Source organism: uncultured Pluralibacter sp. (assembly GCF_913775985.1).
Taxonomy (GTDB): domain Bacteria; phylum Pseudomonadota; class Gammaproteobacteria; order Enterobacterales; family Enterobacteriaceae; genus Pluralibacter.
In genome coordinates this window covers 1-55,855 of record NZ_CAJYMB010000012.1, presented here as the reverse complement: position 1 = coordinate 55,855, position 55,855 = coordinate 1, and the positions used below count along the sequence as shown (strand labels likewise).

The window sequence follows — 55,855 nt, the reverse complement described above, 5'->3', positions numbered from 1 at the left end:
AATGACCGGCAGGGTTGCCAGCGAGATGTTGCCGGTACCGGCAAACAGGGTCAGGAAGTAGGTTACCAGAGGGGCAAGAATGGTGATGTAGCGCGGATTTTTACGCAACAGCTTCTCGGTCTGGTTGACCAAGTAGTCGAGGCCGCCGGCGACCTGCATCGCGGAGATCGCCGCGATGACCGCCATGATGATCGAGATAACGTCAAACGGGATATTCCCCGGCTTAACGCCGATGGCCGCCAGCACCAGCACGCCGATACCGCCGGCGTAACCGATGCCGATGCCGCCCAGCCTTGCACCCAGGAATATCGCCGCGAGGACGATGAGCAATTCAATGACTATCATACAGCTATCCTTAATTGTTAGAATTTGGATACATAAAGGTTATGAATTTGATGTCCTTAGAATTAAAAAAGGCACGTCACTGCTGACGTGCCTTAATGTCGGTTAACCGCTGTTACTGTTCGTTTTCATCGGTGTAGCGTTTTGCTTTATAGGCCGGGTGCATCAGGTTCTCCGCAGAGAAAATGTCGTCCAGCTCGCTCTCGGTGAGCAGGCCGCGCTCCAGCACCACCTCACGCACGCTCTTGCCGGTTTCGGCGCAGATCTTGCCGACGATATCGCCGTTGTGGTGGCCAATGAACGGGTTCAGGTAGGTGACGATACCGATGGAGTTGTACACATAGCTTTCGCACACCGCTTTGTTAGCCGTAATGCCGTTAATGCATTTCTCCAGCAGGTTATAGCAGGCGTTAGTCAGAATATGGATGGATTCAAACATCGCCTGGCCAATCACCGGCTCCATCACGTTCAGCTGCAGCTGGCCCGCTTCTGAGGCCATTGTGACGGTGGTGTCGTTACCGATGACTTTAAAGCACACCTGGTTAACCACTTCCGGCACTACCGGGTTAACTTTCGCCGGCATGATAGACGAGCCCGCCTGCAGTTCCGGCAGGTTGATTTCGTTCAGCCCGGCGCGCGGGCCGGAGGAGAGCAGGCGCAGGTCGTTACAAATTTTGGAGAGCTTCACGGCCAGACGCTTGAGGGCGCTGTGTACCATCACGTAGGCGCCGCAGTCGGATGTCGCTTCAATCAGGTCTTCCGCCGGCACAACCGCCAGACCGGAGACTTCCGCCAGCTTCTGTACCGCCAGCTGCTGATAGCCTTCCGGCGTATTCAGGCGCGTGCCGATGGCGGTGGCGCCGAGGTTAACTTCCAGCAGCAGCTCGGAGGTGCGAAGGATGCTGCGGGTTTCTTCGTTCAGCAGGACGTTAAAGGCGTGGAACTCCTGGCCCAGCGTCATTGGGACGGCATCCTGAAGCTGGGTGCGGCCCATCTTCAGGATGTCTTTAAATTCGACGGATTTGCGCTCGAAGCCTTCGCGCAGCTGGTTGATGGCGTCAATCAGCTTAAGTACCGAGGCATAAACGGCGATACGAAAGCCGGTCGGATAGGCGTCGTTGGTGGACTGGCATTTATTGACGTGATCGTTCGGGTTGAGGAACTGATACTCGCCTTTCTGGTGGCCCATCAGCTCAAGGCCAATGTTGGCCAGCACTTCGTTGGTGTTCATGTTGACCGAGGTGCCCGCGCCGCCCTGATAGACGTCCACCGGGAACTGGTCCATGCATTTGCCGTTATTCAACACTTCATCGCAGGCCGCGACAATGGCGCAGGCAACGTCTTTTGGAATGGTGTGAAGCTCTTTGTTCGCCAGCGCAGCGGCTTTTTTTACCATCACCATCCCGCGAACAAATTCCGGGATGTCGCTGATTTTATTGTTGCTGATGTAGAAGTTCTCAATCGCTCTCAGAGTGTGGACACCGTAGTACGCGTCCGCTGGAACTTCCCTGGTGCCCAACAAATCTTCTTCGATACGAATGTTGTTTAACATGTGAACCTTCTTTATGTAGCTGCCAATGAATTCACCATACAGACAGTATGAGTATGGCGTTGCGCGTTTTCTAACCGAATATAATTTCCTTAATCGGCCCGATGCCCACGATCATATGCTGATAGTAGTCAATTGCCGTAATCTGGATCACTTATTGGGCGTGGATATACTCCCGAATAGTTATTATGTGAAACGTGTCACCACGCAAAATGTGCGGGCTAAATCGTGAAAGCCGCAATTGAAAACGCTGATTTTGCCTCCACCTTATAGCAAATGCCACCCGCAAATTTTACAGCGTGCGCCAGGAGCGGCCGCTGCCAGACAGGAGAACCCAGTGCGCTGGATACCGTTTATAGCCTTCTTTCTCTACGTTTATATTGAGATCTCCATTTTCGTCCAGGTCGCCCACGCGCTGGGCGTGCTGTTGACCTTGCTCCTGATCATCGCCACGTCGTTTATCGGCATGTCGCTGGTGCGCAACCGGGGCTTTAAAAACCTGATGCTGATGCAGCAGAAAATGCAGGCGGGCGAAAGCCCGGCGGTTGAGATGGTCAAAAGCGTATCGCTGATCATTGCCGGTCTGCTGCTGATTATTCCCGGCTTCTTTACCGACTTCCTCGGCCTGCTGCTGCTGCTTCCGCCGGTGCAGAAGCACCTGACGCTGAAGCTGCTGCCGTACCTGCGCTTCGGGCGCATGGGCGGGGGCTTTGGCGGCAGTACCGGCGGTGGTGAGACGTTTGACGGCGAGTTTCAGCGCAAAGAGGACGATCGCATCGAATACAAAGACGATCGCAAAGAGTAAAACGTTGGCAGGCCCGGCTTTCGGGCCTGTTTCTATTTTGCAGCCCTGTCCCGGGGCAGCAGCACCCACAGCGCGAGCACCACCGCTGCGGCATACAGGCTTTTACAGCCGATCGTTGCCAGCAGCAGCAGGCACAGCAGGCTGCCGACAACCGCCAGCAGCCGGTAGCGCCCCCGCAGAAGCCGGCATCCCGCCAGCATGCACAGCAGATAGAGCACCACGAAGATGCCGTTGGCATAAACAATCAGCACGTCAAGATTGATATTGAGCAGAGAGATTGCCAGCGTGCAGATAACGCAGCATCCCAGCACGGCGTTCAGCGCCGCGGTGGGGACCTGGCGGGCGGAAAGTGTTGCCAGGCGACTGCCGGGCCGCGCCTGGGACCATACCAGTCGGCCAAAGCTTTGAATATAGATATTCAGGCTGGCGAAGCAGGCGAGATAGCCGATGACGCTTGCCGCCCACAGCGCCTTCACGCCAAAGAGCGTAACCACCATTTCAGGCAGTGAACTCGACGCTGCTTTCTCTGTGCCGAAAGCGTGAAAGTGCAGCACCAGCACGGTACAGGCCCAGTACACCAGCCCGGCCAGCAGCAGGCCAATCAGCAACGCCCGGGGGAAATCCCGCTCGGGCTGCTTGAACTCGGCGGCCATATGTGCAAAAGCTTCCAGGCCGATAAAGCACCAGAACATCACCGCCAGCGCGGCAAACAGCGGTGCCGCGCTTACCTCGCCCGGGGGCGGGAAGGGAATTTCTGCAGGGGTGATATTCCCGGCCCACCACAGCGCGGCGACCAGCGCCACAATCAGCACCGCGACCAGAATTTGCAAATTGGCGCTGGTGCGGGCTCCGCGGCTGCCGAGATACCAGATAGCGCCCAGGGTCGCGAGTTCGACCAGCAGCAGCTGGCTGCCGTGCCAGCCAAACAGCGCCTGGCTGAAGCCTGCCGCAATATGCAGCGCGGCCGGTAAGCCAACCGGAATGGCGGACAGAAACAGCCAGCCGGTCACTTTTGCCAGCCGGGGCCCAAACGCCAGCGACACAAAATGGGCCACGCCGCCCGCGCTGGGATAGTGGCGGCCCAGCGCGGCGAAGACGATGGCGATGGGAAATACCAGCGCAATGAGTATCGGCCACGCCCACAGGCTGTCGTTTCCTGCCACCAGGGCGGCCAGCGCCGGAACAGCAAAAACGCCGGTTCCGAGCAGCGATGTCGACAGCAGCCCCACGCCCTGTGCCAGACCCAGCTCCTGTTTTAAACCGCTCATCAGATCATCCCGTAAATGAAAAAAAAGCATGATAACACAAGGGCTTTTCCGGGGTTTGTTCACGAAACTCACCCATAACGTGCCATTTATAAATTTTTTTTCAAACTGCCCCTTGAAGGGAAAAATCGTGGCCCCATCTCTCTGGTCACTAGCCGGAAAACCATGAAGGATCCGGCGTCACCCATGACTGATAAAGACTTTCTCAAAGGAGAGCTATCAATGAGTATTCGTCCGTTACATGATCGTGTGATCGTCAAACGTAAAGAAGTTGAATCTAAATCTGCTGGCGGCATCGTTCTGACCGGTTCTGCAGCGGGTAAATCAACGCGTGGCGAAATCATCGCTGTCGGTAAAGGCCGCATCCTGGAAAACGGCAACGTACAGCCGCTGGATGTGAAAGTGGGCGATATCGTTATTTTTAACGACGGCTACGGCGTGAAAGCTGAGAAAATCGACAACGAAGAAGTTCTGATCATGTCCGAAAGCGACATTCTGGCCATTGTTGAAGCGTAATCCGCGAACGACACTGAACATACGAATTTAAGGGAAAAAGAAAATGGCAGCTAAAGACGTAAAATTCGGTAACGACGCTCGTGTGAAAATGCTGCGCGGCGTAAACGTACTGGCAGACGCAGTTAAAGTGACCCTGGGCCCGAAAGGCCGCAACGTGGTTCTGGACAAATCCTTCGGTGCACCGACCATCACCAAAGACGGCGTATCCGTTGCGCGTGAAATCGAGCTGGAAGACAAGTTCGAAAACATGGGCGCGCAGATGGTTAAAGAAGTGGCCTCTAAAGCGAATGACGCTGCGGGCGACGGTACCACCACCGCAACCGTACTGGCACAGTCCATCATCACCGAAGGCCTGAAAGCCGTTGCTGCGGGCATGAACCCGATGGATCTGAAACGCGGTATCGACAAAGCTGTCGCCGCTGCCGTTGAAGAGCTGAAAGCGCTGTCCGTACCGTGCTCTGATTCCAAAGCTATCGCTCAGGTAGGTACTATCTCCGCGAACTCTGACGAAACAGTGGGTAAACTGATCGCTGAAGCGATGGATAAAGTCGGTAAAGAAGGCGTTATCACCGTTGAAGACGGCACCGGTCTGCAGGACGAGCTGGACGTGGTTGAAGGTATGCAGTTTGACCGCGGCTACCTGTCCCCGTACTTCATCAACAAGCCGGAAACTGGCGCAATCGAGCTGGACAGCCCGTTCATCCTGCTGGCTGACAAAAAAGTTTCCAACATCCGCGAACTGCTGCCGGTTCTCGAAGCCGTTGCTAAAGCAGGCAAGCCGCTGCTGATCATCGCTGAAGACGTCGAAGGCGAAGCGCTGGCGACCCTGGTGGTTAACACCATGCGCGGCATCGTGAAAGTGGCTGCGGTGAAAGCTCCGGGCTTCGGCGACCGTCGTAAAGCTATGCTGCAGGACATCGCAACCCTGACTGCCGGTACTGTTATCTCTGAAGAGATCGGTATGGAGCTGGAAAAAGCGACTCTGGAAGATCTCGGCCAGGCAAAACGCGTTGTTATCAACAAAGACACCACCACCATCATCGATGGCGTGGGCGAAGAGTCTGCGATTCAGGGCCGCGTAACCCAGATTCGCCAGCAGATCGAAGAAGCAACTTCTGACTACGATCGTGAAAAACTGCAGGAGCGCGTAGCGAAACTGGCAGGCGGCGTAGCGGTAATCAAAGTCGGTGCCGCAACTGAAGTTGAAATGAAAGAGAAGAAAGCCCGCGTTGAAGATGCCCTGCACGCTACCCGCGCAGCGGTTGAAGAAGGCGTGGTTGCCGGCGGTGGCGTTGCGCTGATCCGCGTTGCGAGCAAAATTGTTGACCTGAAAGGCCAGAACGAAGACCAGAACGTGGGTATCAAAGTTGCGCTGCGCGCAATGGAAGCTCCGCTGCGTCAGATCGTCCTGAACTGCGGCGAAGAGCCGTCTGTGGTTGCTAACACCGTGAAAGCGGGCGACGGCAACTACGGCTACAACGCTGCGACCGAAGAATACGGCAACATGATCGACATGGGTATCCTGGATCCAACCAAAGTAACCCGTTCTGCTCTGCAGTACGCGGCTTCCGTGGCTGGCCTGATGATCACCACCGAGTGCATGGTTACCGACCTGCCGAAATCCGACGCGCCTGACTTAGGTGCTGCTGGCGGTATGGGTGGCATGGGCGGTATGGGCGGCATGATGTAATTCACGCTCCCCGCGCGATATAAAGAAACCCCTGTGGCAGATTCTGCCGCAGGGGTTTTTCTTTTGGTCATCTTTTTAGTATAACGTTGAATCGGACAGGTTGTGTCCAGCCCATTGATAATGAGGAATAACATGCGCGTACAAGTCTGTGCAGGGATCGTCGGTGCCGCTTTACTGCTGGCCGGCTGCAGCTCCAGCAATGAACTGACCGCCGGCGGGCAAAGCGTTCGCTTCGTGGAAGACAAACCCGGCAGTGAATGCCAGCTGCTGGGAACGGCAAAGGGTTCGCAGAATAACTGGCTTTCCGGCCAGCGCGGTGAAGAGGGCGGCTCAATGCGCAGCGCGGCCAATGCCCTGCGCAACAACGCCGCGGCAATGGGCGGCAACGTGATCTATGGCGTGAGCAGCCCGACTCAGAGCATGCTCTCAAGCTTTGTGCCGACCGACAGCGAAATGGTTGGCCAGGTTTACAAGTGTAAGAATTAAGTTATGCGGGTGCCCCCTGATACATTCAGCGGGGCATCGCTGTTGGTCAACCACTCTCTTTTCGCCGCAGCCGCGTCTGGCCGAAGCATCACTACATATTCCCGCGCTTACTGCTGTCTCAGCTGCAGATCCAGCGGCGTCTTGCTCGGCTCGCCGCCAATTTCCCGCGCCAGCTTCGGTACCATATAGCCGGAAACCAGCGTCAGCAGCTCGCGCATAATACTTCTGGCTTCGTCATCGCTCACCATAAAGTGCGCCGCGCCCTGCACCTTATCCAGCACGTGCAGGTAGTAGGGCATGACGCCTGCGTCAAACAGGGCATTGCTCAGATCCGCCAGCGCCTGCGCGCTGTCGTTGACGCCGCGCAGCAACACGCTCTGGTTCAGCAGCGTGACGCCGGACCGCTTGAGCATTGCCATCGCCCGGCGAAACGCATCGTCTATTTCCCGGGCGTGGTTGATGTGGTTAACCAGAATCAGCTGCAGGGATGAGCGGGCGAAGCGCCCGGCCAGTTCTTCGGTGATGCGCGCCGGGATCACAATCGGCAGGCGGCTGTGAATGCGCAGGCGCTTGATGTGGGGAATGGCTTCCAGGGCATCCATCAGCCAGGAGAGCTCGCTGTCTTTTGCCATCAGCGGATCGCCGCCGGAGAAAATGATTTCGTCCAGTTCCGGACGCTCAGCGATATAGTCGAGCGCCGCCTGCCAGTTGCGCTTGTTGCCCTGATTTTCCGCATAGGGGAAATGGCGGCGGAAGCAGTAGCGGCAGTTGACCGCGCAGCCGCCTTTAACCAGCAGCAGCGCGCGGTTGCGGTACTTGTGCAGCAGCCCGGGCACTACGCTGTGCTGCTCTTCCAGCGGATCGGTGCTGAACCCGGGCGCGGCGATAAACTCCTGCTGCGAGGTCAGCACCTGGCGCAGAAGCGGGTCGTTCGGATTGCCTTTTTCCATTCGCGCAGCGAAGGCGCGCGGCACCCGCAGGGCAAAAAGGCGCCTGGCGTCGCCGCCGGCGATTAAATCTTCATCAGCGTCTATGTTTAAAAGACGCAGGAGTTCATCAGGATCGGTGATTACATCGCCAAGTTGCGATAACCAATCTTCTCTGGATGGGGTGTTTAGGGTTATAATATGCGCCATTTTGTGGCTTAGCTACCAGTTAACAAATTTAGAGGGCCTTATGGCGACTTATTCTAGCAACGATTTTCGTGCCGGTCTTAAAATCATGATGGACGGCGAACCGTACGCGGTCGAGTCCAGCGAATTCGTAAAACCGGGCAAAGGCCAGGCGTTCGCGCGCGTTAAGCTGCGCCGCCTGCTGACCGGTTCCCGCGTTGAGAAAACCTTCAAATCTACCGACTCTGCCGAAGGCGCAGACGTTGTGGATATGAACCTGACTTACCTGTACAACGACGGTGAGTTCTGGCACTTCATGAATAACGAAACCTTCGAGCAGCTGGCTGCAGATGCCAAAGCCGTTGGCGATAACGAAAAGTGGCTGCTGGATCAGGCCGAGTGCATCGTGACCCTGTGGAACGGCCAGCCGATCTCCGTCACTCCGCCGAACTTCGTTGAGCTGGAAATCGTTGATACCGATCCGGGCCTGAAAGGCGACACTGCCGGGACTGGCGGCAAGCCGGCGACCCTGAGCACCGGCGCAGTGGTTAAGGTTCCGCTGTTCGTGCAGATTGGCGAAGTGATCAAAGTTGACACCCGCTCTGGCGAATACGTTTCCCGCGTTAAGTAATTAATGCAGATGAGTAGCGCAGCATCAACTGCGCTACTTTAACAGGGACGAAACGATGAAACGCCTAATTACCACCTTCTTCCTGCTGCTGCTCTCTGCGGCGCTGCTGACCGGCTGTAATACCTTCCGCGGTATGGGCCAGGACGTCCAGAGCCTCGGACACGCTATCTCGCACGCCGCCAGCTAAGGCGCGTAAAACACTCTGAAAAATGTCTCTTTCCCCTTCTTTTGCGGGGATTTTGTCTATGCTTATTCAGGCAAGATCAACTGTCTGGTAATCAAAGGATGAAATCATGATTAAGAAATCCATTGCAGCGCTCTTTTCCTTACTCGTACTCTCTACCGTACTCACCGGTTGTAACACCACCCGCGGCGTGGGTCAGGATATCTCTGATGGCGGCAACGCGATTTCCGGTGCCGCAACCCGGGCTCAGGAATAATACTCAGCGGCGCGGCCGCCCGGCTGCGCCGTAACTTGAGTTGCAACCTTCGCGACAGCGGTTAAAATACACGCTTCACACAACCTTGCGGGACGACCCGCAGGCGTTTCTATTATTGATCGGGGACGACCCCACGTGGAGTCACTATGTCCTGGTTAATTCTTGTTATTGCAGGTCTTCTCGAAGTGGTCTGGGCCGTTGGCCTTAAATACACCCACGGCTTTACCCGGCTGACGCCGAGCATCATCACCGTCGTGGCGATGGTGACCAGCGTGGCGCTGCTGTCGTGGACCATGAAAACGCTGCCGGTGGGTACCGCCTACGCCATCTGGACCGGAATCGGTGCCGTCGGCGCGGCGGTCACGGGGATTATTCTTCTGGGGGAATCAGCCAGCCCGGCGCGTATCGTCAGCCTGCTGCTGATCGTCTGCGGTATTATCGGCCTGAAGCTCAGCGCCCACTAGCGGCTCTGCCTGACCCAAATCAGCTTGCGGACGTCGAAGCCCTGGCGGGCGGCGGCGTCCAGCAGGTTCTGCCTGACTTCGGCCGGCACGGTGGGGGTGCGCGACAGGATCCACAGATAGTCGCGGTTCGGCCCGCAAATCAGCGCGTGGCGATACTCCTTATCCAGCGCAATCACGTTATAGCCGCCGTAGAACGGGCCAAAAAACGACACTTTCAGCGCGGCCCTGTCCGGCGAGCCGGTAAATTTAGCTACCCCTTCAATGTCCTGCCACATCCCGCGATCGATATTGTAGCCCTTGTTCACCACGGTAATATTGCCATCGCTGCGCTTGCTGTAGGTGGCGGTAACCTGCTCCAGCCCTCTTTCAAACCGGTGATCCAGCCGGGCGATTTCATACCACGTACCGAGGAAGCGATTAACATCAAAAGGCGTGACGACCGTGACGCCTTTCGGCGGCGTGGGCGCGCTGCAGGAAACCACCAGAAGCGCGGCGGCCACGGCGGTAACGGCGGTGACAACGGGAAAAATACGCATACTCGTTCCTTGTAAGGTTTTCTTGTAAGTGTAGAACTTTGTGGAAGAAATGCGTCAGGCAGGCGTAAAAAGAGAAGGCGCCCGGCGGGTGAGTGCCGGGCGCGCGGGCTTTAGATAAAGATGACGCCGATAAGCGTGACCACCGTCAGAATGGCGGCCAGACCGTAAAACACCCATTTGCCGCTCGGCACGTGGATTTTCAGGTCGTGCATCGCGTGGTGGATGCGGTGCAGGCCGCACCACAGGGGCAGCACAATCATCAGGAACAGAAACGCGCGGCCAATAAAACTTTGGGCAAAGCCCAGTACCCGCTCGTAGCTGAACGCGTCGTGCGGCGCAAGGCCCAGCGGCAGGAGGATCCCCACCAGCAGCACCATCACCGGCGCGATAATCGCGCTCCACATGCCGCCTGCGCCAAACAGGCCCCAGAATACCGGTTCATCAGAACGTTTCGGATTCGGATCGATCATCGCGGTCTCCTTACCAGAACAGGGCGACAAACAAGATAATAACGGTGACCAGAATGGTCACTCCCCACAGCCCTTTGATCACCGGCTCCGGGCCCATTTTCTCGCCCTTAACGATGACGTTGGCCGCTTTTGGTGCCAGTTCGAACCAGGTTTTGGTGTGCAGCAGCGCTGCCGCCAGGGCAATCAGGTTAATGATAACCACTACCGGATTTTGCAAAAATCCGACGAAATTCGCCCACGACTCCGGGCCATGTTTTAACGAGAAAAGCCCGCACAGCAGGATGATGCTGAACCATACGGCGGGCACCGCGGTGCCTTCACGCACCATGTAAAAGCGATAAAAGGGCAGTTTTTTCCACCACGTGGACGTCATCGGACGCACGTAGGGCTTGCGTTTAGTGGTCATGATGCACTCCTTAGCGTGGTTTCAGGGTGGCAATCAGAAAGTCTTTCGAGCTCTCTACTTTGCCCTGCTGGATGGCCGCGGCCGGATCGACGTGCTTCGGACACACTTCCGAGCAGAAGCCGACGAAAGTGCAGCTCCAGACGCCGTTTTTGCTGTTCAGCTGCGCCATGCGCTCCTTCTTGCCGCGATCGCGGCTGTCCTCGTTGTAGCGGTGCGCCAGGGTTATCGCCGCCGGGCCAATAAACTCCTTGTTGAGGCCAAACTGCGGGCAGGCGGCGTAGCACAGGCCGCAGTTGATGCAGCCGGAGAACTGGTGATACTTCGCCATCTGCGCCGGCGTCTGAATATTGGTGCCCTGATCCGGCGTGCGCGGATTACCGATGATATACGGCTTGATTGCCTCCAGGCTCTCAATGAAGTGGGTCATATCGACCACCAGATCGCGCTCGATAGGGAAGTTTGCCAGCGCCTCGACCTTCATGCCGGCGGTGTAGTCGCGCAGGAAGGTTTTGCAGGCCAGCTTTGGCACGCTGTTGACCATCATGCCGCAGGAGCCGCAGATGGCCATCCGGCACGACCAGCGGTAGCTGAGATCCGGGGCAAGGTTATCTTTGATGTAACCGAGCGCGTCGAGCAGCGAGGTCTGCTCGTCGTACGGTACCTCGTAGAAGGCGCTGTGCGGGGCGCTGTCCGCTTCCGGGTTATAGCGGACAATCTCGATTTTCAGGTTCTTCATCTCAGCCATTTGCCGTCTCCTTCTTGTCGGCGGCTTCCGCTTCCGCACCGTAGACGCGTTTGGCGGGCGGCAGGGTGGTTATCTTCACGTCGCTGTAGTCCAGGCGGGTGGTGCCGTCCGCGTCGCGGAAGGCCAGCGTATGCTTGAGGAAGTTGACGTCGTCGCGCTCGGTGCAGCCTTCGTCCAGGCGCTGGTGGGCGCCGCGCGACTCTTTGCGCGCCATCGCCGAGTGGGCCATACATTCGGCCACGTTCAGACCGTGGCCCAGCTCGATGGTGTAGAGAAGATCGGTGTTGAACACGCTGGTGGTGTCGGTGATGCGTACCCGCTTGAAGCGCTCCTGCAGCTCTGCCAGCTTGTCGATGGTTTTCTGCATCAGCTCCGGCGTGCGGTAGATGCCGCAGCCTTCCTCCATGGAGAGGCCCATTTCATCGCGGATCTTCGCCCAGTTTTCGTTGCCGTCCTGGTTAACCAGCGCTTTCAGGCGCTTCTCAACGTCGGCAACCTGCGCGTCGAGCGCGGCGCCGTTGGCTTCGCCCGCGGTGGACGCGCGCTCAATAGCCTGTTCGCCCGCCATGCGGCCAAACACGACCAGCTCCGCCAGCGAGTTGGAGCCGAGGCGGTTTGCGCCGTGCAGGCCAACGGAGGAGCATTCGCCCACCGCAAACAGTCCTTTGATGCGGGTTTCGCAGCGCTGGTCGGTTTCAATTCCGCCCATGGTGTAGTGCGCGGTCGGGCGCACCGGGATCGGGTCTTTCACCGGATCGACGCCAACGTAGGCTTTCGCCAGCTCGCAGATAAACGGCAGGCGCTCCAGCAGCTTTTTCTCGCCGAGGTGGCGCAGGTCGAGATACACCACGTCACCGCGCGGCGTGGAAATGGTATTGCCCTTACGCCACTCGTGCCAGAAAGCCTGGGATACTTTGTCGCGCGGGCCGAGCTCCATATATTTGTTTTTCGGCTCGCCCAGCGGCGTTTCCGGACCCATGCCGTAGTCCTGCAGGTAGCGGTAGCCGTTCTTATTCACCAGGATACCGCCTTCGCCGCGGCAGCCTTCGGTCATCAGGATCCCGGAACCCGGCAGGCCGGTGGGATGGTACTGGACGAACTCCATATCGCGCAGCGGCACGCCGTGACGCAGCGCCATGCCCATGCCGTCGCCGGTCACGATGCCGCCGTTGGTGTTATAGCGATAGACGCGGCCCGCGCCGCCGGTCGCCATTACCACTGCGCCGGCACGGATCTGCATCAGCGTGCCTTCCATCATATTCATGGCGACCAGACCGCGCGCCTGGCCGTCGTCGACCAGAATATCGAGCACGAAATGCTCGTCGAAGCGCTGGATCTGCGGGAACTGGAGCGACGTCTGGAAAAGGGTGTGCAGCATGTGGAAGCCGGTTTTGTCGGCGGCGAACCAGGTGCGCTCGATTTTCATGCCGCCGAAGCGGCGCACGTTAACGGAACCGTCCGGGCGGCGACTCCACGGGCAGCCCCAGAGCTCAAGCTGGGTCATTTCGGTGGGGCAGTGGTGAACAAAGTAGTCTACGACGTCCTGCTCGCAAAGCCAGTCGCCGCCGGCAACGGTGTCGTGAAAATGATACTCGAAGCTATCATGATCCTGCGCGACCGCCGCTGAACCGCCTTCGGCGGCAACGGTGTGGCTGCGCATGGGATAGACTTTAGAGATGAGGGCGATTTTAGCGTTGGGATTGGCCTGGGCCGCGGCGATAGCCGCTCGTAATCCGGCACCGCCAGCGCCGATAACAACAAGATCGGCATGAAAGGTTTGCACGACATTCCTCCAGAATAAAAGATTTCCTCAACGGACTACGCTCGATTAACCTCGCCGCGCTTGCACCTGAGGAAGCATTTCCACACATCCTTAACGGGTATAGAAGTATATCCATAAGGAGTAAATGGAAATTTGACGCGTTCGATTTTTTTGCAGATCTGCACACGTACAAATCATCCGATTTGATGAACTGCGTCACGGAACGCACTTTTCACGGCGATGCGCATCTTTTGCCGCCCAAAATTTGTTTCACGCGGGGCTTGCGAGTAGACTTCGTGCCCTTGTTTTGAATCCGGGAGAATCACATGAGCGAAACGGCAAACTGGCAGCCGAGCGCGTCCATTCCAAATCTGTTAAAACGCGCGGCCATCATGGCGGAGATCCGCCGCTTTTTTGCCGACCGCGGCGTGCTGGAAGTGGAAACGCCCTGCATGAGTCAGGCAACCGTCACCGACATTCATATGGTGCCTTTCGAAACGCGCTTCGTCGGCCCGGGTCACGCGCAGGGGATTAACCTGTATCTGATGACCAGCCCGGAATACCACATGAAGCGCCTGCTGGCGGCGGGCTGCGGTCCGGTATACCAGCTGTGTCGCAGCTTCCGTAATGAAGAGATGGGGCGCCATCACAACCCCGAATTCACCATGCTGGAGTGGTATCGCCCCTGCTACGATATGTACCGCCTGATGAACGAGGTGGACGATCTGCTGCAGCAGGTGCTGGAGTGCCAGCCGGCCGAAAGCCTTTCCTATCAGCAGGCGTTCCAGCGCTATCTGGAAATTGATCCGCTCTCTGCGGACAAAACCCAGCTGCGCGACGCGGCGGCAAAACTGGATTTAAGCAACGTGGCGGATACCGAAGAGGATCGCGACACGCTGCTGCAGCTGCTGTTTACCTTCGGCGTGGAGCCGCAGATTGGTAAAGACAAGCCGACCTTTATTTACCACTTCCCCGCTTCGCAGGCGTCGCTGGCGCAGATCAGCACCGAAGACCACCGGGTGGCGGAGCGCTTCGAGGTCTATTTCAAAGGTATCGAGCTGGCGAACGGCTTCCACGAGCTGACCGACGCCCGGGAGCAGCAGCAGCGCTTCGAGCAGGACAACCGCAAGCGCGCGGCCCGCGGTCTGCCGCAGCAGCCGATCGACGTCAATCTGCTGGCGGCCCTGGAGTCCGGCCTGCCCGATTGCTCCGGCGTTGCGCTGGGGGTGGATCGCGTGGTGATGCTGGCGCTGGGCGCGGAAAGCCTCGCCGAGGTGCTGGCCTTCCCGGTAGACCGGGCGTAATAAAAAGCCCGCCGTTGCAGGCGGGCCGTCAGATTCCCTTCTTTAACCGCTCAGGCAGAGCCTTTTACAGGCTCCCCGCCGGACGCCTTCCCGACGACGACAACGTTTTCCCTGTCGGTTTCCCGTTCAGGCTTTCCAGCCGCATCTGGAACGGCGGGAACGGCATTTCGATGCCGTGCTCGCGGAAGCCCGCCAGGATCAGCTGGTGCAGCTCGTGGCGCAGCGGCATCCGGTGCCCCATTTCTGCCGCGTAGATGCGCAGCTCGAAAAGCTGGATACCCTGCTGCAGATCCACCAGAAATGCCTCCGGCGGCGGGTTCTCTATCACGTAGGTGCAGCGCTCCGCGGCGGTAATTAAGATCCGCGTGACCTCCTCGGTGCTGGCTTCCGTCGGCGCGGGTACAGTTAACACCACGCGGGTGACTGCATCCGACAGCGACCAGTTAATAAACTGCTCGGTGATAAAGGCTTTATTCGGAACGATTATCTCTTTGCGGTCCCAGTCGCTGATGGTGGTGGCCCGGGTGTTGATGCGGGTGACGCTGCCGGTCAGGTCGCGAATGGTCACGGTATCGCCGATGCGGATCGGCTTTTCAAACAGGATCATCAGGCCGGAGATAAAGTTAGCGAAAATCTCCTGCAGGCCGAAGCCTAACCCCACGCCGAGAGCGGCCACCAGCCACTGGAGCTTGGCCCACTCAATACCGATCATTGAGAAGCCGACCATTCCGCCGAGCAGCATCAGCATATATTTGGTAATCGTGGTGATGGCGTAGCCGGTGCCCGGTGCCAGACTAAGATGCTGCAGCACCGCCAGCTCCAGCAGGGCGGGAAGGTTGCGCACCAGCTGGAGCGTGATGATAAATACCAGGATAGCAATCAGCACCGCGCCAAGGGTAATCGGCTCCAGGCTTTCAACGCCCTGTATGGTTGAGGTGGCATCCCACAGGGAGATGTTTTCCAGGAAGCTGAACGCCGAATGGATTTCCGACCACAGCACGATAACCGACACCAGGGCGATCAGCATCAGGATCGAGCGCACCAGCCGCAGGGACTGCGCGCTGAGGCTGTCGAGATCCACTTCAGTAATGTCTACTTCCGGCAGTCCTTCAACGCTCGATGCGTGCTGCGATTCATCTTCGCCGCGGGCGCGCTGGGCCAGCATCTCCGCCCGGCGGTGGCGGGCGCGGTCAAACGCGATGCGGCGGCGCTGAATGAACATCCAGCGGCGAATAACGTGATAGATAACCAGCAGCAGGAACCAGATAGCCACAGACGTTTCCAGGCGGGCCAGCAGCGCCTGAGCGGTGGCAAGGTAGCCCACCGCGGCGGCCAGAATCGCTACCAGCGGCGCGCCCATCAGCAAGTTCCACAGCAGGCTGTTGACCATGTTGTCGCCGCTGCCTTCTCTGTCGAGATACAGCGGAAGCCCCGCGCGCTTGAGGCTGAGCGTGACAATCGCCAGCGCCCCGCAGATAAGCACAAAGCACAGGCGCCCGAGCGAGGCGGAGAACTCCCGGTCGTTGAGGTTATCGAACATGATCAGTGCCATGATCAGCGGCACAATCAGCCCGATGCTCATTAAATAGTAACGCATCGCGCGCGCCACCCGGTTGCGCGGCCAGCCGAAATGGGCGATGAACAGACCGTTCTGGCGGGCTAAGGTGGCGCAGATCATTACTACCCACAGCAGCGGTACCGTGGCTGTCACACCGTCGCCGATAGCCACCGCCAGCGGGTAGGGCCAGGCCGCCTGCAGCCCGTAGCCGAGCGTCATCCACAGTACCGGCAGCGGAGAAGCTACCAGAATTGACCAGAACACGGTGCGCATCGTGAGCCAGAAGTGGTCCTGAGTCACTTTGCCGACGCGGCTGCTGGAGCGCTCCAGAAAGCGGGTAAAGTGCTTGCGGGAGCTGATGCTGAAGGCCACCAGCACCAGCGCGGCAAACAGCGGGATCAGCGTCTCTTTGCTGGTCAGCATCATGATGGACGCTTTGCCCAACTGGCTGAAGGTGTTGAGGGAGATCAGGCGGCGCAGATCCTGCACGATCTCCAGCGGCCAGCTCAGACCCATCGGGCTGACGTCCGAGGTCCAGAACAGGTAGCGGTGGGTGGCTTCGTTGATCTCTTTTAGCGCGTCTTCCAGCTGGCCGTTGGCCACTTTAAGCTTGGTCAGCTCCAGGATCAGCGTATCGCCGCCCTGCAGCAGGGAGGTGAGCAGCTCGCGCTGGGTGCGCAGCTGGGCGTCGAGAATGCGTGACTCCTCGGCGGTAAGCGGCTGGCCGTTATTCTGGTGGCTTTCCCGCAGCTGCGACTGCTTATTCAGAAGATCTTCATAGCGCAGGCGATGAACGCGCAGCTGCGCCATCTCGGTGTCCAGCTGCTGCGGCTTCGGCATTTCCGGCAGTCGCGCCACCTGGGCGCGCAGCGCCTCGCCGAGCAGATTAGAGGAGCCCAGCCACTGGGACTGCTCGCGCAGGGTATTCAGCGCCTGGCGCACCTGCAGCGTCTGGCCGGTAGCCTGCCGCTGTTGGGAGGCCACCAAATCCATGCGCTGGGCCTGCTGGTTCAGCGCCTGAGAAAGCTCGCGGTTGACGGAGAATTGCTTCACGATGCCGGCGGGCAGGTTATCGCTGTTTTCCGCCAGCTGTTCGGTGCTCTCCAGCGCTTTTTCCGCTTCGCGCTGGCGCTGGCTGTTGAGCTGGTTGCGCAGGCCCTGCAAGTAAGTATCCAGCTGTTCGCTCTGCTTTTGCGCCAGCTCGGAGCGCATTCTTGCCAGCTCCTGGCGATTGTTGGCTGACAGCTGGGCCAGCTCCAGCTCGTCCACCTGCGCTTTAAGCCGGGCTGACTCGGCCTGCAGGCCGAGATTCTGCGCCTGGGCGTTATTGCCGGTGGCCGAGCCGAGGCGGCGTTCAACCTCATTCAGCTGGCGGCGGGCGTCGGTTTGCTGCTGGGGCAGCTGGCTCAGGGAGTCGGCGATATCCCGGGCGCGCTCCTGCTCCTGCTGGGCCAGGCGGCTTTTTTCCAGCAGCTGGCTGCTGACCTGCAGGATCTCCTGATTCAGCGCATCGGTGGTGAGGGCAGTTGGGATCGGGCGCGGCTCGTCGCTGAGGCTGGCGAGCTGGCTGCGCAGCGTTTGGGAGTATTTGGGAAAGTTGTCGATAACCTGCTGGTACTGCTGGGCGCGCTCGAGGGAGCCTTTACGCTCCTCAAGCGCGTTGAGCGCCGTTTGCAGCGTCTCAACGGTATCAGGCTGCGCGGGCTTGGCGGCTTTCGCCTGCTCCAGCTCGTGGGCTATCTGTTTGGCGTCGGGGGCGCTGGCTGCGTGCGCCCCCAGGCTGAGGCACCAGGCCATCAGAAAAGTGATAATCAGGCGCACTTCAGCGGTCCTTTCTGTTAAGCGTTATCTTGCGGCGTATCGGCCCGCAGCGCGTCAATGACTTCATCGGCCAGGGCTGCAGGCGCCGCTTCCGGCGCGTCCTGCGTTTCGGTAGAAACTGCCAGCGGTTCGCCAATGCGGGTGGCGGACAGGCTGCTCAGCGTTTCGGCCAGCTTCACTTTACCCGGCGCAAACAGGTTGATAACGGTAGAGCCGAGCTTAAAGCGGCCCATCTCCTGGCCCTTCAGCAGCGCAACCGCACCTTCGCTCTCGCCGTCAGGCCAGGTCCAGCGCTTGATGATGCCCTCGCGAGGTGGCGTGACGGTGCCGGACCAGACGGTTTCAATGCTGCCGACAATGGTCGCACCCACCAGAATCTGCGCCATCGGGCCAAATTCTGTATCGAACAGGCAGATAACGCGCTCGTTGCGCGCGAACAGATTTGGCACGTTCTGGGCGGTCAGGTGATTAACGGAGAACAGGTCGCCCGGCACGTAGATCATTTCGCGCAGGATGCCGTTGCACGGCATGTGAACGCGGTGGTAATCGCGCGGCGACAGGTAAGTGGTGGCGAAGCTGCCGTTGCGGAACAGATCCGCCATCAGGTAGTTGCCCGCCAGCAGCGCTTCCAGGCTGTAGTTGTGGCCTTTCGCCTGCAGAATTTTGTCGTCTTCAATGTTGCCAAGCTGGCTGATAACGCCGTCTGCGGGCATCACCAGCACGCTCGGATCGGTATTCAGCGGGCGAACGTCGTCGCGCAGCGGACGCACGAAGAATTCATTAAAGGTGCGGTAGCTGGCCGTATCCGGCTTCTGCGCCTCTTTCATATTCACCTTGTAATACTTTACGAACAGGTCAATCACCAGTTTGGTGAGCCAGCCTGCACGCTTGCTTGCGCCCCAGCCAGCCAGGCGCGTAAGCCACAGTTTTGGCAGAAGATATTGAAGCGAAAGTTTAAATGAATTTAACAAGGTAGCCTCCAGGCTATGTTATTTCTAATGCTGGCCCTAACTGAGCCCCTGCGTAAACGGGGCTGATTTTATCGGCGCTAAGCTTAATTGTCAGTTATCGGTTTCTGAAAAGCCTTTACGCGTTTTTACCTGTGACATGCTTTCCAGTATGCGGTGGTAATTGTCGAAACGGCTGCGGGCAATTTCGCCTTTTTCCACCGCTTCGCGAATGGCGCATCCCGGATCGGTATCGTGCTTGCAGTCGCGGTATTTGCAGGCACCCGCATAGTCGTGAAATTCGACAAATCCGCTAAAGATTTGTTCCGGATCCAGGTGCCAGAGGCCAAATTCGCGCACGCCTGGGGAGTCGATCACGTCGCCGCCCTGCGGGAAGTGATAGAGGCGGGCGGCAGTGGTGGTGTGCTGACCCAGGCCGGAGTTATCGGAGACGTCGTTGGTGAGGATCTCTTTTTGCAGGCCGAGCAGCGTGTTGAGCAGGCTCGACTTGCCGACGCCGGACTGGCCGGCAAAGATGCTGATGCGCCCGGTTAGCGCTTCTTCAAGCGGCTTCAGACCGTCCTGAGCGTGGCTTGACACCATCAGCACCCGATAGCCAATGTTGCGATAAATATCCATCTGCGCGTTCACAACGCGCATGCTTTGGGCGTCGAGCAAGTCTATCTTGTTCAGCACGATCAGCGGCTCGACGTCGAGCACTTCGCAGGCCACCAGATAGCGGTCGATAATATTGAGCGACAGCTCCGGCAGAATGGCAGAAACCACCACGATCTGGTCGATATTGGCGGCAATCGGCTTTACGCCGTCATAAAAGTCCGGGCGGGTCAGCACCGAGGTGCGCTCGTGAACGGCCTCGACAATCCCTTTCACATTAACGCCTTCAGCGGCGGCTTTTCCCGGACGCCAGACGATGCGATCGCCGGTGACCAGCGAGCGAATAGTGCGGCGGATGTTGCAGCGGTGCACGCTGCCGTCGGCGGCTTCAACGTCCGCATGCATGCCAAAGCGGCTGATAACGATGCCTTCCGTCGGCTCGCCAAACAGGTTGTCGTCGAAATCGGGTTTCTCCGCGGTGGTTTTGAGACGGCGCTGATGATTGGCGCTAACGCGGCGCTGTTGACCTTTGGAGAGTTTATTTTTACTCAATCGGAGTGGCTCCTGGTCGCCCGTAGCGGGCAAAACCTCTATGATACACAGACTAATAATACCAGTTAACCCGCTGCGGCGAGTTACGCAAGAAGGGTGGAAAATAGCATGAGTGCAAATGAAAACAACCTCATTTGGATCGATCTTGAAATGACCGGGCTCGATCCCGAGCAGGATCGCATTATTGAGATAGCGACGCTGGTGACCGATGCCAATCTGAATATCCTCGCGGAAGGGCCGACTATCGCGGTGCACCAGTCTGACGCGCAGCTGGCGCTGATGGACGACTGGAACGTGCGCACCCATACCGGCAGCGGGCTTGTGGATCGCGTTAAGGCAAGCCAGATCGGCGATCGCGAGGCTGAACTTGCCACCCTCGAATTCTTAAAGCAGTGGGTTCCGGCGGGGAAATCCCCCATCTGCGGCAACAGCATAGGCCAGGATCGCCGCTTCCTGTTCAAGTATATGCCGGAACTGGAAGCCTACTTCCACTACCGCTACCTCGACGTCAGCACATTAAAAGAGCTGGCCCGCCGCTGGAAACCCGAAATTCTTGCCGGCTTTAAGAAAAAAGGCACTCACCAGGCGATGGACGATATCCGCGAATCGGTGGCGGAACTGGCCTACTACCGCGAACATTTTATTAATCTGTAACTGCCCGTAGCCCGGTTTCCAGGCGGCTTAGACGTAAAAATGGCCAAAGTGCCGAATAAATCGGCACTTGAATCAAAAACAAAAAAAAACGCCGGGCAGGGGGTTGCAGCAGTGTCGAATTCTCGTATAATGCGCCTCCCGTAACGACACGAAATCTTCTTCGTTACGCTGCAAAATTTAATGCGGGAATAGCTCAGTTGGTAGAGCACGACCTTGCCAAGGTCGGGGTCGCGAGTTCGAGTCTCGTTTCCCGCTCCAAAATTTGTAGACAGTACCATCACCAATGCGGGAATAGCTCAGTTGGTAGAGCACGACCTTGCCAAGGTCGGGGTCGCGAGTTCGAGTCTCGTTTCCCGCTCCAAATTTTCACTTCTCTTCCACAGCATCCACAGCGGAAATGCGCCACTGAGGCTATTTGTTACATACGTTACACACTCTTGTGAACAGACTTATCCACAGCCTCATGTCGATAGCGCACGCTAGCAAAAACACAGACTTATTAATGAAATATTTATAACTACTTGTTTTTATGTAATTAAATTTTATTTCAAACTGTTAGCTTTATCGCTTGACGAAATTCTGCACCTTGAATTGCAATGTATTTTTATTTTTATTCACAAGCTGTGAATAGTTCAGGCATCCCGCGCCAGCCCTTTTTCAATCACCCGCACCAGACGCTGCTTCTGCGGCAGTTGCACCTCAATAGTCCCTTTATTTCGTCGTTCGATTTGTTGCGCAATGGCCCAGTTGATGTGCTCATCAAGAAGTGGGTGCTCACCTTTACGGCTTTCCAGCGCGGTTAAATTTTCCGGCTGCCACGGCGCATTACCCAGCGCAACGGCAATATTACGCAGCCAGCGCAAGTGGCCAATGCGGCGGATGGCGGAGCCTTCGGTGACTTTCAGGAAGTATGCTTCGCTCCAGGCAAACAGCTCAATTAGCGGCGGCTGGTGCAGTGCCCGGCGCGGGCTAAAGTCCTCTTCGTCCGTCAGCTGCGAATAGCGGTTCCAGGGACAAATCAGCTGGCAGTCGTCACAGCCGTAGATCCGGTTACCGATCAGCGGGCGAAACTCTTCCGGGATAGCGCCTTCCAGCTCGATGGTGAGATAGGAGATGCAGCGGCGGGCGTCCACCGTGTACGGCTCGACGATAGCGCCGGTAGGGCAGATGGTCATGCAGGCCACGCAGCGGCCGCAGTGCTCCTCCTGTGGCGCATCTACCGGCAGGGGAAGATCGATCAGCAGTTCGCCGAGGAAGAAAAAGGAACCCGCGTCGCGGCTTAAGATAAGTGAGTGCTTACCTGTCCATCCCAGGCCCGCTTTTTCCGCAATTGGGCGCTCGAGGATGGGCGCGGAGTCAACAAAGGGTCTAAAATTGAGCGAGCCGCACCGGGCCTGGATCTTTTCCCCCAGCTTTTTGAGTCGGTTACGCAGCAGCTTGTGGTAATCGCGCCCCAGCGCATAGCGGCTAACGTAGCCGAGGCTGGGATTTTTTAAGGTGCTGGCAAAGGCCGCGCTGGCGGGAAGATAGTTCATCCGCACGCTGATAACGCGCAGCGTGCCGGGCAGCAGCTCGTGGGCGCGCGCGCGCATCATGCCGTGGCGCGCCATCCACGCCATTTCGCCATGGTACTGCTTATCCAGCCACGCCTGCAGCTTAGGCTCCGACGCGCTGAGATCGGTATCGGCAATGCCTACCTGCTGGAAGCCCAGCTCGGTGCCCCACTGTTTAATTTCCTGCGCTAACTGATTGAGATCGAGGGGCTGTGACATGACGGACCATACAATGACGAAAAACCGCGGCAGTATACCACAGGCAATCTGGTCTGCAGATGACCTGCGGCGCGGCGAAAAAGAGGCGGCAGACGCGCTGGGCATTACCCTGTACGAACTGATGCAGCGCGCCGGAGAGGCTGCCTTCCGGGTTATTCGGGAGCGCCATTCCGCCGCACGATGCTGGATTATTCTCTGCGGGCACGGCAACAACGGTGGTGACGGCTACGTGGTGGCGCGGCTGGCGCAGGCTGAAGGCATTGCGGTAATGCTGGTTGCCACAGAGAGCGACAAGCCTCTCCCGGATGAAGCGGCACAGGCGCGGGAGGCCTGGCTCAGCGCCGGCGGCACTGTTCACAGCCCTGACGCGCCCTGGCCAGCAGAGGGCGATCTGATTGTTGACGCGCTGCTCGGTACCGGCCTCAAGAGCGCGCCGCGCCCCGATGTGGCTGACCTGATTGACCGGTCAAACCTCCATCCGGTGGCGAAAGTGGCGCTGGATATTCCCTCTGGCCTGCTGGCGGACACTGGCGCGACCCCCGGCTGCGTAATTAACGCTGCCGATACTGTCACCTTTATCGCCCTCAAGCCGGGTCTGCTGACCGGCAAGGCGCGCGACGTTGTCGGCAAGCTTCACTATCACGCGCTGGGATTGGATAGCTGGCTTGAAGGCCAGCCGGTCACGATGATCCGGCTGGATGCCGGCCAGCTGGCGCGGTGGTTCAGGCCGCGGCGGCCAACGTCAAACAAAGGCGACCACGGCAAGCTGGTGGTTATCGGCGGTGACAGCGGCACCGCAGGCGCTATCCGAATGACCGGCGAAGCGGCGCTGCGGGCCGGGGCCGGGCTGGTGAGGGTGCTGACCCGGGCCGAAAATATTGCGCCGCTGATAACCGCCAGGCCGGAGCTGATGGTGCAGGAGCTGACCAGCGAGGCGCTGGATAAGGCGCTGGCATGGGCGGATACCGTGGTGATTGGTCCCGGCCTCGGACAGCAGGTGTGGGGCAAGCAGGCGCTGCGTAAAGTAGAAAACTTCACTGGTCCGATGCTGTGGGACGCGGACGCGCTCAATCTGCTGGCGGCCGATCCCCACCGCTGTCCGCATCGAATTATTACCCCGCATCCCGGCGAAGCGGCCCGCCTGCTGAACTGCACGGTTGCCGATATTGAGCGCGATCGCCTGCAGGCGGCCCGGGATCTGGTAAAACGTTACGGCGGCGTGGTGGTACTGAAAGGCGCGGGCACGGTGATCGCCAACGAAGAGGGCCAGCTGGCGATTGTCGATGCCGGAAATGCCGGCATGGCCAGCGGCGGTATGGGCGATGTGCTGTCGGGGATCATCGGCGCATTGCCAGGCCAGCATCTGAACCCGTATGATGCAGCCTGCGCCGGCTGCGTGGCGCACGGCGCGGCCGCAGATATTCTGGCGGCCCGCAGCGGAACGCGCGGTATGCTGGCAAGCGATCTCTTTTCCACGCTCAGGCGTGTTGTTAACCCGGATGTAACTGACCTGAACCATGACTAATCGAGCGATTATTCTGCCTGATGAGCAGGCAACCCTGGACCTGGGCAAGCACCTTGCGCAGGCCTGCACTGGCGCAACTGTGATTTATCTGTATGGCGATCTGGGCGCCGGAAAAACGACGTTCAGCCGCGGCTTTCTGCAGGCGCTTGGCCATCAGGGCAACGTTAAAAGCCCGACCTATACCCTGGTAGAGCCCTACGCGCTCGAAAACCTGACGGTATACCACTTCGATTTATACCGCCTTGCGGATCCGGAAGAGCTGGAGTTTATGGGCATTCGGGACTATTTCACCGACGAAGCTATCTGCCTCGTCGAATGGCCGCAGCAGGGTGAAGGCGTGCTGCCGGCGCCGGACATTGAAATACATATGACTTACCAGGATCGGGGGCGAGAAGCGCGCGTTGCGGCGCTCTCACCGCGAGGTGAATCTTTACTGGCGAGATTTGCCGGATAATCAGAGGGATCGAGGATGATTTGTCGCGCTAAATGTATGTTGGCTGCCTGTTTAATGCTGTTCGGACTGCAGGCGATGGCGGCAAGTTTGTCCGACATTCAGGTTTCTAACGGCGATAAGCAGGCCCGCATCACTTTCAGCTTTATGGGCGATCCTGAATATGCCTTTAGCCAGGAAGGCAGGCGCAGCGTGGCGCTCGACATCAAGCAAACCGGGGTTATTCAGGGGCTGCCGCTCAATTTTAGCGGTAACAATCTGGTGCGGGCTATCCGCGCGGGTACGCCGAAAGATGCCCAGACGCTGCGGCTGGTGGTCGATCTCACGGCCAACGGAAAAACCCGCGCCGTTAAGCAGTGCAGCGGTGCCGCCTGTAAAGTGGTGTTCACGATTGACGCAGACGAACCGCCGCCGCCTCCACCGCCGCAGCCGGTTGTGACCCGCCAGGCAGAGGTTCCCGTAGCCGCCGCCCGGCCGTCGCAGCCCGCCAAAAATCCGTTTCGGGCGCAAAACGATCGCATCACCGGCGTCATCAACAGCAATCCCGTTACTCGCCCTGCCGCGCGCCCGCGCCCGGCCAGCGCCGGGAATGGCCAGGTGATTGTTGCCATTGATGCCGGCCACGGCGGTCAGGATCCCGGCGCTATTGGCGCGGGCGGCACCAAAGAAAAGAATGTCACTATCGCTATCGCCCGCAAGCTGCAGGCGCTACTGAATGCCGATCCGATGTTTAAGCCGGTTCTTACCCGTAACGGCGACTATTTTATTTCAGTAATGGGGCGATCGGACGTGGCGCGTAAGCAAAACGCCAACTTTCTGGTGTCGATTCACGCCGACGCCGCGCCGAACCGCGATGCCACCGGCGCCTCGGTGTGGGTACTCTCCAACCGGCGCGCCAACAGCGAAATGGCCGGGTGGCTTGAGCAGCACGAGAAGCAGTCCGAGCTGCTCGGCGGCGCCGGTGACGTGCTGGCGAACAGCCAGTCCGATCCTTATCTGAGCCAGGCGGTGCTGGATTTACAGTTCGGTCATTCCCAGCGGGTCGGGTATGATGTGGCGGTTGACGTTCTCAGGCAGCTGGGTCGCGTGGGCAATATTCACAAGCGCCGCCCGGAACATGCCAGCCTGGGCGTGCTGCGCTCGCCGGATATTCCGTCGATCCTGGTTGAAACGGGCTTTATCAGTAACGGCAGTGAAGAGCGGCTTCTCGCCAGTGATAGCTATCAGCAGGAGATAGCCGACGCCATATACGGCGGCCTGCGTTCTTATTTTTCACGTAATCCTCTGCAGTCCGGCCCGCGAGGCGCAGCCGCACAGACCGCCAGCGCGGGCGGAGTTTTCAGCCAATAAGGAGTATTTCATGCCGATTCAGGTTTTGCCGCCCCAGCTTGCAAACCAGATTGCCGCAGGTGAAGTGGTAGAGCGTCCTGCCTCGGTGGTGAAAGAGCTGGTTGAGAACAGTATCGATGCCGGGGCGACCCGCATCGATATTGATATTGAGCGCGGGGGCGCCAAGCTTATCCGCATTCGCGACAACGGCTGCGGCATTGGCAAAGACGAGCTGGCGCTGGCGCTGACCCGTCACGCCACCAGCAAGATTGCCACGCTCGACGATCTTGAGGCGATTATCAGCCTTGGGTTTCGCGGCGAGGCGCTGGCAAGTATCAGTTCCGTCTCCCGCCTGACGCTGACGTCCCGCACCGAAAGCCAGCAGGAAGCCTGGCAGGCCTACGCGGAAGGCCGCGATATGGCTGTCACCGTGAAACCGGCAGCGCATCCTGTGGGAACCACCCTCGAAGTGCTGGACCTGTTTTACAATACGCCGGCACGGCGCAAGTTTATGCGCACCGAGAAAACCGAATTTACCCATATCGACGAAGTCATTCGCCGCATTGCGCTGGCGCGCTTTGACGTCACCATAAACCTCAGCCACAACGGGAAAATGGTGCGCCAGTATCGCGCCGTCGCGGCTGGCGGACCGCGCGAGCGCCGCCTGGGAGCGATTTGCGGTGTGCCGTTTGTTGAGCATGCGCTGGCGATTGAGTGGCAGCACGGCGATCTGGCTCTGCAGGGTTGGGTGGTCGATCCGCGCTACGCCACGGCGCAGCTGGCGGAGGTGCAGTACAGCTACGTTAATGGGCGGATGATGCGCGATCGGCTTATTGGCCACGCGATTCGTCAGGCGTGCGAGGAAAAGCTCGGCGCGGGCGAGCAGCCGGCGTTCGTGCTTTTTTTAACTATCGATCCGCACCAGGTTGACGTGAACGTGCATCCCGCCAAGCACGAGGTGCGCTTTCACCAGTCGCGTCTGGTTCATGACTTTATTTATCAGGGCGTCGCCAGCGTGCTGAGCGCGCAGCTTGAATCTTCACTGCCGCTAATAAAAGAGAACAATACGCCCGCCCCGCCGTCGCTGCCGGAAAACCGCGCCGCGGCGGGGCGCAACCACTTCGCCGAGCCTTCAGCGGCCCGCGAACCGGCCGCGCCGCGCTACGAATCATCCCGCGCGGGCTCAGGTGCTGCCGGTACCGCCGGCCAAGGCGCGGGCTGGCCGAACGCCCAGCCAGGCTATCAAAAGCAGCAGGGCGCGCTGTATAAAAAACTGCTGCAAACGCCTGAAACGCCGGAGGCCCGAAAACCGCAGGCTCCCGCGCCGGAGGCGCTGGACGGCCACGGTAGCAGCTTCGGGCGCGTGCTGACGATTATTGGCAGCGAATACGCTCTGCTTGAGCGCGGCGGTATCCTCAATTTACTGGCGCTGCCGGTAGCCGAGCGCTGGCTACGGCAGGCGCAGCTTTCTCCCGAAATAACGGAGATCTGCGCCCAGCCGCTACTGATCCCGCTGCGGCTTAAAATTTCCGCCGACGAGCAGCGGGCGCTGGAAAAAGCCCTACCGCAAATGAGCCTGCTGGGCATTGAAATCCACTCGGAAGCGCAACATGTGACCGTCAGAGCGGTGCCTTTACCCTTGCGGCAACAAAATTTACAAAACTTGATTCCTGAACTGATAGGCTACCTGGCGCATCAGGCAAGCTACGATGCCGGCACTATCGCACAGTGGCTCGCGCGTCACCTCGCGAGCGACCACGCGCAGTGGAATATGGCGCAGGCCATCGCCATGCTCGCTGACGTTGAGCGTCTGTGCCCGCAGCTGGTCAAAGCGCCGCCGGGTGGTTTATTGCAACCTGTAGATCTCGCTGCGGCGATGAACGCTCTAAAAGATGAATGATGTGACACCGGCAAGCCTGCCTAAGGCAATATTTTTAATGGGCCCTACGGCCTCAGGGAAAACGGCGCTGGCCATTGAGCTGTGCAAAGTTTTACCCGTAGAGTTGATTAGCGTTGATTCAGCCCTTATTTATCAGGGGATGGATGTCGGTACCGCCAAGCCAGATGCGCAGGAGCTTGCCAGCGCGCCGCACCGGCTTTTGGATATTCTCGATCCGGCGCAGGCGTATTCCGCCGCGGATTTTCGCCGCGATGCGCTGGCCGAGATGGCGGATATCGTTGCGGCGGGGCGTATTCCGCTGCTGGTGGGTGGAACCATGCTCTATTTCAAAGCGCTCCTTGAGGGACTTTCGCCGCTGCCATCAGCGGATCCCGCAATAAGAGCGCAAATAGAGCAGCAGGCGGCAGAGCAGGGATGGGGCGTTTTGCATCAGCAACTTCAGGAGATAGATCCGGTTGCCGCGCAGCGTATTCATCCGAATGATCCGCAAAGACTTTCCCGGGCACTGGAAGTTTTTTTCATTTCGGGTAAAACTTTAACGGAGCTAACGCAAACGTCAGGCGATGCTTTGCCGTACAGGGTGCATCAGTTCGCTATCGCCCCGGCGAGCCGTGAACTGCTCCATCAGCGTATTGAACAGCGTTTTCACCAGATGTTGGCTTCAGGTTTTGAAGCAGAAGTACGGGCGCTTTTTGCCCGCGGAGATTTGCATAAGGATATGCCTTCCATTCGTTGTGTGGGATATCGCCAGATGTGGTCATATTTAGACGGCGAAATTTCTTATGATGAAATGGTTTATCGAGGTATTTGCGCCACGAGACAGCTTGCCAAGCGGCAAATGACCTGGTTACGCGGCTGGGATGACGTAAGCTGGTTAGAGAGTGAACAACCAGAGCGGTCATTGAATGAAGTGTTAAAGGTTGTTGATGCGGGGCTTAGCTGAATGTGTAAAATTAGACCGTATCGTGCGCAATTTTTCAGAACCGTAAGGTTCTAAGTACAAGCCTGAAGGTCACAGGGTTACTCCCTTAAACCGTGGGTAAAACAAGCATATAAGGAAAAGAGAAAATGGCTAAGGGGCAATCTTTACAAGATCCGTTTCTGAACGCACTGCGTCGGGAACGCGTTCCGGTTTCTATTTATTTGGTGAATGGTATTAAGCTGCAAGGGCAAATTGAATCTTTCGATCAGTTCGTGATCCTGCTGAAAAATACGGTTAGCCAGATGGTCTATAAGCACGCTATTTCAACAGTTGTGCCGTCTCGCCCGGTTTCTCATCACAGCAATAATGCGACCGGTGGCGCTGGCAACTATCATCACGGCAGTAACGCCCAGTCTGCGCCGGCGGCGCAAGACAGCGAAGACACCGAATAAGGTTGTTAGCAGTTTGTTTCTTATAACGGGGAGCCAGCTAGTTCGGTTCCCCGCTGACTTTTTGTGAGGGTTTACGCTTGTTTGACCGTTATGATGCCGGTGAGCAGGCGGTGCTGGTACACATCTATTTTTCGCAAGACAAAGATATGGAAGATCTCCAGGAGTTTGAATCTCTGGTCTCTTCCGCCGGTGTCGAAGCAATGCAGGTGATTACCGGTAGCCGTAAAGCACCGCACCCAAAATATTTTGTTGGTGAAGGTAAGGCTGTCGAAATTGCCGAAGCAGTTAAAGCGACAGGCGCCTCCGTCGTTTTATTTGATCACGCGCTCAGCCCGGCTCAGGAACGTAACCTTGAGCACCTCTGTGAATGTCGGGTTATCGACCGTACGGGGCTTATTTTAGATATTTTCGCCCAGCGTGCACGCACCCACGAGGGTAAACTGCAGGTTGAGCTGGCGCAGTTGCGCCATCTGGCCACGCGTCTGGTCCGCGGATGGACCCACCTTGAAAGGCAGAAGGGCGGGATTGGCTTACGCGGGCCGGGTGAAACCCAGCTCGAAACCGACCGCCGCCTGCTGCGTAACCGCATTATGCAGATCCTCTCCCGTCTGGAAAAGGTAGAGAAGCAGCGCGAGCAGGGCCGCCGCTCGCGCATGAAAGCCGATATTCCCACCGTGTCGCTGGTGGGCTACACCAACGCCGGGAAATCCACGCTATTTAACCAAATCACTGAAGCGCAGGTTTATGCTGCCGACCAGCTGTTCGCCACGCTGGATCCGACGCTGCGCCGCATTGACGTCGCCGACGTGGGCGAAACCGTGCTGGCCGATACGGTAGGTTTTATTCGCCATCTGCCGCACGATCTGGTGGCTGCGTTTAAAGCTACGCTGCAAGAGACGCGTCAGGCAACGCTGCTCCTGCACGTTATTGACGCCGCAGATGTCCGGGTACAGGAAAATATTGACGCGGTTAACATCGTCCTTGATGAAATTGACGCCATCGAGATCCCGACGCTGCTGGTGATGAATAAGGTCGATGTGCTGGAAGATTTCGAGCCGCGCATTGACAGAGATGAAGAAAATAAACCGATTCGGGTCTGGCTCTCAGCGCAGACCGGAGCCGGAATACCTCTGCTTTTTCAGGCATTAACGGAACGTCTTTCCGGCGAGGTTGCGCAGCACACGCTGCGCCTGCCGCCGCAGGAAGGGCGTTTACGCAGCCGTTTTTATCAGCTTCAGGCGATAGAAAAAGAGTGGATGGAAGATGACGGCAGCGTTGGCCTTGAGGTTCGAATGCCGATGGTGGACTGGCGTCGTCTTTGTAAACAAGAACCCGCACTCAACGACTATTTAGTTTGAGCGCGCAGCTTGCCTGAAGATATTAGCCTCGTTTGGGGCACCCAAAACTAATATGGAGCATATACATGGCGTGGAATCAGCCCGGTAATAACGGACAGGACCGCGACCCGTGGGGAAGCAGCAATAATCAAGGCGGCAACTCTGGGGGAAATGGAAACAAAGGTGGTCGCGATAAGGGGCCGCCCGATCTGGATGATATCTTCCGCAAGCTGAGCAAAAAGCTCGGCGGCTTTGGCGGCGGAAAAGGAGGCTCCGGCAACTCGTCGCAAGGGCCGCGCGCGCCGATGGGTGGCCGCGTTGTAGGCATTGCAGCCGCCGCGGTTGTCATCATTTGGGCCGCCAGCGGGTTCTATACCATCAAGGAAGCCGAACGCGGCGTGGTGACTCGCTTTGGCAAGTTCAGCCATCTGGTTGAGCCGGGCCTGAACTGGAAGCCGACGTTTATTGACGACGTAAGAGCCGTTAACGTCGAGGCCGTCCGCGAGCTGGCGGCATCCGGCGTGATGCTGACTTCTGACGAAAACGTCGTGCGCGTCGAGATGAACGTTCAGTACCGGATCACCGATCCGCAGAAATACCTCTATAGCGTAACCAGCGCCGACGACAGCCTGCGTCAGGCAACCGACAGCGCCCTGCGCGGCGTTATCGGTAAGTACACCATGGACCGCATCCTGACGGAAGGGCGTACCGTTATTCGTAGCGATACCCAGCGCGAGCTGGAGGAGACCATTCGTCCGTACGATATGGGCATTACGCTGCTGGACGTTAACTTCCAGGCCGCGCGTCCGCCTGAAGAAGTGAAAGCCGCTTTTGATGATGCGATTGCCGCGCGTGAAAACGAGCAGCAGTACATCCGCGAAGCTGAAGCTTATTCCAATGAAGTACAGCCTCAGGCGAACGGTAAAGCGCAGCGCCTGCTGGAAGAAGCTCGCGCCTATAAGACCAAGACCGTGCTGGAAGCACAGGGTGAAGTCTCTCGCTTTGCGCGTATTTTGCCGGAGTATAAAGCCGCGCCGCAGATCACCCGCGAGCGTCTCTATATCGAGACAATGGAGAAGGTGCTGAGCCATACCCGTAAAGTGCTGGTCAATGACAAAGGTGGAAATCTGATGGTGCTGCCGCTCGATCAGATGCTGAAAGGCAATGCCTCTGCGCCAAAGTCGGGCAGCAGTGACACTGGCGACCTGATGCGGATGCCGACATCCTCGGACTCAGGTAGCGAAGCGCGTCGCCGTTCGACCTCGACCGACAGCAATATTATGGACCAGCGCCGCGCTAACGCGCAGCGTAACGACTACCAGCGTCAGGGGGAATAACGATGCGTAAGTCAGTAATTGCGATAATTATCATCGTGCTGGTAGGGCTGTACGCCTCGGTATTTGTGGTAAAAGAAGGCGAGCGCGGTATTACCCTGCGCTTTGGCAAAGTGGTCCGCGATCACGACAACAAGCCGCTGGTGTTTGCGCCGGGCCTGCACTTCAAAGTGCCGTTTATTGAGTCGGTTAAAACGCTCGATGCGCGTATTCAGACGATGGACAACCAGGCCGATCGCTTCGTCACTAAAGAGAAGAAAGACCTGATCGTTGATTCCTACATCAAATGGCGCATCAGCGATTTCAGCCGCTACTATCTGGCAACCGGCGGTGGCGACATCTCCCAGGCCGAAGTGCTGCTCAAGCGTAAATTCTCTGACCGCCTGCGTTCCGAGATTGGTCGCCTGGACGTTAAAGATATCGTTACCGATTCGCGTGGTCGCTTGACCATTGAAGTACGCGATGCGCTGAACGCCGGTTCCTCCGGCGCGGATGATGAAGTCGAAACCCCGGCTGCGGATAATGCCATTGCCAAAGCGGCAGAGCGCATCACTGCAGAGACTAACGGTAAAGTTCCGGTTATCAACCCGAACAGTATGGCCGCGCTGGGTATCGAAGTGGTTGACGTGCGCATCAAGCAGATCAACCTGCCGGCAGAAGTCTCGGACGCTATCTATAACCGCATGCGCGCCGAGCGTGAAGCCGTTGCCCGCCGCCACCGCTCTCAGGGTAAAGAAGAGGCCGAGAAGCTGCGTGCTGCTGCAGACTATGAGGTAACAAAAACGCTGGCAGAAGCCGAGCGCCAGGGCCGTATTGTTCGCGGTGAAGGTGATGGTGAAGCGGCAAAACTGTTTGCCGACGCCTTTAGCCAGGATCCTGACTTCTACGCCTTCATCCGCAGCCTGCGCGCTTACGAGAAGAGCTTCGAGAGCAATCAGGATATTATGGTTCTGAGCCCGGACAGTGATTTCTTCCGCTATATGAAGACGCCGGGCAACGCTAGCCGCTAAAATCCGGTAGCGTTTGACGTGACTAAAACCACCGCCGCGGCGGTGGTTTCTTTTTATCAGGACAAATCATGAACACAACAATCTGGCTGGCGCTTGCGCTGGTTTTGGTACTTGAAGGCCTTGGCCCGATGCTCTATCCCCAGGCGTGGCGCAAAATGGTCGCCGCACTTTCTAACCTCCCGGATACAATGCTGCGCCGCTTTGGCGGTGGTCTAGTGGTCGCTGGTGTGGTTATCTACTATATGTTGAGGAAAACGATTGGCTGAGTGAAAAGTGGTCGGATTTGGTCGTTTTTGAGGGTAGAAAGTGCTGTACCTGAGAAAAAGCGATGGTAGAATCCATTTTTAAGCAAACGGTGATTTTGAAAAAAATGGGTAACAACGTCGTCGTACTGGGCACCCAATGGGGTGACGAAGGTAAAGGGAAGATCGTCGATCTTCTGACCGAAAGGGCTAAATATGTTGTGCGCTATCAGGGCGGTCACAACGCAGGCCACACTCTCGTAATCAACGGTGAAAAAACCGTTCTCCATCTGATTCCATCAGGCATTCTCCGCGATAACGTCACCAGCATCATTGGTAACGGCGTAGTGCTGTCTCCGGCGGCGCTGATGAAAGAGATGAAAGAGCTGGAAGACCGTGGTATCCCGGTTCGCGAACGTCTGCTGCTCTCCGAAGCCTGTCCTCTGATCCTCGACTATCACGTCGCGCTGGACGTGGCGCGTGAAAAAGCGCGCGGTGCGAAGGCTATCGGCACCACCGGTCGCGGCATCGGCCCGGCCTACGAAGATAAAGTTGCCCGCCGCGGCCTGCGCGTTGGCGACCTGTTCGATAAAGAAACCTTTGCGGCCAAGCTGAAAGAAGTGCTGGAATACCACAACTTCCAGCTGGTGAACTTCTATAAAGTCGATGCGGTTGACTACCAGAAAGTGCTGGACGATGTGATGGCTGTCGCCGACATCCTGACCGGCATGGTGGTTGACGTTTCTGACCTGCTGGATCAGGCGCGCAAGCGTGGTGACTTCGTGATGTTCGAAGGTGCCCAGGGCACGCTGCTGGACATCGACCACGGTACTTATCCGTACGTGACCTCTTCCAACACCACTGCAGGCGGCGTTGCCACCGGCTCTGGCCTGGGACCGCGCTACGTTGACTACGTTCTGGGGATCATCAAGGCTTACTCCACGCGCGTGGGTGCAGGTCCGTTCCCGACCGAGCTGTTCGACGAAACCGGCGATTTCCTCTGCAAGCAGGGTAATGAGTACGGTGCCACCACCGGCCGCCGCCGCCGTACCGGCTGGCTGGACGCCGTTGCCGTGCGTCGCGCGGTGCAGATTAACTCCCTGTCCGGCTTCTGCCTGACCAAGCTGGACGTGCTGGACGGCCTGAAAGAAGTGAAAATCTGCGTCGGGTACCGTATGCCCGACGGACGTGAAGTCACTACTACGCCGCTGGCCGCTGACGGCTGGGAAGGTATCGAGCCGCTGTATGAATCGATGCCGGGCTGGTCTGAAAGCACGTTTGGCGTGAAAGAGCGCAGCGGTCTGCCGCAGGCAGCGCTGAACTACATCAAACGTATTGAAGAACTGACCGGCGTGCCGATTGATATCATTTCAACCGGCCCGGACCGTACCGAGACTATGATCCTGCGCGATCCGTTTGACGCATAATCATTCCGGGGGCGCCTTCCTGGCGCCCTCTGTTCCCGCGTTTTTCCCGCCTGCATTAAATTAATTCACCGCTCATCTGTCGGCTGGTTTATCATCAATGGTAGTAAGCTCCCCTTTTTCCCTGCTTTGAGGTTGATGTGCAGTTAACGAGTTTCACCGATTACGGCCTGCGTGCGCTGATTTACATGGCGTCGCTCCCGGCAGACAGAATGACCAGTATTTCCGAGGTCACTGACGTCTACGGCGTATCCCGTAATCACATGGTCAAAATAATTAATCAGTTAAGTCGCGCTGGCTTCGTCGATGCGGTACGCGGTAAGAATGGCGGCATTCGGCTGGGAAAGCCGGCCCGCGCCATTCGCGTCGGGGACGTTGTCCGCGAGCTTGAGCCGCTATCGCTGGTTAACTGCAGCAGCGAGTTTTGCCACATAACCCCCGCCTGCCGCCTTAAGCAGGCACTTTCTAAGGCCGTGAACAGCTTTGTTGAAGAGCTGGATAATTACACGCTGGCCGATTTGGTTGAAGAGAATCAACCGCTTTATAAATTATTGCTGGTGGAGTGACGAATCACTTCACCAGAGCTGACAACGGAGGAACCGCGATGTCACAAGATCCTTTCCAGCAACGCGAAGCAGAAAAATACGCGAACCCTATCCCGAGCCGGGAATTCATCCTCGATTTTATCTCCCAACGTGAAAAACCCGTCAGCCGCGATGAGCTGGGGGCTGCACTCAATATTGAAGGCGATGAGCAAATAGAAGCTCTGCGCCGCCGCCTGCGCGCCATGGAGCGCGATGGCCAGCTGGTCTTTACCCGCCGCCAGTGCTATGCCCTGCCGGAACGCCTCGACCTGGTTAAAGGCGTGGTTATTGGCCACCGCGACGGCTTCGGCTTTCTGCGGGCGGAAGGCCGTAAAGACGACCTTTATCTCTCCAGCGAGCAGATGAAGATGTGCATGCACGGCGATATCATCCTGGCCCAGCCGCTGGGTGCCGATCGTAAAGGCCGCCGGGAAGCGCGCGTCGTGCGCGTGCTGGAGCCGCGCAACGGCCAGATCGTTGGCCGCTACTTTACCGATGCGGGCGTCGGCTTCGTGGTGCCTGACGACAGCCGCCTGAGCTTTGACGTGCTGATCCCGCCGGAAGAAGTGATGGGCGCCAAAATGGGCTTTGTGGTGGTCGTAGAACTGACCCAGCGCCCGACCCGCCGCACCAAAGCCATTGGTAAAATCGTTGAGGTACTGGGAGACAATATGGGCACCGGCATGGCTGTAGACATGGCCCTGCGCACTCATGAGATCCCTTATGTCTGGCCGCCGGAAGTTGAAAAGCAGGTTGCGAACCTGAAAGAACAGGTGCCGGAAGAGGCGAAAGTCGGCCGCGTCGATCTGCGCAAGCTGCCGCTGGTCACCATCGACGGTGAAGACGCCCGCGACTTTGATGATGCGGTCTACTGCGAGAAAAAACGCGGTGGCGGCTGGCGCCTGTGGGTGGCCATTGCTGACGTAAGCTACTACGTGCGCCCGAACACGCCGCTGGACGACGAGGCCCGCAGCCGCGGTACCTCGGTTTACTTCCCGTCGCAGGTCGTGCCGATGCTGCCGGAAGTGCTTTCTAACGGCCTCTGCTCGCTAAACCCGCAGGTCGATCGCCTGTGTATGGTTTGCGAGATGACTATCTCCACCAAAGGCCGCCTCACCGGCTACAAATTCTATGAAGCGGTGATGAGCTCTCATGCGCGCCTGACCTACACCAAAGTGTGGCACATGCTGCAGGGAGACGCGGAGCTGCGCGAGCAGTATGCGCCGCTGGTGAAGCATATCGAAGAGCTGCACAACCTGTATAAAGTGCTGGATACCGCACGCGGCGAGCGCGGCGGCATCTCTTTTGAGAGCGAAGAGGCGAAGTTTATCTTTAACGCCGAACGCCGCATCGAGCGCATTGAGCAGACCCAGCGCAACGACGCCCACAAGCTGATTGAAGAGTGCATGATCCTCGCCAACATCTCGGCGGCGCGCTTCGTTGAGAAAGCCGAAGAGCCGGCGCTGTTCCGCATCCACGATAAGCCGACGGACGATGCGATTACCGCCTTCCGCTCGGTGCTGGCGGAGCTGGGCCTGGAAATGCCGGGCCGCGGAAAGCCGGAGCCGCGCGACTACGCCGAGCTGCTGGCCTCCATCGCCGACCGTCCGGATCACCAGATGCTGCAGACCATGCTGCTGCGCTCTATGAAGCAGGCCATCTACGATCCGGAAAACCGCGGCCACTTCGGCCTGGCGCTGCAGTCCTACGCCCACTTTACCTCGCCTATCCGCCGCTACCCAGATCTTTCCCTGCACCGCGCCATCAAGTATCTGATTGCTAAAGCGGAAGGTAATAAAGGTAATTCAACCCCAACCGGCGGCTGGCACTACAGCGTCGAGGAGATGCTCCAGCTGGGTCAGCACTGCTCCCTCACCGAGCGCCGTGCCGATGAAGCCACCCGCGACGTGTCCGACTGGCTCAAGTGCGACTTTATGCTGGATCAGGTGGGTAACGTGTTTAACGGCGTTATTGCCAGCGTTACCGGCTTCGGCTTCTTCGTGCGCCTGAACGATCTGTTTATCGACGGGCTGGTTCACGTCTCCTCGCTGGACAACGATTACTATCGCTTCGACCAGATTGGCCAGCGGCTGATTGGCGAATCCGGCGGCCAGACCTATCGCCTCGGCGATCGGGTGGAAGTGCGGGTTGAAGCCGTCAATATGGACGAGCGTAAAATCGACTTCTCGCTGATTTCCAGCGAGCGCGGACCGCGCAATGTCGGCAAGACCGCCCGCGACAAAGCGAAAAATGGATCCGGCAGCAAGCCTTCAGGCAGACGGCGTCAGACGGGTAAAAAGGCCAACTTTGAGCCAGACAGCGCGTTTCGCGGTGGCAAAGGCAAGAAGCCCGCTAAAAACCCAAACGCGGCGGGCGATAGCGCCCAGAAGCCGCTGAGTGCCAATAGCGGTTCCGGCGACGGCGCGCAAAAGCCGGCAAAGGCGAAAAAGAGCAAAGCGCAAAAGGTGGCCGGCGGACAGCACGCGTCCGGGGCTAACCCGCAGAAGCCCGCCAGAGCGAAAAAGCCGTCCGGCGCGCAGAACCCGGTGAAGGCGCAAAATGCCTCCGGCGCGGACGCACAAAAGCCGGCAAAAGCGAAAAGCGACACCGGCAGTAAAAAAACCAAAAAGCCGTCGGAAAAAACCCTTAAAATCGCCGCCGCCACCAAAGCCAAGCGCGCCGCGAAAAAGACGTCGGCTGAGTGATTGAAAGCGCCTCCTTATCGGGGGCGCAACACCGTTGAATTAACAGGTAACGAGTATTCTTCATGAGTGAAATGATTTACGGCATCCACGCGGTGCAGGCCCTGCTGGAGCGCGCCCCGGAGCGTTTTCAGGAAGTGTTTATTCTGAAAGGCCGCGAAGATAAACGGCTGATGCCGCTGATCCACGCCCTTGAGGCCCAGGGTGTGGTTATCCAGCTGGCAAACCGCCAGTATCTCGATGAAAAAAGCGAGGGCGCCGTGCATCAGGGGATCATCGCCCGGGTGAAGCCGGGGCGGCAGTACCAGGAGAACGATCTGCCTGATCTGATCGCGACGCTCGACAATCCCTTTTTCCTGATCCTTGACGGGGTAACCGATCCGCACAACCTCGGGGCCTGCCTGCGCAGCGCCGACGCGGCGGGCGTACACGCGGTCATCGTGCCGAGAGATCGCTCCGCCCAGCTCAACGCTACCGCCAAAAAAGTGGCCTGCGGCGCGGCTGAGAACGTGCCGCTGATCCGCGTAACCAACCTGGCGCGCACCATGCGCCTGCTGCAGGAAGAGAATATCTGGATTGTCGGCACCGCCGGCGAGGCCGACCATACGCTGTATCAGAGCAAAATGACTGCCCGCATGGCGCTGGTGATGGGTGCTGAAGGGGAAGGAATGCGCCGCCTGACTCGCGAGCACTGCGATGAACTGATTAGTATTCCGATGGCGGGCAGCGTCTCGTCGCTGAACGTCTCGGTTGCCACTGGCATCTGCCTGTTTGAAGCGGTGCGCCAGCGCGGCTAGCCGTACAGCGGCCTCTCCCGCCGGGAGAAGGCCGCTTCTCTTTACGCCTTCAGATCCCGCCGGTGATCGTCTTTATTCAGGGTCATCAGCGCGGCAATACTCACCGCCGCCGTCACCATCACGTAGTAGGCCGGAATATCCAGGTTGCCGGTGTGCTTAATGAGCCCGGTGATCGTTAGCCCCGCGCAGCCGGAGAACACGGCGTTTGACAGTGAATACGCCAGCCCAAGTCCGGTATAGCGCACCCGCGTCGGAAACATCTCTGCCAGCATCGCCGGGCCCGGCCCTGCCAGCATCCCAACCAGCCCCCCGGCTACCAGCACCACCAGCGCCTTAATCCCCAGCGTGCTGGCGGGCGACTGCAGAATATTGAGCAGCGGCAGGGCCAGAACCAGCAACAATACCGCGGCAGTGACCATTACTGCCCGGCGGCCCCACCGGTCGCTGAGCATACCGGCAGGAAGAATGGTCATGGCAAAGCCGATATTGGAAATAACCGCGATCAGCAGCGCCTGATTGAACCCGGTATTCAGAGACGACTGCAGGTAGGCGGGCATAATAACCAGGTAGGTATAGCCTGCCGCCGACCATACCATCAGGCGACAAATGCCAATCGCGATAGCCCGCAGCGTGCCGGCTGTGCTGGCTTTAACCGGCGCGCTGTTTTGCTGACCCTGAACAAAGCTCGGCGTCTCCTCCAGCTGCAGGCGCAGCCACAGCGCCACGCCGCCCATCGGCAGGGCGATAAAGAAAGGAATGCGCCAGCCCCACTCGTACAGCGCCTGTGGACTGAGCAGCGCGGAAAGCAGTGCCACAACGCCCGCGCCGGCCAGCAGGCCCAGAGCGACGGTGAAGGATTGCCAGGCGCCGTACAGGCCGCGCCTGCCGCGCGGAGCGAACTCGGTCATCAGAGAGACGGCGCCGCCGTATTCACCCCCGGCGAACAGTCCCTGCAGAATGCGCAGTCCCGTCAGCAGCAGCGGCGCGGCCACGCCGATGCTGGCGTATATCGGAACCAGGCCGATAGCGGCGGTTGCCAGCGTCATCAACACCAGGACCAGCACCAGAGTCGGCTTGCGGCCAATCCGGTCGCCGAGGCGGCCAAACAGAATGGCTCCCAGCGGGCGGAAGAAGAAGGCGATAGCGAAGGAGGCGTAAGTCAGGATCAGCCCGGTCAGCGGCGCTTCTCCCGCCAGCTGGAAAAAGTTGTGGGCGATCACCGTGGCCAGAAAGCCGTAAACCGCAAACTCGTACCACTCAATAAAGTTGCCGATCGAACCGGCGATAAGGGCGCGCTTGCGCGTGCCGGCGTCCTGAGTCATCTTTCGCAATCCGTTAACCAAAAAATAAATTATTCCACACATTCGCGATGATGAAATTTTAAATTCTGAACCCTGTGATGGTATTCACGAAGGTGACGCAGCCCGTGATTCGGCACCGTTGCACGGGCGAAGTTGCCCTCCGCGGCCCATACTTACCGCAAAATCTACAGGGGGGAAACACCGTGACCTGGCAAACCCACACCGTCTTCAACCAGCCGATGCCGCTCGGCAACAGTAATCTTTTCCTTTCCGATACCGCACTGCGCGAAGCCGTGCAGCGCGAGGGCGCGGGTTGGGATACCGATCTGCTGGCAAGCATCGGCCAGCAGCTGGGAACCGCAGAGTCGCTGGAGCTCGGGCGGCTCGCCAACGTCAACCCGCCCGAGCTGCTGCGCTACGATGCCCGCGGAGCGCGGCTGGACGACGTGCGCTTTCATCCGGCCTGGCACCTGCTGATGCAGGGGCTGTGCGCTAACCGGGTGCATAATCTGGCGTGGGAGCCGCAGGCCCTTGCCGGCGCTTTTGTTGCCCGCGCGGCGCGCTTTGTGCTGCACGCGCAGGTAGAGCCGGGATCGCTGTGCCCGGTGACCATGACCTCGGCGGCTACGCCGCTGCTGCAGGCACTGATGCCGGCGCCTTTTTCCGACTGGCTGACGCCGCTGATGAGCGACCGCTACGATGCGCACCTTCTCCCCGGCGGCCAGAAGCGCGGCCTGCTTATCGGCATGGGAATGACCGAAAAGCAGGGGGGATCGGACGTGTTCAGCAATACCACCCGCGCGGAGAAGGTAGACGGCGGTTTCTATCAGCTGGTGGGGCACAAATGGTTTTTCTCCGTACCCCAGAGCGATGCGCACCTGGTGCTGGGCAGGCGAAAGGCGGCCTGTCCTGCTTTTTTGTTCCCCGCTTTTTGCCCGACGGGAAGCGCAACGGCGTGCATCTTGAGCGGCTTAAAGACAAGCTCGGCAACCGCGCTAATGCCAGCAGCGAGGCCGAGCTGACCGGCGCCAGCGGCTGGCTGCTGGGGGAGGAGGGCGAGGGCATTCGCCAGATCCTGAAAATGGGCGGCCTGACGCGTTTTGACTGCGCGCTGGGCAGCCATGGCCTGATGCGCCGGGCGCTGTCCGTGGCGCTGTACCACGCCTGGCAGCGGCAGGCGTTTGGCAAAACCCTGGTCGAGCAGCCGCTGATGCGCCAGGTGCTGAGCCGCATGGCGCTGCAGCTGGAAGGGCAAACCGCGGCGCTGTTTCGCCTGGCCCGGGCCTGGGACAGCCGCAGCTCTCGCGAAGAGGTGCTTCGGGCGCGCCTGCTTACGCCCGCCGCGAAATTTTCCGTCTGCAAGGCGGGTATCCCGTTTGTGGCGGAAGCGATGGAGGTGCTCGGCGGTATCGGCTACTGCGAGGAGAGCGAGCTGCCGCGACTTTATCGCGAGATGCCGGTCAACAGTATCTGGGAAGGATCGGGAAATATCATGTGCCTGGACGTGCTGAGAGTGCTGGCAAAACAGCCGGAGGTGATGGCCGTGCTGCATGCGGAATATCAGGAAGTAAAAGGCGTGGATCGCCACTTCGATCGCGCGTGGCGCCAGATGCAGCAGCGGTTGCGCAAGCCTTCAGAAGCGCAGGGGCGCGAGATTACTCATGGGCTGTGGCTACTGGCGACCGGGATGCAGGTTTTGCGCTACAGCTCGCCGCCGCTGGCGCAGGCGTGGTGCCGGATGATGCTCGATCCGCGTGGCGACATGGTGCTTGATGCGCGCGTGCAAAACGAGGTGCTGCTGCGCGCCACGGGCGGTCAGGGATAGTGGTTCAGGCATAGAGAATCACCTCGGCGCGCCAGTTGCCGGGAGGGTGGTCTTCATACATCTGGATGATGCGGTACCAGGACGCGCCCTGTTCGTCAGCCTTGAGGGCGATCATCTGCTCGACGTCCTGCGGGCTGCCGGTCATGTTTTCCACGGAAATCAGACCGATTTCGTTCAGGCCGGTTACGCAGTCGGCGCTGGCAAACTCGGCTGACTGGGCGGTGGTTGCGCTGTTGTAAGTAAGGGCGTAGGTCATTGTCGTTAGCTCCATTCTACGTAAACCAGGGAAGATCCCGGGCAGTCCGTTGCAGACGCTCATCCCTGTCCGGCATGAGGCCCATTGTGTATCGGGAAACGTGAAGGGCTGAATAGCAATGTAAAGGCGTTAAAATAACGCGTTATTCTGTGCGGTAGAGCACAGCCTGAGCGTACCACTGCGCCGGGATCACCGTTTCATCCACCAGAGTAATCACGTAGTAATCCGCACTGGCTGCCGCCGCTTTCACCCTGATTGCCGCTTCCGCATCGGACGGCGCCCCGCGAACCAGAACGCTTACCGAACCTATTTTCTGCAGGCCCTGCGTCTGATTGCGGCGTATCTCCTGGGGAGGATTCGCCAGCGGCGGGGGCGGTTCTGGTGTGCCCTGCAGAACTGCGCAACCGCTTAACAACAGAGCCAGCACCGGCAGAATTTTACGTTGCATCGCCATATCTCGTTTCCTGATAATTCTCAGTGTAGTGATTAATGCGCGTCAGCTGGGAGGGAATGTTCCCGAAATGTTATCCCTGACGCGAAATTGAGAGGAAAATATTACAAAAACGCAACCCTAATCCCAACATTGGCAATTCAAATGGATGGCGCAAGCAGGCATTATTTCTCTGTCTTAATCACTTAAGGAACCGCCAGATGATTGAACTCGAATTTCGCTCGCTCAGCGGTAATGAAGTCCTTACTGCATATCCGCAGGGTGCCGCTAAAGAAGCGCTGCCCTGTATTATCTTCTATCACGGCTACACTTCCTCTAAGCGGGTCTATAGCTACTTTGCCGTGGCGCTGGCGGAGGCCGGCTTTCGCGTCATTATTCCGGAGGCAGAAGATCACGGCTCGCGCTTTTCCGGGGATGAAGCGCGCAGGCTGCAGCGCTTCTGGCCTATTCTGGTGAATAATTTTCACGAGTTTCCGGCACTGCACCGCGCTATTGTCGATGAGGGCTGGCTGCTTGACGGCCGGCTCGGGGTGGGTGGCGCGTCGATGGGCGGTATGACGGCGCTGGGTCTGGCGGCGAATCATCCTGAAATCCAGGGCGCCGCGAGCCTGATGGGCTCCGGCTATCTATTACCGCTGTCAAAAACGCTGTTTCCCTCCGCGGAGATGCCGGACGACCTGGCCCAATGGGATGTGGAAGACAAGCTGGAGGCGCTGGCGAACCGGCCGCTGCTGCTGTGGCACGGCGAAGATGACGACGTGGTACCTGCCGCCGACTCACACCGGCTGCAGCAGGCGCTGGCGCAGCAGGGGAGGGATGGCCTGCTGACCTGCGCGTGGCAAAGCGGCGTCAGCCATCGCATTACGCCGGAGGCGCTGGATGCGACGGTAGCGTTTTTCAGGAAACACCTTTGAGCGGCGGTGGGAAAGAGAATTAGCTTATCGACAGCGGCTGTGCAGAGCCGCTGCCGTGAGATCAATTGTTGTTAATCACACAAATGAGTACGGGCGAGAATGTATCGCCAATGATAACCATTCTTTCATCAATACGCTTAATGATATTGACCTTGTCGATGTTCTGATAAGCATCGAAGAAGATATAGTCGATATTGTCAGGGGCATCATCATCCGGCTTTTTTTTATGGCCCTTAAAATTAGTGATAAAGAAACCGTGATTGCTTTTGCCGGGAGAGTAATAATCAAAGTATAACTTTCTGTCTACCGATAGCTGTTGTTTATCGTGTTCGAGTTTGCCTCTCAGCAGCAGTGAAATTTTATTGTTTCGATAGCCGGTGATGATCGCGACCCCTTTCAAATCCCACTCATCATTGCGAATATTAATCGAGGATTCAAGCTCGGAAGTACAGGAAAAATCGATATCGTTTGTTTTCTTTTCGTCCGCAGAAATCATAAGCATGATAGCCAGGATACCACCGGCGACAATCAGTGAAGGCCACAAGAAAGGCACAAGTTTTTCTTTTTTAAACATGTTAATTCTCGATATATTGATATTTCGAAATGCAGTGGTAAAAACCCTGAAGATAGCCGCACTCGGCGCTGAATTTTAAATCGAGAAGCTTATAGTTGCTTTGCCAGATATTGATGTAAATGTCTTTTTCTGATGAACAATCAGGTTTTATTACGAGCTGTTGAAAAATAGCCTGCGCTTTTTCCGCACTTACGCGATCTGCTTTTTTATTTCCCAGAATATGTATCGTGCACTGCTCAAATTTTGAGGTGTGCAAGATGGATACTTCATCCATCGGAATTCGATGTGCGTCGTATGATAGCGCACCTACAACAGCCGTAGTAGAAAGCGTGAATAGTGCAGTGGCAGCGATCAATATTCGCTGGTTTTTTCGTGAGCGTTTTACCGAGGATAGCAGTTTTGGAGGGCTAACGTCTTTTGTATCAACTTCCTGGTTCAGATGAAACTGAATATTCTTTTCGTCAATATGAAAACCGACGCGCGGTGTCGTAACAATCAGATCCGCTGAATGGTCTATGGCGGTGATGGCCTTGCGAATGGATGAGATATGCTGGTTGAGATTCGCATCAGTCGCCCGCGAGCCGTTATGCTGAAAAACGTTGAGCAGAATTTCCTCGCGCGTGGATATCTTAGTGCCATTTTGTAACAGATACAGGAAAAGCTGCGAGGCGATGTTATTAAGCATGCTGCTCTTTCCTATCTGTATATCCTGAAGTGTGTTCTTTTGGGGTCTAAATATTATTTTGTCATCGATAATTATCGATTTTATATTGTTTTGGGGAATGTGAGAAAACACGATTGCTTCCTTAATGCAATAAATCAAGAGTAATTACGCTAAGCATACTATATCAAAGATAAAAGAAAATAGATGTCGATTTCAAAAAGTGCGGATGTCGGCTAGTGCATCTAAGTTGTTATTAATCAATGAGATGGAATTAACCGTTAATGGGTTTTACATTTTCTCATTATAATACAGTATGTTAATCGATCTGGTGTTGAATAAATAATCGATTAAATCCTATTTCATAAGTGTTTTTGTCTAAATAGTTTGCTTTTGTATGGTTAAATATTCTGTAAAAATATAAATAAATAGATTTTAACTCTGTACCATGGCTATAAATGCAGAAAGAGATTGGTATTTATCATAAATATAAATGGTGAATTTAGAATGACGTACTGAATTTGTTTTAGACACGGTTTTACGTTGTATCTCCCTGACGCTTGAGTAACATATGTCGTCGATGCAGTGCAGGGCTGTTGCTGAAGTCAAACTTGAAGATGGAGGCAACATTCAGTCTGATTTAAATACGAACGCATATTGCCGGAAATATCCGGGGATTGTTTCTGCTGAAATAGATCCCAAGAGCACTGCTGACATTAATCCAATACATTAGGTCTACACTATTATGAAAATGAAAAGTATCGCTGTCAGCTGCGCTGTCATCGCCGGAATGGCTTTTACTGCTAATTTTGCCAATGCTGAAGACGGCACTGGCACCACGCCAACCACCGTTACCCCAACCAACGGTAAAATTGAATTCACCGGTTCACTGGTTAACTCTGCCTGCGGCCTGGCTCCAGAATCCAGCCCGGTTAAAGTGAACTTCGGCGAAATTCCCACTTCGCAGCTGAAAGATAACCAGCGTGCCGGCAGCCGTCATGAAAAAATCGTGCTGCAGGGCTGTGATACCACGGTTGCGACCAGCGCAGTGGTAACCTATACGCCGGCTACGCAGGATGTAGACAATAGCAGCCTGGCAGCAATTGTCTCTGATACGGCGAAGGGTGCAGGTATCGGCCTGATTGACAGCGGCGATCAGGATGTGAAATGGGGCCAGGCCACTTCTCCGGTAAAACTGACTGATGGCAATACTAATATCGACTTCGTTGCTTATCTGCAGGCGGATAAAGCTAACGGCGAAGTTACCCCGGGTGCTTTCCAGTCTACGATCAACTTCCAGATTGATTACCAGTAATACGATTAAGCAGGCGTAGAAATACGCCTGCTCATTTTATACCCGTCATACTTCAAGCAGCTCGAATTATTTAGGGTATATACGGAAACTCCTTAAGGATACCGGTGATGCTCGAATGGCGCGCTCTACTGTTGATATTGGTCTTTATACCGCTGTTAACCGCGGTAGCCAGCACCGATAAAATCAGCAATACACCCGGTAATGTATATTTACGCGGTGAAATCGTTGAGGCCGCTTGCTATGTCGATCCCCACGATCAATCCATGCTGGTAGAGTTTAATGATATTTCTGCCAGAGATGTCTCTGCTGATACAGGAAAGGTGTCGGCACATAATTTCAGTATCCATTTATTAGGCTGTTCTTTGGGTGATGCTGAACATCCCGATGATATTTTTCATAGTGCCTCAATTACTTTCTCTGGCGCAGCGGCGCCGCTGGGTGATGAGTTTTTAAGCGTGCAATCAAGCGATAATAAGCTTGAGAATTTAGCGATCGAGATATTCGATCGCCAGGGAAATATTATTGAGCTGGGCAAGCCCTCACCTGATTACATTTTAAATCCCGGAAGAAACACGCTCCGCTTTACCGCGTGGCTTATTGCGCTCGACGGGCATGTCGGATCCGGTGAATTCAACGCCGCTGTACATTTTGTTGTTAATTATCTCTGAGTGCTGCAGGTTTCAGGAAAATAAAGGTCTATCAGTGAAAATGAAAACGCTCAAAACAAATATTAAAAAAATAGCGGTACTCATTTCCCTGATTATCATCGCGCAGCAGGTGGTTGCCGATGATGCCGTTGACTTTAACACGGATGTGCTCGATGCCAGCGACAGGCACAATGTCGACCTGCAACGCTTTTCTCAGGGCAACTATGTCGCGCCTGGCCGTTATCTGTTGGACGTGCGCGTCAACGGACAGTCGCTGCCCCAGCAGCAAATAGACTATGTGGCTGACCCTAAAAATCCTCACGCCACCCTGGTTTGCCTGACGACGCATCAGGTTTCTTTGCTGGCGCTAAAAAAAGAGGCGCTGGCGCAAGTTCGCACCATCGCCCCGGACTGCCTCGATGTTTCACCTCTTCCCGGCGTGGCATTTAATAATGCGGCCGGCACGCTGGACATAACCCTTCCGCAGGCGTGGATGACCTATTCCGATCCGGACTGGACGCCGCCCGAGCGCTGGGATAACGGCGTTAACGGGGCTATTTTTGATTACAACCTGTCCGGGCAAGCTACCCACTATCTTCAGGAGAGCGGCCACTATCAGTCTCTGTCGGGCTACGGCCAGTCGGGCTTTAACCTCGGCGCCTGGCGCTTTCGCGGCCAGTACCAGCTTAATGCTGGATCTGGTGGAGAAGGGACGCACTTTAACTGGGATCAGTTCTATGCCTGGCTGCCTTTGCCGATGCGGGCGGCAAAGCTGACGCTGGGGGAGATATACCTCAATTCTCAGATTTTTGATTCGGTGCGCTTTACCGGCGTCAACTATGCCAGCGACGAGCGGATGCTGCCGCCTAATTTGCAGGGGTATGCGCCTCAGGTTCACGGTATTGCCAAGAGCAACGCTAAAGTTACCGTCAGCCAGCAGGGCCGCGTTATCTATCAGACGACGGTGCCCGCAGGCCCGTTCAATATTGAGGATTTGCGCAGTTCGGTAAGGGGCCAGCTTGATGTTCGCGTCGAAGAGCAGGACGGCAGCGTTCAGACCTTCCAGGTCAATACCGCAGATATTCCCTATCTTACGCGCCCGGGCTACCTGCGCTTTAACAATGCGTTTGGCCGGCCTTCGCGCTATAGCCATAACGTCGAAGGACCCGCCTTTTACAGCGGTGATTTTTCCTGGGGGATAAGCAATACCTGGTCGCTGTACGGCGGCGCCTTTATTGCGGGTCGCCGCTACAATGCCGGATCGCTGGGGATTGGCCGGGATTTGAGCTGGCTCGGTGCCGTCTCGGCTGACGTAACTCAGGCCATGAGTCGGGTAAAAAATCAGGCGCAGCAAACCGGGCGCTCTTTTAAGCTCAGCTATGCCAAAACCTTCGATGATTATCACAGCACTATCAGCTTTGCCGGTTATCGCTTTTCACAACGCAGCTACCGCACTTTTTCACAGTTTCTCGAAGAGCAGTATGCCGATGACAGCCACGTCGGCCGCGAGCGGGAGATGTATACCGTCACCGCCAATAAAACCTTTTTTGCCGACCAGCCCGGACGGGCAACCACGCTCTATTTAACCTACACCCACCAGAACTACTGGGATCGCCAGTCCCAGAATCGTTACGGGCTTTCCGTAGGACACGGCTTTTCCTTTGCCGGTATTGAGAATATCAGCGCCAACCTATCGGCGTACCGCTCGGAGTACCGGGGGCGGCGTGACGACAGCCTCTCGTTCTCTATCTCGGTGCCCTGGGGCGACGGGCGTTCAATGGACTACCAGCTGCAGGACAGCGGCGATCGCACCAGCCAGATGGTTTCTTATTCCGATAACCGCGACAGCAATAACAGCTGGCGCGTGCGCGGCGGGGATTCTGGAGAAGGGAAGGCCGCATTTGACGGCTACTACAAGCACCGCAGTTCGCTGGCGGAGCTGGAGTCTAACGTGAACTGGCAACAGCAGCGCTATCTCTCGCTCGGCGGCACGGTACGCGGTGGCTTTACCGCAACGCGCTACGGGGCCGCTCTGCACAATAGCCAGGCATCAATGAACACCGCCCGAATGATGGTCGACACCGATGGCGTGGCTGACGTGCCGCTCAACGGTGAAATGGCCCACTCAAACCGATTCGGTATTGCGGTGGTGCCGGACATTGTGAGCTATCACAGCTTTGATACCCGCATCGACGTGGATGCAATGGATGAAGACATTGCGGCCACCAGCGCGATTGCCACCAGCACCCTGACCGAGGGGGCCATTGGCTACCAGCACTTTGCCGTGGCCAGGGGCCAGAAAATGATGGCGGTTTTGCGGCTGGCTAACGGCGCGGTGCCGCCATTTGGCGCCGAGATACTGAACGCCAGCGGCGTCAACGTCGGCATGGTGATGGATGGCGGAGAAGCCTGGATTGAAGGCGTGAAGCCTGATGAGCAGCTCTCGATTACCTGGAGCGGCCGCGCGCAGTGCCGGGCCCGTGTTCCGGGCTCGATTAAACCTCAGGGCAAAACCTTGCTGCCCTGTCAGTCATTACCACAACGAAGTGAATCTACAGATGAATAACGCTAAACGCATTTTTACCCGGCGCGCGCTGCTGCTCGCCTTTGGTGGCGTGCTGCTGTCTACGGCAGTAGCCCCGGCACAGGCCGGTATCGCCATTGACAGAACGCGGTTGATTATCACTGAGAAAGACCGTTCTGCGAGCGCTAACTTAACCAATACCAGCCCGGATACGCCTTTTCTGGCCCAGTCCTGGGTTGAAAATGCCGGCGGTGAAAAAGTGACTTCGCCGTTAATGGTGCTGCCGCCGCTACAGAGGATCAACGGCGGGCAGAAAGGTATCGCCCGCGTGACCAAAACTGGCGACATCGCTTCGCTGCCGAAAGATCGCGAAAGTCTGTTTTATTTAAACGTGCGCGAAATTCCGCCAAAGCCGGACAAGCCTAACGTTCTGCAGCTGGCGATGCAGTCGCGCATCAAGCTTTTTTATCGCCCGACCGCGGTGATCCCTGCAAAGCCCGGCATGGTCTGGCAGAACCAGCTGGTATTTCACAAACAGGGCGCCCGCTGGTCGGTGGAAAATCCGACGCCCTATTTTGTGACCATCATTGGCCTGAGCCGTAAACCAGAGGCGCAGGGCGGGGGACGGCTGACCACCTTTCCCGGAGTGATGATCCCGCCAAAATCAACCAAAGAGATCCCGGTGACGGACGCTGCTGCAAGCGAGTTCGCGATGATGTACGTCAATGACTACGGCGGCCATCCGGAGCTTATTTTTCGCTGCAGCGGCAGCACGTGCCGCGCGCTGCCGCTGGATCAGCAGCCTAAATAAAGGCCATGGGAGAAGCGTAAATGAAAAAGAGGCTTTGTATTTTACTGCTGGCAGCCGCCGCATTTTCTGCGTTGGCAAATGGTAATCGCCAGGATCTTTCAACTGCGGCAGGAGAATACGGTGAGGTGCGTTTTCACGGGCGCGTGTACGTTTCTCCCTGCGTGCTGGATATGGCCTCGCGGGATCAAACTGTCGATCTTGGAGATATTTCCGCCCGCGCTTTTCATCAGCAGGGCGATCGCAGCAGGCCGGTATTGGTCACCTTGAATTTGAATGACTGCCTGAAAGGATCCGGGCATCTGCTGAGGGATCTTCCCGGCCAGGAGCGGGCTGTCCCTGAGGATGCTTACCGCAGCGTTGAACAGGGAATATCCCTGACGCTTATGGCTGAAGGTGCGCCGGAGAACCGGGATCTCGGAAAAATATATGGCGGGGTGAAAGGCGCCGGGATCAGGGTACTGACTGACAAGGGGCGGCTGCTGGCAATCAATCAAACCGAGCAAATGCTCATTTTGAAGCCCGGCAACAATGCCATCCATTTTCAGGCCGCGCTGGAAGCGACGGGGCGCGAAGTGAGTGCCGGATCGTTCTTCGGGCTGATCAGAATAAAGCTGGAGTATTTATGAGAAGGCCTGGGCTGATGCTGGCAGCCGCGCTGGCATGCTTTTCATCTCATGTGCTGGCTTTTGTGCAGGGAGAAGGAGAGCCTGAAGGTTCGCTTCATCAATACAATATTGAGCTACAGAATCTGGATATTGCCGATAACCACGTCGGCGGGCGCACGCCTGATTTCACCTGGGCACTTGGTGGCAATTACGTGGTGAATTTTCACTGTCCGGACCGGGATATCCCGCGAGAAGCAATCTACTACTCTACTTTCTCAACGATGCCACTCTCATCGGACAACACCCGATTCAAACTGAATGATTATCTTGACGTCGAAGTCTCCATTTATGTTGCAGGTGAAGTGAATAAATACATCAGGGCACCTTTTACCAGTTTTTCCAATCAGTACCGCAAATACTCTTGCTCTACTTCACGTAATCACGGCGTCGTCAGGGCCGACACCATTGAGAGCGGCTCAAAGGGGAAAGTGGTCTTTGTGGTTACTAAACCCATTATTAACGGTATCAATATTACCGGCCAGGCGCTGCTGGATTTAGCGGGAGACCTGGGTGGCGGAGGTGCGCCGACAACGCCTATTTCCCGCGTGCTGATAAGCTCTGGCGTGATCACCGTCCCGGATAAATGCACGTTCAACCGCGGGCAGCGCATTACCGTTGAGTTCGGCAATCTCCCTGCCTCTGCCAACAAACTTAACGGTGCCAGCTACAGCCAGAGTATTCCTATCCACGTGCAGTGCGAAGGAGGCAGCTTTAGCAGCGGCGCGATGAATATTCAGCTTGGCGTACAGACCAGCACGGCATCCGGTACCGCAGATTTCAACAACCAGCTGCTGGGTACGCTGAGCAACGGGCAGAAACGCGGCGATCTGGGGATCCAGCTTAAGGACGATCGCGGTAATCCCGTGGTGCCCAATACGTTCTATCAAATGAACAACTTTTATCAGAATCAGGGCGACTGGGGGCTGGTTGCGGCACCGGTGGCGAATCCCGGAGCCGGCAGCGTCAAAGAGGGCGAGTTTGAAGCCTCGGCGACGGTTGTGGCGCAATTTCAGTGAGGACAAGACAATGAAATGGCCATGTTTGCTGGCTTTCGGCGCTGCTCTCGTCAGCGCGGCGGTACCGGCAGAAACCCGGCTTATCGGCGGGGATATGCATTTTCACGGCACCGTTGTGGCGCTGACCTGCAGCCTGCCGCCGGGAGGTGACAGGATCGTCGTCGATTTTGGTCAAATTGCGACAAAAGATCTTTATCTCTCCGGGCGCAGCAGCGCTAAAAAATTCAAAATCCAGCTCGCTGACTGTAACCCGGACGTTTTCCGCAGCGTCGCGGTCACCTTCAGCGGCACCGAAGATACGGCACTGCCGGATCATCTGGCTATCGGCAGCGGCAGCGGGGCCAGCGGAATTGCCATTGGCATCAGCGAAGATGACGGCACGCCGGTACACCTCAACCAAAGCACCACGGCGCAGCAGGTTCAGAAGGGCGATATGGCTCTGGAATTTCAGGCGTGGGTGGAGGCCGAGCCCGATGCGGTGGCGAATAAGTCACTAAAATATGGCGAATTTAGCGCCAGCGGCACGTGGACGCTGAGCTATCAATAATGCCGCTTCCGGCTCTCATTTACAGAAAATAAGATGATAAACAGTATCAACAGGTCAGCGAACCTCACCGCAAAACGTGCTCGCGGGATGCATGAAAATGCCATTACCGGAATCAGGCTCGAGGTTATCCATTTTTTACGCACCCCGCTTCGGCGGGTGCAGGAAGTGCTGAGCGAGGTCTCTCAGGCGGGCTCCGCAGACGCTTTCTTTCGCGACATGTCGCTGGAGAGAAAAGAGCGGCTTTTTCTGCAGCAAATGGCGAGGATCCTGCGCCTGGACGGCAGTTACACGCTCAATTTATCGGTAAGTATGCTCGCCGATGCTGCGTTTATCCGGCAGCTGGCGGAGCAGGCGCACCAGCGGCGGATTATTATCGAAATTCAGGACCCCGGTAGCCTGCTGCAACTCGGCGCCGGAGAGCAGCAGCAGATATTTATCCACGTGAAGCGGCTTATCAATACCGGTTATCGCGTCTGGCTGGACGATCTCTATCCTGAGCATCTTTTGTACTGGTGCCGGTCAGGTATCGATTTTGACGCGGTGAAAATAGACGCCGCGCTATTCAAAAAGCTGGCGCTTTCAAACGAGGGTCTGGCAGCGGTAGTGCGGCGCTATCGCGATATCGGGCGTCAGGTCGTCGTCGAGGGAGTTGAAACTATTGACGATTATGTCACCTGCCTGCACGGTGCGGCCGACGCCATTCAGGGGTATTTCTTTAAGTCGCAGTGGGTTTCGCTACCGGCGAAAACACGTTAATCCGGAGCCGTTTTACCTGTTATGCAGGGCATAACGGCTCCGGGATTCTTTTACCGATAAATCACCGCGCTGGCGTGCAGCGGGCCGTTGCTGCCCGGCTCGTGCATCAGGATCGGGTAGTACAGCCGCGCGCCGCGGGCGTCGCTTTCGGCACTCAGGGCTTTATCGGCTTCGCTCTCGGTGGCGATATTGTGATTGATATAGATAACCCCGAGGCTCATGACATCATCCATGTTTCTGGCCTGCGAGGCGCTAATTTTAATGGCTGCCGCGGCGTTGCTGCTGAGCAGCAGAGCGGCGATAATGGCCGTTACAATGCGTTTCATCGTCTTCACTCCTTCTTGCCGGACTGCGCTGACGCTCGTCCCTTTGCAATCGGCTCAGTGATGACATTCAGTGTAATCCTTTGGCTTACCGGCAACCGCGACCATTTCTGATGCTGTCGTTCAAAAAATTGTCGCATTGCCTGTTGGTTAATTTTAAATCATTGACCGGACGCAGATTGCCGCTTTGTGCGAATTGCCTTGTGTTTGCCAGGTAGCGCAAGTATGATTACGCGTCAATTTTTCAGCCGACCTTTAACACGTTCCTTGCCTCCCCGGGCCTCGGCTGACCCAGACAGGAGGCTGAATAATCCGTAAGGAGCAATTCGATGCGTCATTACGAAATCGTTTTTATGGTCCATCCTGACCAGAGCGAACAGGTTCCGGGCATGATCGAGCGCTACACTGGTGCAATCACCGGTGCAGAAGGCACGATCCACCGTCTGGAAGACTGGGGCCGCCGTCAGCTGGCTTATCCGATCAACAAACTGCACAAAGCTCACTACGTTCTGCTGAACGTTGAAGCGCCGCAGGAAGCGATCGATGAGCTGGAAACTAACTTCCGCTTCAACGATGCCGTTATCCGCAGCATGGTTATGCGTACCAAGCATGCTGTAACCGAAGCATCTCCGATGGTTAAAGCGAAAGACGAGCGTCGCGAGCGTCGTGAAGATTTCGCTAACGAAACCACTGAAGATGCTGGGGATTCTGAAGAGTAATTACTGATGGCCAACCGTCTGGCGCTGTCCGGCACCGTGTGCAGGACGCCCCTGCGAAAGGTCAGCCCATCAGGAATTCCTCACTGCCAGTTCGTGCTTGAGCATCGTTCTGTGCAGGAGGAGGCCGGTTTTCACCGGCAGGCGTGGTGTCAAATGCCTGTAATTATTAGCGGGCGCGAGAACCAGGCCGTTACTCACAGTATAACGGTCGGCACGCAACTCACCGTTCACGGATTCATTACCTGCCACAAGGCGCGAAATGGTCTGAGTAAGATGGTGCTGCATGCCGAGCAGATTGAATTGATAGATTCTGGAGACTAGCCATATGGCACGTTATTTCCGTCGTCGCAAGTTCTGCCGTTTCACCGCGGAAGGCGTTCAAGAGATCGACTATAAAGACATCGCTACGCTGAAAAACTACATCACCGAAAGCGGTAAGATTGTCCCGAGCCGTATCACCGGTACCCGTGCAAAATATCAGCGTCAGCTGGCTCGCGCTATCAAACGCGCTCGCTACCTGTCCCTGCTGCCGTACACTGATCGCCATCAGTAATCGGTCACGGTCCATTAATACGACTTTAAGAGGATAAGGTAATGCAAGTTATTCTGCTTGATAAAGTAGCTAACCTGGGTAGCCTCGGCGATCAGGTTAACGTTAAAGCGGGCTATGCTCGTAACTTCCTGGTTCCGCAGGGCAAAGCTGTGCCGGCAACCAAGAAAAACGTTGAGTTCTTCGAAGCACGCCGTGCTGAACTGGAAGCCAAACTGGCTGACGTTCTGGCCGCTGCTAACGCCCGCGCTGAGAAAATCAACGCGCTGGAAACCGTTACTATCGCGTCTAAATCTGGCGACGAAGGTAAACTGTTCGGTTCCATCGGTACCCGCGACATCGCTGACGCTGTAACTGCAGCTGGCGTTGAAGTGGCTAAGAGCGAAGTTCGCCTGCCGAACGGCGTTCTGCGCACTACCGGCGAGCACGAAGTGGACTTCCAGGTCCACAGCGAAGTATTCGCTAAACTGGTTATCAACGTTGTTGCTGAGTAATTAATTACTTCGTAATAACAATAAAACGCCGGCCTCGCGCCGGCGTTTTGCTTTTCAGAGCCCCGTCTAAATGACGATCAGTGGACGCGAATAAAGCTGCCGCCAGACTGGCGGGTAAACAGCACCTGCTGACCGCCCGCATCGACCGTCAGTCCCGTTACCACACCGCTGGCATTCTGCCGAATTTTCACCATCTGTCCCGCCTGCAGCGAGCTTAACGGCCTGCCGGAACCCTCTACCTGCGAGATAGCGTACGCGTCGGTCGCAGGAAGATTATGATCGCGAAACAGCTGGGCGAGGGTTTTGCCGGACTCCAGACGATACGAGCGCCACTGCTGATCGATGCCCGACGCCGGTGCGCTGTTTTGTGTCTGGCTGTTTTGTGTCTGATAGCTGCCATCGTCCGGCTGGCCTTCCTGCACCACTTCCGGGGAGGATGGCGCGGCCAGGCCCGGATCGCTGACCGTTGGCGTAGAGGTTATCGGCGGCAGCGGCTGCTGCAGATTTCCCTGCTGGGGCGACGATTCAGACTGTAAATCAAGCTGCGCCTCGCGGGTGACCGGTGCGGAAGAACCGCTGTCGCCTGCCGGCAGCAAAAAGCCAATAATCACCAGCAGGAAGCCGGCAATAATCCCGCGGCGGTGCATCAGCGGCAGCGGATCTAAAAGGCGCACGTTATCCGGGGCATGCCAGATTTTGTATAATGTTGGTTTTAAAGCGAATCGCCCGGGCATTGGTCACCTCCTGCTCCGCGTTTCCCTGAATGGCACTCAGTATAACCATAATTCTGCGTATACACTCCATCCTTCACGCGGCCTCCTTTCTGACCGAATTCATTTATCTCTCTCTGCACTTCCAGCGGAAGCCTCGATTGTTCAGTAACAACGTTTTACCCGACGCGGTGAGGCTGCTATGCTGCCCGCTGATTGACATCAGATGAAAGGAAAAAGCATGGCAACCCCGACTTTTGACACTACTGAAGCTCAGGCCAGCTACGGCATCGGTCTGCAGGTAGGACAGCAGCTGAGCGAATCCGGCCTGCAGGGCCTGCTGCC

At 57.1% G+C, this 55,855-nt stretch carries 57 protein-coding genes, 2 tRNA genes and 2 pseudogenes (1 of these 61 cut by a window edge); 41 read left to right on the top strand and 20 right to left on the bottom strand.

The window, feature by feature from the left end; translation table 11 throughout:
- Nucleotides 1-345 carry the start of an anaerobic C4-dicarboxylate transporter gene (locus tag QZ766_RS01705; protein WP_297196574.1) on the bottom strand. It extends 957 nt beyond the left edge of the window, so the window shows 345 of its 1,302 coding nt (coding positions 1-345); it begins with the start codon at nt 343-345; its stop codon lies off the left edge, out of view.
- 112 nt (nt 346-457) lie between these two features.
- A complete protein-coding gene (gene aspA / locus QZ766_RS01700) occupies nt 458-1,894 on the bottom strand; it encodes an aspartate ammonia-lyase (RefSeq protein WP_297196572.1) in 1,437 nt (478 codons plus the stop codon).
- A gap of 334 nt (nt 1,895-2,228) precedes the next feature.
- Between aspA and QZ766_RS01695 the strand changes: the two genes are divergently transcribed.
- The gene (locus QZ766_RS01695) at nt 2,229-2,696 is read left to right on the top strand and encodes an FxsA family protein (RefSeq protein ID WP_297196570.1); all 468 of its coding nucleotides are present in this window, start codon (nt 2,229-2,231) and stop codon (nt 2,694-2,696) included.
- Between the two features lie 32 nt (nt 2,697-2,728).
- On the opposite strand, the gene yjeH is transcribed toward QZ766_RS01695, so the two are convergent.
- Nucleotides 2,729-3,964 carry an L-methionine/branched-chain amino acid transporter gene (gene yjeH / locus QZ766_RS01690; RefSeq protein WP_297196568.1) on the bottom strand — a complete coding sequence of 412 codons (1,236 nt, stop codon included), beginning with the start codon at nt 3,962-3,964 and terminating at the stop codon, nt 2,729-2,731.
- Between the two features lie 219 nt (nt 3,965-4,183).
- On the opposite strand from yjeH, the gene QZ766_RS01685 reads away from it, so the two are divergent.
- The 3 genes from QZ766_RS01685 to QZ766_RS01675 all read left to right on the top strand — a co-directional run bounded on the left by QZ766_RS01685 (nt 4,184) and on the right by QZ766_RS01675 (nt 6,653).
- Nucleotides 4,184-4,477: a co-chaperone GroES gene (locus QZ766_RS01685; protein WP_297196679.1), complete on the top strand. Its 294-nt coding sequence runs from the start codon at nt 4,184-4,186 to the stop codon at nt 4,475-4,477.
- Between the two features lie 43 nt (nt 4,478-4,520).
- A complete protein-coding gene (gene groL, locus QZ766_RS01680; protein WP_297196566.1) occupies nt 4,521-6,167 on the top strand; it encodes a chaperonin GroEL in 1,647 nt (548 codons plus the stop codon).
- A 132-nt stretch (nt 6,168-6,299) separates the two neighbouring features.
- Nucleotides 6,300-6,653: a DUF4156 domain-containing protein gene (locus tag QZ766_RS01675; protein ID WP_297196564.1), complete on the top strand. Its 354-nt coding sequence runs from the start codon at nt 6,300-6,302 to the stop codon at nt 6,651-6,653.
- Between the two features lie 107 nt (nt 6,654-6,760).
- Here the strand turns inward: QZ766_RS01675 and epmB are convergent, their stop codons facing one another.
- On the bottom strand, nt 6,761-7,789 hold the full coding sequence (gene epmB / locus QZ766_RS01670) for an EF-P beta-lysylation protein EpmB (RefSeq protein ID WP_297196562.1): 1,029 nt from the start codon (nt 7,787-7,789) through the stop codon (nt 6,761-6,763).
- Nucleotides 7,790-7,829: 40 nt separating this feature from the next.
- Here epmB and efp point away from each other — a divergent pair, with 40 nt between their 5' ends.
- The 4 genes from efp (at nt 7,830) to sugE (ending at nt 9,300) form a co-directional block, all read left to right on the top strand.
- Nucleotides 7,830-8,396, top strand: coding sequence for an elongation factor P (gene efp, locus QZ766_RS01665; protein WP_297196559.1), 567 nt, complete (start codon nt 7,830-7,832; stop codon nt 8,394-8,396).
- A gap of 55 nt (nt 8,397-8,451) precedes the next feature.
- Nucleotides 8,452-8,583: an entericidin A/B family lipoprotein gene (locus tag QZ766_RS01660; protein ID WP_297196557.1), complete on the top strand. Its 132-nt coding sequence runs from the start codon at nt 8,452-8,454 to the stop codon at nt 8,581-8,583.
- 106 nt (nt 8,584-8,689) lie between these two features.
- A complete protein-coding gene (gene ecnB / locus QZ766_RS01655) occupies nt 8,690-8,836 on the top strand; it encodes a lipoprotein toxin entericidin B (RefSeq protein WP_297196555.1) in 147 nt (48 codons plus the stop codon).
- Between the two features lie 146 nt (nt 8,837-8,982).
- Nucleotides 8,983-9,300 carry a quaternary ammonium compound efflux SMR transporter SugE gene (gene sugE / locus QZ766_RS01650; protein ID WP_297196554.1) on the top strand — a complete coding sequence of 106 codons (318 nt, stop codon included), beginning with the start codon at nt 8,983-8,985 and terminating at the stop codon, nt 9,298-9,300.
- Here the strand turns inward: sugE and blc are convergent.
- The 5 genes from blc to frdA all read right to left on the bottom strand — a co-directional run bounded on the left by blc (nt 9,297) and on the right by frdA (nt 13,240).
- Entirely contained in the window at nt 9,297-9,836 is a 540-nt protein-coding gene (gene blc, locus QZ766_RS01645) for an outer membrane lipoprotein Blc (RefSeq protein WP_297196552.1), read from the bottom strand. The two genes, sugE and blc, sit on opposite strands and share 4 nt — an antisense overlap.
- A gap of 110 nt (nt 9,837-9,946) precedes the next feature.
- A complete protein-coding gene (gene frdD, locus QZ766_RS01640) occupies nt 9,947-10,306 on the bottom strand; it encodes a fumarate reductase subunit FrdD (protein WP_297196550.1) in 360 nt (119 codons plus the stop codon).
- Nucleotides 10,307-10,316: 10 nt separating this feature from the next.
- A complete protein-coding gene (gene frdC / locus QZ766_RS01635; protein ID WP_297196548.1) occupies nt 10,317-10,712 on the bottom strand; it encodes a fumarate reductase subunit FrdC in 396 nt (131 codons plus the stop codon).
- Nucleotides 10,713-10,722: 10 nt separating this feature from the next.
- Complete coding sequence (gene frdB / locus QZ766_RS01630) at nt 10,723-11,457, bottom strand: fumarate reductase iron-sulfur protein (protein ID WP_297196546.1); 735 nt, start codon at nt 11,455-11,457, stop codon at nt 10,723-10,725.
- Nucleotides 11,450-13,240 (bottom strand): fumarate reductase (quinol) flavoprotein subunit, encoded by a 1,791-nt coding sequence (gene frdA / locus QZ766_RS01625; RefSeq protein ID WP_297196544.1) that lies wholly within the window; start codon nt 13,238-13,240, stop codon nt 11,450-11,452. Before frdA ends, frdB begins: the two co-directional genes overlap by 8 nt.
- 305 nt (nt 13,241-13,545) lie before the next feature.
- On the opposite strand from frdA, the gene epmA reads away from it, so the two are divergent.
- Nucleotides 13,546-14,523 carry an elongation factor P--(R)-beta-lysine ligase gene (gene epmA / locus QZ766_RS01620; protein ID WP_297196542.1) on the top strand — a complete coding sequence of 326 codons (978 nt, stop codon included), beginning with the start codon at nt 13,546-13,548 and terminating at the stop codon, nt 14,521-14,523.
- A 64-nt stretch (nt 14,524-14,587) separates the two neighbouring features.
- Here the strand turns inward: epmA and mscM are convergent, their stop codons facing one another.
- The 3 genes from mscM to rsgA form a co-directional block, all read right to left on the bottom strand.
- Nucleotides 14,588-17,902 (bottom strand): miniconductance mechanosensitive channel MscM, encoded by a 3,315-nt coding sequence (gene mscM, locus QZ766_RS01615; RefSeq protein WP_297196540.1) that lies wholly within the window; start codon nt 17,900-17,902, stop codon nt 14,588-14,590.
- 17 nt (nt 17,903-17,919) lie between these two features.
- Nucleotides 17,920-18,873 carry an archaetidylserine decarboxylase gene (gene asd / locus QZ766_RS01610; RefSeq protein WP_297196538.1) on the bottom strand — a complete coding sequence of 318 codons (954 nt, stop codon included), beginning with the start codon at nt 18,871-18,873 and terminating at the stop codon, nt 17,920-17,922.
- Nucleotides 18,874-18,963: 90 nt separating this feature from the next.
- The gene (gene rsgA / locus QZ766_RS01605) at nt 18,964-20,016 is read right to left on the bottom strand and encodes a small ribosomal subunit biogenesis GTPase RsgA (RefSeq protein WP_297196536.1); all 1,053 of its coding nucleotides are present in this window, start codon (nt 20,014-20,016) and stop codon (nt 18,964-18,966) included.
- Nucleotides 20,017-20,124: 108 nt separating this feature from the next.
- Here rsgA and orn point away from each other — a divergent pair, with 108 nt between their 5' ends.
- The 3 genes from orn to QZ766_RS01590 all read left to right on the top strand — a co-directional run bounded on the left by orn (nt 20,125) and on the right by QZ766_RS01590 (nt 21,031).
- Nucleotides 20,125-20,670 (top strand): oligoribonuclease, encoded by a 546-nt coding sequence (gene orn, locus QZ766_RS01600; RefSeq protein ID WP_297196534.1) that lies wholly within the window; start codon nt 20,125-20,127, stop codon nt 20,668-20,670.
- Between the two features lie 182 nt (nt 20,671-20,852).
- Nucleotides 20,853-20,928 (top strand) — tRNA-Gly (locus QZ766_RS01595).
- A gap of 27 nt (nt 20,929-20,955) precedes the next feature.
- A tRNA-Gly gene (locus QZ766_RS01590) sits at nt 20,956-21,031 on the top strand.
- Nucleotides 21,032-21,302: 271 nt separating this feature from the next.
- On the opposite strand, the gene queG is transcribed toward QZ766_RS01590, so the two are convergent.
- Entirely contained in the window at nt 21,303-22,442 is a 1,140-nt protein-coding gene (queG, locus tag QZ766_RS01585; RefSeq protein ID WP_297196532.1) for a tRNA epoxyqueuosine(34) reductase QueG, read from the bottom strand.
- Here queG and nnr point away from each other — a divergent pair.
- The 14 genes from nnr to rlmB all read left to right on the top strand — a co-directional run bounded on the left by nnr (nt 22,441) and on the right by rlmB (nt 38,451).
- Nucleotides 22,441-23,967 (top strand): bifunctional ADP-dependent NAD(P)H-hydrate dehydratase/NAD(P)H-hydrate epimerase, encoded by a 1,527-nt coding sequence (gene nnr, locus QZ766_RS01580; protein WP_297196530.1) that lies wholly within the window; start codon nt 22,441-22,443, stop codon nt 23,965-23,967. The two genes, queG and nnr, sit on opposite strands and share 2 nt — an antisense overlap.
- Nucleotides 23,960-24,421 carry a tRNA (adenosine(37)-N6)-threonylcarbamoyltransferase complex ATPase subunit type 1 TsaE gene (gene tsaE, locus QZ766_RS01575; RefSeq protein WP_297196528.1) on the top strand — a complete coding sequence of 154 codons (462 nt, stop codon included), beginning with the start codon at nt 23,960-23,962 and terminating at the stop codon, nt 24,419-24,421. Before nnr ends, tsaE begins: the two co-directional genes overlap by 8 nt.
- 15 nt (nt 24,422-24,436) lie before the next feature.
- Nucleotides 24,437-25,768: an N-acetylmuramoyl-L-alanine amidase AmiB gene (amiB, locus tag QZ766_RS01570; RefSeq protein ID WP_297196526.1), complete on the top strand. Its 1,332-nt coding sequence runs from the start codon at nt 24,437-24,439 to the stop codon at nt 25,766-25,768.
- A 10-nt stretch (nt 25,769-25,778) separates the two neighbouring features.
- The gene (gene mutL, locus QZ766_RS01565; protein ID WP_297196524.1) at nt 25,779-27,647 is read left to right on the top strand and encodes a DNA mismatch repair endonuclease MutL; all 1,869 of its coding nucleotides are present in this window, start codon (nt 25,779-25,781) and stop codon (nt 27,645-27,647) included.
- A complete protein-coding gene (gene miaA / locus QZ766_RS01560) occupies nt 27,640-28,590 on the top strand; it encodes a tRNA (adenosine(37)-N6)-dimethylallyltransferase MiaA (protein WP_297196522.1) in 951 nt (316 codons plus the stop codon). The genes mutL and miaA overlap by 8 nt, the downstream gene beginning before the upstream one ends.
- A gap of 125 nt (nt 28,591-28,715) precedes the next feature.
- Nucleotides 28,716-29,021: an RNA chaperone Hfq gene (gene hfq / locus QZ766_RS01555; RefSeq protein ID WP_297196520.1), complete on the top strand. Its 306-nt coding sequence runs from the start codon at nt 28,716-28,718 to the stop codon at nt 29,019-29,021.
- Between the two features lie 77 nt (nt 29,022-29,098).
- Complete coding sequence (gene hflX / locus QZ766_RS01550) at nt 29,099-30,379, top strand: ribosome rescue GTPase HflX (RefSeq protein ID WP_297196518.1); 1,281 nt, start codon at nt 29,099-29,101, stop codon at nt 30,377-30,379.
- Nucleotides 30,380-30,444: 65 nt separating this feature from the next.
- Nucleotides 30,445-31,695 carry an FtsH protease activity modulator HflK gene (hflK, locus tag QZ766_RS01545; protein WP_297196516.1) on the top strand — a complete coding sequence of 417 codons (1,251 nt, stop codon included), beginning with the start codon at nt 30,445-30,447 and terminating at the stop codon, nt 31,693-31,695.
- A gap of 2 nt (nt 31,696-31,697) precedes the next feature.
- A complete protein-coding gene (hflC, locus tag QZ766_RS01540) occupies nt 31,698-32,702 on the top strand; it encodes a protease modulator HflC (protein ID WP_297196515.1) in 1,005 nt (334 codons plus the stop codon).
- A gap of 68 nt (nt 32,703-32,770) precedes the next feature.
- Entirely contained in the window at nt 32,771-32,968 is a 198-nt protein-coding gene (locus QZ766_RS01535; protein WP_297196513.1) for a DUF2065 domain-containing protein, read from the top strand.
- 104 nt (nt 32,969-33,072) lie between these two features.
- Nucleotides 33,073-34,371: an adenylosuccinate synthase gene (locus QZ766_RS01530; protein ID WP_297196677.1), complete on the top strand. Its 1,299-nt coding sequence runs from the start codon at nt 33,073-33,075 to the stop codon at nt 34,369-34,371.
- 137 nt (nt 34,372-34,508) lie between these two features.
- Nucleotides 34,509-34,934 carry a nitric oxide-sensing transcriptional repressor NsrR gene (gene nsrR / locus QZ766_RS01525; RefSeq protein WP_297196512.1) on the top strand — a complete coding sequence of 142 codons (426 nt, stop codon included), beginning with the start codon at nt 34,509-34,511 and terminating at the stop codon, nt 34,932-34,934.
- A 38-nt stretch (nt 34,935-34,972) separates the two neighbouring features.
- Nucleotides 34,973-37,657: a ribonuclease R gene (rnr, locus tag QZ766_RS01520; protein WP_297196510.1), complete on the top strand. Its 2,685-nt coding sequence runs from the start codon at nt 34,973-34,975 to the stop codon at nt 37,655-37,657.
- 62 nt (nt 37,658-37,719) lie between these two features.
- Nucleotides 37,720-38,451: a 23S rRNA (guanosine(2251)-2'-O)-methyltransferase RlmB gene (rlmB, locus tag QZ766_RS01515; RefSeq protein ID WP_297196508.1), complete on the top strand. Its 732-nt coding sequence runs from the start codon at nt 37,720-37,722 to the stop codon at nt 38,449-38,451.
- Between the two features lie 41 nt (nt 38,452-38,492).
- Here the strand turns inward: rlmB and QZ766_RS01510 are convergent, their stop codons facing one another.
- Nucleotides 38,493-39,773 carry an MFS transporter gene (locus QZ766_RS01510; RefSeq protein WP_297196507.1) on the bottom strand — a complete coding sequence of 427 codons (1,281 nt, stop codon included), beginning with the start codon at nt 39,771-39,773 and terminating at the stop codon, nt 38,493-38,495.
- Between the two features lie 182 nt (nt 39,774-39,955).
- Here QZ766_RS01510 and QZ766_RS01505 point away from each other — a divergent pair.
- Nucleotides 39,956-41,577, top strand: a pseudogene (locus QZ766_RS01505) (isovaleryl-CoA dehydrogenase).
- A 4-nt stretch (nt 41,578-41,581) separates the two neighbouring features.
- Here the strand turns inward: QZ766_RS01505 and QZ766_RS01500 are convergent.
- Nucleotides 41,582-41,848: a DUF1471 domain-containing protein gene (locus QZ766_RS01500; RefSeq protein ID WP_297196506.1), complete on the bottom strand. Its 267-nt coding sequence runs from the start codon at nt 41,846-41,848 to the stop codon at nt 41,582-41,584.
- Nucleotides 41,849-41,975: 127 nt separating this feature from the next.
- Nucleotides 41,976-42,287, bottom strand: a complete 312-nt coding sequence (gene bsmA / locus QZ766_RS01495; RefSeq protein WP_297196504.1) for a biofilm peroxide resistance protein BsmA — start codon at nt 42,285-42,287, stop codon at nt 41,976-41,978.
- A gap of 197 nt (nt 42,288-42,484) precedes the next feature.
- Here bsmA and yjfP point away from each other — a divergent pair, with 197 nt between their 5' ends.
- Nucleotides 42,485-43,198: an esterase gene (gene yjfP, locus QZ766_RS01490; RefSeq protein WP_297196502.1), complete on the top strand. Its 714-nt coding sequence runs from the start codon at nt 42,485-42,487 to the stop codon at nt 43,196-43,198.
- A gap of 61 nt (nt 43,199-43,259) precedes the next feature.
- Here yjfP and QZ766_RS01485 read toward each other — a convergent pair whose 3' ends face one another.
- Together QZ766_RS01485 and QZ766_RS01480 are read right to left on the bottom strand one after the other, a co-directional pair.
- Entirely contained in the window at nt 43,260-43,772 is a 513-nt protein-coding gene (locus tag QZ766_RS01485; protein ID WP_297196500.1) for a hypothetical protein, read from the bottom strand.
- A gap of 1 nt (nt 43,773) precedes the next feature.
- The gene (locus QZ766_RS01480; protein WP_297196498.1) at nt 43,774-44,457 is read right to left on the bottom strand and encodes a helix-turn-helix domain-containing protein; all 684 of its coding nucleotides are present in this window, start codon (nt 44,455-44,457) and stop codon (nt 43,774-43,776) included.
- Nucleotides 44,458-45,178: 721 nt separating this feature from the next.
- Between QZ766_RS01480 and QZ766_RS01475 the strand changes: the two genes are divergently transcribed.
- The 8 genes from QZ766_RS01475 (at nt 45,179) to QZ766_RS01440 (ending at nt 52,714) form a co-directional block, all read left to right on the top strand.
- Entirely contained in the window at nt 45,179-45,748 is a 570-nt protein-coding gene (locus tag QZ766_RS01475; protein ID WP_297196496.1) for a fimbrial protein, read from the top strand.
- A gap of 107 nt (nt 45,749-45,855) precedes the next feature.
- Nucleotides 45,856-46,416: a fimbrial protein gene (locus QZ766_RS01470; protein ID WP_297196494.1), complete on the top strand. Its 561-nt coding sequence runs from the start codon at nt 45,856-45,858 to the stop codon at nt 46,414-46,416.
- 40 nt (nt 46,417-46,456) lie between these two features.
- Nucleotides 46,457-48,961: a fimbria/pilus outer membrane usher protein gene (locus QZ766_RS01465; RefSeq protein ID WP_297196492.1), complete on the top strand. Its 2,505-nt coding sequence runs from the start codon at nt 46,457-46,459 to the stop codon at nt 48,959-48,961.
- Complete coding sequence (locus QZ766_RS01460; protein WP_297196490.1) at nt 48,954-49,730, top strand: molecular chaperone; 777 nt, start codon at nt 48,954-48,956, stop codon at nt 49,728-49,730. The genes QZ766_RS01465 and QZ766_RS01460 overlap by 8 nt, the downstream gene beginning before the upstream one ends.
- 20 nt (nt 49,731-49,750) lie before the next feature.
- The gene (locus QZ766_RS01455) at nt 49,751-50,356 is read left to right on the top strand and encodes a fimbrial protein (protein WP_297196488.1); all 606 of its coding nucleotides are present in this window, start codon (nt 49,751-49,753) and stop codon (nt 50,354-50,356) included.
- Entirely contained in the window at nt 50,353-51,411 is a 1,059-nt protein-coding gene (locus tag QZ766_RS01450; protein ID WP_297196486.1) for a fimbrial protein, read from the top strand. The genes QZ766_RS01455 and QZ766_RS01450 overlap by 4 nt, the downstream gene beginning before the upstream one ends.
- Nucleotides 51,412-51,421: 10 nt before the next feature.
- Entirely contained in the window at nt 51,422-51,958 is a 537-nt protein-coding gene (locus tag QZ766_RS01445) for a fimbrial protein (RefSeq protein WP_297196484.1), read from the top strand.
- 87 nt (nt 51,959-52,045) lie between these two features.
- Nucleotides 52,046-52,714 carry an EAL domain-containing protein gene (locus QZ766_RS01440; protein WP_297196482.1) on the top strand — a complete coding sequence of 223 codons (669 nt, stop codon included), beginning with the start codon at nt 52,046-52,048 and terminating at the stop codon, nt 52,712-52,714.
- Between the two features lie 50 nt (nt 52,715-52,764).
- On the opposite strand, the gene QZ766_RS01435 is transcribed toward QZ766_RS01440, so the two are convergent.
- Nucleotides 52,765-53,040: a DUF1471 domain-containing protein gene (locus tag QZ766_RS01435; RefSeq protein WP_297196481.1), complete on the bottom strand. Its 276-nt coding sequence runs from the start codon at nt 53,038-53,040 to the stop codon at nt 52,765-52,767.
- Nucleotides 53,041-53,366: 326 nt separating this feature from the next.
- Here QZ766_RS01435 and rpsF point away from each other — a divergent pair, with 326 nt between their 5' ends.
- From rpsF to rplI, 4 genes are read left to right on the top strand one after another with little or no spacing between them, the layout of a single operon-like run.
- Nucleotides 53,367-53,756: a 30S ribosomal protein S6 gene (gene rpsF / locus QZ766_RS01430; RefSeq protein ID WP_297196479.1), complete on the top strand. Its 390-nt coding sequence runs from the start codon at nt 53,367-53,369 to the stop codon at nt 53,754-53,756.
- Between the two features lie 6 nt (nt 53,757-53,762).
- Nucleotides 53,763-54,077 carry a primosomal replication protein N gene (gene priB, locus QZ766_RS01425; RefSeq protein ID WP_297196477.1) on the top strand — a complete coding sequence of 105 codons (315 nt, stop codon included), beginning with the start codon at nt 53,763-53,765 and terminating at the stop codon, nt 54,075-54,077.
- A gap of 4 nt (nt 54,078-54,081) precedes the next feature.
- The gene (gene rpsR / locus QZ766_RS01420; RefSeq protein WP_000135199.1) at nt 54,082-54,309 is read left to right on the top strand and encodes a 30S ribosomal protein S18; all 228 of its coding nucleotides are present in this window, start codon (nt 54,082-54,084) and stop codon (nt 54,307-54,309) included.
- A gap of 41 nt (nt 54,310-54,350) precedes the next feature.
- Nucleotides 54,351-54,800, top strand: coding sequence for a 50S ribosomal protein L9 (rplI, locus tag QZ766_RS01415; protein WP_297196461.1), 450 nt, complete (start codon nt 54,351-54,353; stop codon nt 54,798-54,800).
- 77 nt (nt 54,801-54,877) lie between these two features.
- On the opposite strand, the gene QZ766_RS01410 is transcribed toward rplI, so the two are convergent.
- Entirely contained in the window at nt 54,878-55,534 is a 657-nt protein-coding gene (locus QZ766_RS01410) for a LysM-like peptidoglycan-binding domain-containing protein (protein WP_297196459.1), read from the bottom strand.
- A gap of 217 nt (nt 55,535-55,751) precedes the next feature.
- On the opposite strand from QZ766_RS01410, the pseudogene QZ766_RS01405 reads away from it, so the two are divergent.
- Nucleotides 55,752-55,855 (top strand): annotated as a pseudogene (locus tag QZ766_RS01405) (peptidylprolyl isomerase); the annotation flags it as partial.

Coding starts and splice junctions, on each gene's coding strand:
- QZ766_RS01675 (WP_297196564.1), top strand. CDS start 6,300: ATGCGCGTACAAGTCTGTGCAGGGATCGTCGGTGCCGCTTTACTGCTG.
- sugE (WP_297196554.1), top strand. CDS start 8,983: ATGTCCTGGTTAATTCTTGTTATTGCAGGTCTTCTCGAAGTGGTCTGG.
- frdC (WP_297196548.1), bottom strand. CDS start 10,712: ATGACCACTAAACGCAAGCCCTACGTGCGTCCGATGACGTCCACGTGG.
- hfq (WP_297196520.1), top strand. CDS start 28,716: ATGGCTAAGGGGCAATCTTTACAAGATCCGTTTCTGAACGCACTGCGT.
- blc (WP_297196552.1), bottom strand. CDS start 9,836: ATGCGTATTTTTCCCGTTGTCACCGCCGTTACCGCCGTGGCCGCCGCG.
- QZ766_RS01475 (WP_297196496.1), top strand. CDS start 45,179: ATGAAAATGAAAAGTATCGCTGTCAGCTGCGCTGTCATCGCCGGAATG.
- QZ766_RS01470 (WP_297196494.1), top strand. CDS start 45,856: ATGCTCGAATGGCGCGCTCTACTGTTGATATTGGTCTTTATACCGCTG.
- epmA (WP_297196542.1), top strand. CDS start 13,546: ATGAGCGAAACGGCAAACTGGCAGCCGAGCGCGTCCATTCCAAATCTG.
- QZ766_RS01510 (WP_297196507.1), bottom strand. CDS start 39,773: ATGACTCAGGACGCCGGCACGCGCAAGCGCGCCCTTATCGCCGGTTCG.
- nnr (WP_297196530.1), top strand. CDS start 22,441: ATGACGGACCATACAATGACGAAAAACCGCGGCAGTATACCACAGGCA.
- efp (WP_297196559.1), top strand. CDS start 7,830: ATGGCGACTTATTCTAGCAACGATTTTCGTGCCGGTCTTAAAATCATG.
- hflK (WP_297196516.1), top strand. CDS start 30,445: ATGGCGTGGAATCAGCCCGGTAATAACGGACAGGACCGCGACCCGTGG.
- rlmB (WP_297196508.1), top strand. CDS start 37,720: ATGAGTGAAATGATTTACGGCATCCACGCGGTGCAGGCCCTGCTGGAG.
- rpsF (WP_297196479.1), top strand. CDS start 53,367: ATGCGTCATTACGAAATCGTTTTTATGGTCCATCCTGACCAGAGCGAA.
- QZ766_RS01435 (WP_297196481.1), bottom strand. CDS start 53,040: ATGAAACGCATTGTAACGGCCATTATCGCCGCTCTGCTGCTCAGCAGC.
- QZ766_RS01455 (WP_297196488.1), top strand. CDS start 49,751: ATGAAAAAGAGGCTTTGTATTTTACTGCTGGCAGCCGCCGCATTTTCT.
- ecnB (WP_297196555.1), top strand. CDS start 8,690: ATGATTAAGAAATCCATTGCAGCGCTCTTTTCCTTACTCGTACTCTCT.
- frdB (WP_297196546.1), bottom strand. CDS start 11,457: ATGGCTGAGATGAAGAACCTGAAAATCGAGATTGTCCGCTATAACCCG.
- orn (WP_297196534.1), top strand. CDS start 20,125: ATGAGTGCAAATGAAAACAACCTCATTTGGATCGATCTTGAAATGACC.
- QZ766_RS01410 (WP_297196459.1), bottom strand. CDS start 55,534: ATGCCCGGGCGATTCGCTTTAAAACCAACATTATACAAAATCTGGCAT.
- miaA (WP_297196522.1), top strand. CDS start 27,640: ATGAATGATGTGACACCGGCAAGCCTGCCTAAGGCAATATTTTTAATG.
- frdD (WP_297196550.1), bottom strand. CDS start 10,306: ATGATCGATCCGAATCCGAAACGTTCTGATGAACCGGTATTCTGGGGC.
- bsmA (WP_297196504.1), bottom strand. CDS start 42,287: ATGGCGATGCAACGTAAAATTCTGCCGGTGCTGGCTCTGTTGTTAAGC.
- QZ766_RS01445 (WP_297196484.1), top strand. CDS start 51,422: ATGAAATGGCCATGTTTGCTGGCTTTCGGCGCTGCTCTCGTCAGCGCG.
- QZ766_RS01660 (WP_297196557.1), top strand. CDS start 8,452: ATGAAACGCCTAATTACCACCTTCTTCCTGCTGCTGCTCTCTGCGGCG.
- QZ766_RS01485 (WP_297196500.1), bottom strand. CDS start 43,772: ATGTTTAAAAAAGAAAAACTTGTGCCTTTCTTGTGGCCTTCACTGATT.
- epmB (WP_297196562.1), bottom strand. CDS start 7,789: ATGGCGCATATTATAACCCTAAACACCCCATCCAGAGAAGATTGGTTA.
- QZ766_RS01535 (WP_297196513.1), top strand. CDS start 32,771: ATGAACACAACAATCTGGCTGGCGCTTGCGCTGGTTTTGGTACTTGAA.
- hflC (WP_297196515.1), top strand. CDS start 31,698: ATGCGTAAGTCAGTAATTGCGATAATTATCATCGTGCTGGTAGGGCTG.
- rplI (WP_297196461.1), top strand. CDS start 54,351: ATGCAAGTTATTCTGCTTGATAAAGTAGCTAACCTGGGTAGCCTCGGC.
- queG (WP_297196532.1), bottom strand. CDS start 22,442: ATGTCACAGCCCCTCGATCTCAATCAGTTAGCGCAGGAAATTAAACAG.
- QZ766_RS01465 (WP_297196492.1), top strand. CDS start 46,457: ATGAAAACGCTCAAAACAAATATTAAAAAAATAGCGGTACTCATTTCC.
- QZ766_RS01460 (WP_297196490.1), top strand. CDS start 48,954: ATGAATAACGCTAAACGCATTTTTACCCGGCGCGCGCTGCTGCTCGCC.
- tsaE (WP_297196528.1), top strand. CDS start 23,960: ATGACTAATCGAGCGATTATTCTGCCTGATGAGCAGGCAACCCTGGAC.
- QZ766_RS01480 (WP_297196498.1), bottom strand. CDS start 44,457: ATGCTTAATAACATCGCCTCGCAGCTTTTCCTGTATCTGTTACAAAAT.
- aspA (WP_297196572.1), bottom strand. CDS start 1,894: ATGTTAAACAACATTCGTATCGAAGAAGATTTGTTGGGCACCAGGGAA.
- rnr (WP_297196510.1), top strand. CDS start 34,973: ATGTCACAAGATCCTTTCCAGCAACGCGAAGCAGAAAAATACGCGAAC.
- QZ766_RS01440 (WP_297196482.1), top strand. CDS start 52,046: ATGCATGAAAATGCCATTACCGGAATCAGGCTCGAGGTTATCCATTTT.
- mutL (WP_297196524.1), top strand. CDS start 25,779: ATGCCGATTCAGGTTTTGCCGCCCCAGCTTGCAAACCAGATTGCCGCA.
- QZ766_RS01500 (WP_297196506.1), bottom strand. CDS start 41,848: ATGGAGCTAACGACAATGACCTACGCCCTTACTTACAACAGCGCAACC.
- amiB (WP_297196526.1), top strand. CDS start 24,437: ATGATTTGTCGCGCTAAATGTATGTTGGCTGCCTGTTTAATGCTGTTC.
- yjeH (WP_297196568.1), bottom strand. CDS start 3,964: ATGAGCGGTTTAAAACAGGAGCTGGGTCTGGCACAGGGCGTGGGGCTG.
- priB (WP_297196477.1), top strand. CDS start 53,763: ATGGCCAACCGTCTGGCGCTGTCCGGCACCGTGTGCAGGACGCCCCTG.
- QZ766_RS01685 (WP_297196679.1), top strand. CDS start 4,184: ATGAGTATTCGTCCGTTACATGATCGTGTGATCGTCAAACGTAAAGAA.
- yjfP (WP_297196502.1), top strand. CDS start 42,485: ATGATTGAACTCGAATTTCGCTCGCTCAGCGGTAATGAAGTCCTTACT.
- rpsR (WP_000135199.1), top strand. CDS start 54,082: ATGGCACGTTATTTCCGTCGTCGCAAGTTCTGCCGTTTCACCGCGGAA.
- QZ766_RS01530 (WP_297196677.1), top strand. CDS start 33,073: ATGGGTAACAACGTCGTCGTACTGGGCACCCAATGGGGTGACGAAGGT.
- groL (WP_297196566.1), top strand. CDS start 4,521: ATGGCAGCTAAAGACGTAAAATTCGGTAACGACGCTCGTGTGAAAATG.
- QZ766_RS01450 (WP_297196486.1), top strand. CDS start 50,353: ATGAGAAGGCCTGGGCTGATGCTGGCAGCCGCGCTGGCATGCTTTTCA.